59 protein-coding genes (2 of these 59 only partly in view) are annotated in these 55,369 nt (G+C 73.7%); 43 read left to right on the plus strand and 16 right to left on the minus strand.

Translation table 11 applies throughout. From position 1 onward, the window contains the following. Window positions 1–561: the 3' portion of a LacI family DNA-binding transcriptional regulator gene (locus ACSMHG_RS06335; protein ID WP_435742790.1), read on the plus strand. Its footprint begins 510 nt before the window's first position; only the last 561 of its 1,071 coding nucleotides appear in the window; the start codon falls outside the window, past its left edge; its stop codon occupies window positions 559–561. Here ACSMHG_RS06335 and ACSMHG_RS06340 read toward each other — a convergent pair. The 3 genes from ACSMHG_RS06340 to ACSMHG_RS06350 form a co-directional block, all read right to left on the minus strand. Further along, on the minus strand, window positions 555–1,232 hold the full coding sequence (locus ACSMHG_RS06340) for a class I SAM-dependent methyltransferase (protein ID WP_435742794.1): 678 nt from the start codon (window positions 1,230–1,232) through the stop codon (window positions 555–557). The genes ACSMHG_RS06335 and ACSMHG_RS06340 overlap by 7 nt on opposite strands. Window positions 1,233–1,249: 17 nt before the next feature. Further along, window positions 1,250–1,888, minus strand: coding sequence for a VOC family protein (locus ACSMHG_RS06345; RefSeq protein ID WP_435742797.1), 639 nt, complete (start codon window positions 1,886–1,888; stop codon window positions 1,250–1,252). A 142-nt stretch (window positions 1,889–2,030) separates the two neighbouring features. Continuing rightward, entirely contained in the window at window positions 2,031–2,825 is a 795-nt protein-coding gene (locus ACSMHG_RS06350; RefSeq protein WP_435742800.1) for a DUF3109 family protein, read from the minus strand. Between the two features lie 62 nt (window positions 2,826–2,887). Here ACSMHG_RS06350 and ACSMHG_RS06355 point away from each other — a divergent pair, with 62 nt between their 5' ends. Genes ACSMHG_RS06355 through ACSMHG_RS06400 form a run of 10 tightly spaced genes read left to right on the plus strand, consistent with a single transcriptional unit; the run spans window position 2,888 to window position 11,099 of the window. Next, window positions 2,888–3,838: a Ppx/GppA family phosphatase gene (locus tag ACSMHG_RS06355; RefSeq protein WP_435742802.1), complete on the plus strand. Its 951-nt coding sequence runs from the start codon at window positions 2,888–2,890 to the stop codon at window positions 3,836–3,838. Then, entirely contained in the window at window positions 3,835–4,629 is a 795-nt protein-coding gene (locus ACSMHG_RS06360; protein ID WP_435742804.1) for a sugar phosphate isomerase/epimerase family protein, read from the plus strand. Before ACSMHG_RS06355 ends, ACSMHG_RS06360 begins: the two co-directional genes overlap by 4 nt. Next, complete coding sequence (locus ACSMHG_RS06365) at window positions 4,626–5,210, plus strand: TetR/AcrR family transcriptional regulator (RefSeq protein WP_435742806.1); 585 nt, start codon at window positions 4,626–4,628, stop codon at window positions 5,208–5,210. Before ACSMHG_RS06360 ends, ACSMHG_RS06365 begins: the two co-directional genes overlap by 4 nt. 27 nt (window positions 5,211–5,237) lie before the next feature. Next, on the plus strand, window positions 5,238–5,948 hold the full coding sequence (locus ACSMHG_RS06370) for an ABC transporter ATP-binding protein (RefSeq protein WP_435742809.1): 711 nt from the start codon (window positions 5,238–5,240) through the stop codon (window positions 5,946–5,948). Continuing rightward, window positions 5,945–6,682, plus strand: a complete 738-nt coding sequence (locus ACSMHG_RS06375) for an ABC transporter permease (RefSeq protein WP_435742812.1) — start codon at window positions 5,945–5,947, stop codon at window positions 6,680–6,682. The genes ACSMHG_RS06370 and ACSMHG_RS06375 overlap by 4 nt, the downstream gene beginning before the upstream one ends. 53 nt (window positions 6,683–6,735) lie before the next feature. Next, entirely contained in the window at window positions 6,736–7,683 is a 948-nt protein-coding gene (locus ACSMHG_RS06380) for a proline dehydrogenase family protein (protein ID WP_435742815.1), read from the plus strand. A 9-nt stretch (window positions 7,684–7,692) separates the two neighbouring features. Then, window positions 7,693–8,496 carry a pyrroline-5-carboxylate reductase gene (proC, locus tag ACSMHG_RS06385; RefSeq protein ID WP_435742818.1) on the plus strand — a complete coding sequence of 268 codons (804 nt, stop codon included), beginning with the start codon at window positions 7,693–7,695 and terminating at the stop codon, window positions 8,494–8,496. Between the two features lie 37 nt (window positions 8,497–8,533). Next, window positions 8,534–9,394, plus strand: coding sequence for a hypothetical protein (locus ACSMHG_RS06390; protein WP_435742821.1), 861 nt, complete (start codon window positions 8,534–8,536; stop codon window positions 9,392–9,394). A gap of 13 nt (window positions 9,395–9,407) precedes the next feature. Continuing rightward, on the plus strand, window positions 9,408–10,136 hold the full coding sequence (locus ACSMHG_RS06395) for a mycothiol-dependent nitroreductase Rv2466c family protein (RefSeq protein ID WP_435742824.1): 729 nt from the start codon (window positions 9,408–9,410) through the stop codon (window positions 10,134–10,136). A gap of 36 nt (window positions 10,137–10,172) precedes the next feature. After that, complete coding sequence (locus tag ACSMHG_RS06400) at window positions 10,173–11,099, plus strand: haloalkane dehalogenase (protein ID WP_435742827.1); 927 nt, start codon at window positions 10,173–10,175, stop codon at window positions 11,097–11,099. Here the strand turns inward: ACSMHG_RS06400 and ACSMHG_RS06405 are convergent. Both ACSMHG_RS06405 and ACSMHG_RS06410 read right to left on the minus strand, forming a co-directional pair. Continuing rightward, window positions 11,090–11,770, minus strand: coding sequence for a TetR/AcrR family transcriptional regulator (locus ACSMHG_RS06405; protein WP_435742830.1), 681 nt, complete (start codon window positions 11,768–11,770; stop codon window positions 11,090–11,092). The genes ACSMHG_RS06400 and ACSMHG_RS06405 overlap by 10 nt on opposite strands. Beyond that, window positions 11,767–12,558: a DUF2071 domain-containing protein gene (locus ACSMHG_RS06410; protein WP_435742833.1), complete on the minus strand. Its 792-nt coding sequence runs from the start codon at window positions 12,556–12,558 to the stop codon at window positions 11,767–11,769. Before ACSMHG_RS06410 ends, ACSMHG_RS06405 begins: the two co-directional genes overlap by 4 nt. A 144-nt stretch (window positions 12,559–12,702) precedes the next feature. On the opposite strand from ACSMHG_RS06410, the gene ACSMHG_RS06415 reads away from it, so the two are divergent. The 5 genes from ACSMHG_RS06415 (at window position 12,703) to ACSMHG_RS06435 (ending at window position 16,784) form a co-directional block, all read left to right on the plus strand. Then, entirely contained in the window at window positions 12,703–13,899 is a 1,197-nt protein-coding gene (locus tag ACSMHG_RS06415; RefSeq protein WP_435742836.1) for an acetoin utilization protein AcuC, read from the plus strand. 194 nt (window positions 13,900–14,093) lie between these two features. Continuing rightward, window positions 14,094–14,300, plus strand: a complete 207-nt coding sequence (locus ACSMHG_RS06420; RefSeq protein WP_435742839.1) for a helix-turn-helix domain-containing protein — start codon at window positions 14,094–14,096, stop codon at window positions 14,298–14,300. A 121-nt stretch (window positions 14,301–14,421) separates the two neighbouring features. After that, on the plus strand, window positions 14,422–14,523 hold the full coding sequence (locus ACSMHG_RS06425) for a 30S ribosomal protein bS22 (RefSeq protein WP_008356322.1): 102 nt from the start codon (window positions 14,422–14,424) through the stop codon (window positions 14,521–14,523). Window positions 14,524–14,539: 16 nt separating this feature from the next. After that, entirely contained in the window at window positions 14,540–15,625 is a 1,086-nt protein-coding gene (locus tag ACSMHG_RS06430) for an NAD-dependent epimerase/dehydratase family protein (RefSeq protein ID WP_435742847.1), read from the plus strand. Continuing rightward, window positions 15,618–16,784: a lysophospholipid acyltransferase family protein gene (locus ACSMHG_RS06435; protein WP_435742849.1), complete on the plus strand. Its 1,167-nt coding sequence runs from the start codon at window positions 15,618–15,620 to the stop codon at window positions 16,782–16,784. Before ACSMHG_RS06430 ends, ACSMHG_RS06435 begins: the two co-directional genes overlap by 8 nt. 57 nt (window positions 16,785–16,841) lie before the next feature. Here ACSMHG_RS06435 and ACSMHG_RS06440 read toward each other — a convergent pair whose 3' ends face one another. The 3 genes from ACSMHG_RS06440 to ACSMHG_RS06450 all read right to left on the minus strand — a co-directional run bounded on the left by ACSMHG_RS06440 (window position 16,842) and on the right by ACSMHG_RS06450 (window position 20,129). Continuing rightward, the gene (locus tag ACSMHG_RS06440) at window positions 16,842–18,128 is read right to left on the minus strand and encodes a DUF5667 domain-containing protein (RefSeq protein ID WP_435742852.1); all 1,287 of its coding nucleotides are present in this window, start codon (window positions 18,126–18,128) and stop codon (window positions 16,842–16,844) included. Window positions 18,129–18,257: 129 nt separating this feature from the next. Continuing rightward, the gene (locus ACSMHG_RS06445; RefSeq protein ID WP_435742855.1) at window positions 18,258–19,061 is read right to left on the minus strand and encodes a sigma-70 family RNA polymerase sigma factor; all 804 of its coding nucleotides are present in this window, start codon (window positions 19,059–19,061) and stop codon (window positions 18,258–18,260) included. 183 nt (window positions 19,062–19,244) lie between these two features. Beyond that, complete coding sequence (locus ACSMHG_RS06450; protein ID WP_435742857.1) at window positions 19,245–20,129, minus strand: HAD family hydrolase; 885 nt, start codon at window positions 20,127–20,129, stop codon at window positions 19,245–19,247. 54 nt (window positions 20,130–20,183) lie between these two features. On the opposite strand from ACSMHG_RS06450, the gene ACSMHG_RS06455 reads away from it, so the two are divergent. From ACSMHG_RS06455 to hemB, 7 genes are all read left to right on the plus strand, one after another. Continuing rightward, entirely contained in the window at window positions 20,184–21,800 is a 1,617-nt protein-coding gene (locus tag ACSMHG_RS06455; protein WP_435742859.1) for a class I adenylate-forming enzyme family protein, read from the plus strand. Continuing rightward, on the plus strand, window positions 21,797–22,051 hold the full coding sequence (locus ACSMHG_RS06460) for a glutaredoxin family protein (RefSeq protein ID WP_435742861.1): 255 nt from the start codon (window positions 21,797–21,799) through the stop codon (window positions 22,049–22,051). Before ACSMHG_RS06455 ends, ACSMHG_RS06460 begins: the two co-directional genes overlap by 4 nt. Before the next feature lie 216 nt (window positions 22,052–22,267). Beyond that, window positions 22,268–22,993, plus strand: a complete 726-nt coding sequence (locus tag ACSMHG_RS06465; protein WP_435742864.1) for a redox-sensing transcriptional repressor Rex — start codon at window positions 22,268–22,270, stop codon at window positions 22,991–22,993. After that, window positions 22,990–24,288: a glutamyl-tRNA reductase gene (locus ACSMHG_RS06470; RefSeq protein WP_435742867.1), complete on the plus strand. Its 1,299-nt coding sequence runs from the start codon at window positions 22,990–22,992 to the stop codon at window positions 24,286–24,288. The genes ACSMHG_RS06465 and ACSMHG_RS06470 overlap by 4 nt, the downstream gene beginning before the upstream one ends. Then, window positions 24,285–25,256, plus strand: coding sequence for a hydroxymethylbilane synthase (hemC, locus tag ACSMHG_RS06475; RefSeq protein ID WP_435742869.1), 972 nt, complete (start codon window positions 24,285–24,287; stop codon window positions 25,254–25,256). The genes ACSMHG_RS06470 and hemC overlap by 4 nt, the downstream gene beginning before the upstream one ends. Before the next feature lie 83 nt (window positions 25,257–25,339). Next, on the plus strand, window positions 25,340–27,022 hold the full coding sequence (locus ACSMHG_RS06480) for a bifunctional uroporphyrinogen-III C-methyltransferase/uroporphyrinogen-III synthase (RefSeq protein ID WP_435742961.1): 1,683 nt from the start codon (window positions 25,340–25,342) through the stop codon (window positions 27,020–27,022). Then, the gene (hemB, locus tag ACSMHG_RS06485; RefSeq protein WP_435742871.1) at window positions 27,022–28,017 is read left to right on the plus strand and encodes a porphobilinogen synthase; all 996 of its coding nucleotides are present in this window, start codon (window positions 27,022–27,024) and stop codon (window positions 28,015–28,017) included. The genes ACSMHG_RS06480 and hemB overlap by 1 nt, the downstream gene beginning before the upstream one ends. A gap of 33 nt (window positions 28,018–28,050) precedes the next feature. Here hemB and ACSMHG_RS06490 read toward each other — a convergent pair whose 3' ends face one another. Further along, complete coding sequence (locus ACSMHG_RS06490) at window positions 28,051–29,328, minus strand: sialidase family protein (RefSeq protein WP_435742873.1); 1,278 nt, start codon at window positions 29,326–29,328, stop codon at window positions 28,051–28,053. Between the two features lie 187 nt (window positions 29,329–29,515). Next, window positions 29,516–30,745, minus strand: a complete 1,230-nt coding sequence (locus ACSMHG_RS06495; RefSeq protein ID WP_435742875.1) for a lytic transglycosylase domain-containing protein — start codon at window positions 30,743–30,745, stop codon at window positions 29,516–29,518. A 235-nt stretch (window positions 30,746–30,980) separates the two neighbouring features. On the opposite strand from ACSMHG_RS06495, the gene hemL reads away from it, so the two are divergent. From hemL to ccsB, 6 genes are read left to right on the plus strand one after another with little or no spacing between them, the layout of a single operon-like run. Then, a complete protein-coding gene (hemL, locus tag ACSMHG_RS06500) occupies window positions 30,981–32,297 on the plus strand; it encodes a glutamate-1-semialdehyde 2,1-aminomutase (protein WP_435742877.1) in 1,317 nt (438 codons plus the stop codon). Then, on the plus strand, window positions 32,294–32,980 hold the full coding sequence (locus ACSMHG_RS06505) for a histidine phosphatase family protein (protein WP_435742879.1): 687 nt from the start codon (window positions 32,294–32,296) through the stop codon (window positions 32,978–32,980). The genes hemL and ACSMHG_RS06505 overlap by 4 nt, the downstream gene beginning before the upstream one ends. Beyond that, window positions 32,977–33,594, plus strand: coding sequence for a TlpA family protein disulfide reductase (locus ACSMHG_RS06510; protein ID WP_435742881.1), 618 nt, complete (start codon window positions 32,977–32,979; stop codon window positions 33,592–33,594). The genes ACSMHG_RS06505 and ACSMHG_RS06510 overlap by 4 nt, the downstream gene beginning before the upstream one ends. Next, on the plus strand, window positions 33,587–34,348 hold the full coding sequence (locus ACSMHG_RS06515) for a cytochrome c biogenesis CcdA family protein (protein WP_435742883.1): 762 nt from the start codon (window positions 33,587–33,589) through the stop codon (window positions 34,346–34,348). The genes ACSMHG_RS06510 and ACSMHG_RS06515 overlap by 8 nt, the downstream gene beginning before the upstream one ends. Next, window positions 34,345–35,958, plus strand: coding sequence for a cytochrome c biogenesis protein ResB (gene resB / locus ACSMHG_RS06520; protein ID WP_435742885.1), 1,614 nt, complete (start codon window positions 34,345–34,347; stop codon window positions 35,956–35,958). Before ACSMHG_RS06515 ends, resB begins: the two co-directional genes overlap by 4 nt. Continuing rightward, window positions 35,955–37,001, plus strand: a complete 1,047-nt coding sequence (ccsB, locus tag ACSMHG_RS06525; protein ID WP_435742887.1) for a c-type cytochrome biogenesis protein CcsB — start codon at window positions 35,955–35,957, stop codon at window positions 36,999–37,001. Before resB ends, ccsB begins: the two co-directional genes overlap by 4 nt. Here ccsB and ACSMHG_RS06530 read toward each other — a convergent pair. Beyond that, complete coding sequence (locus ACSMHG_RS06530; RefSeq protein ID WP_435742889.1) at window positions 36,969–37,517, minus strand: TlpA family protein disulfide reductase; 549 nt, start codon at window positions 37,515–37,517, stop codon at window positions 36,969–36,971. The two genes, ccsB and ACSMHG_RS06530, sit on opposite strands and share 33 nt — an antisense overlap. Next, a complete protein-coding gene (locus ACSMHG_RS06535) occupies window positions 37,514–37,750 on the minus strand; it encodes a hypothetical protein (RefSeq protein WP_435742891.1) in 237 nt (78 codons plus the stop codon). The genes ACSMHG_RS06530 and ACSMHG_RS06535 overlap by 4 nt, the downstream gene beginning before the upstream one ends. 44 nt (window positions 37,751–37,794) lie before the next feature. Between ACSMHG_RS06535 and ACSMHG_RS06540 the strand changes: the two genes are divergently transcribed. Beyond that, window positions 37,795–38,055 carry a DUF4229 domain-containing protein gene (locus ACSMHG_RS06540; RefSeq protein ID WP_435742893.1) on the plus strand — a complete coding sequence of 87 codons (261 nt, stop codon included), beginning with the start codon at window positions 37,795–37,797 and terminating at the stop codon, window positions 38,053–38,055. Between the two features lie 13 nt (window positions 38,056–38,068). Here ACSMHG_RS06540 and ACSMHG_RS06545 read toward each other — a convergent pair whose 3' ends face one another. Then, window positions 38,069–38,956 (minus strand): 1,4-dihydroxy-2-naphthoate polyprenyltransferase, encoded by an 888-nt coding sequence (locus ACSMHG_RS06545; protein ID WP_435742895.1) that lies wholly within the window; start codon window positions 38,954–38,956, stop codon window positions 38,069–38,071. Between the two features lie 66 nt (window positions 38,957–39,022). On the opposite strand from ACSMHG_RS06545, the gene ACSMHG_RS06550 reads away from it, so the two are divergent. From ACSMHG_RS06550 to nhaA, 4 genes are read left to right on the plus strand one after another with little or no spacing between them, the layout of a single operon-like run. Continuing rightward, the gene (locus tag ACSMHG_RS06550) at window positions 39,023–40,093 is read left to right on the plus strand and encodes an AMP-binding protein (RefSeq protein ID WP_435742897.1); all 1,071 of its coding nucleotides are present in this window, start codon (window positions 39,023–39,025) and stop codon (window positions 40,091–40,093) included. Next, complete coding sequence (locus tag ACSMHG_RS06555) at window positions 40,090–41,049, plus strand: o-succinylbenzoate synthase (protein ID WP_435742899.1); 960 nt, start codon at window positions 40,090–40,092, stop codon at window positions 41,047–41,049. The genes ACSMHG_RS06550 and ACSMHG_RS06555 overlap by 4 nt, the downstream gene beginning before the upstream one ends. After that, a complete protein-coding gene (menD, locus tag ACSMHG_RS06560; RefSeq protein WP_435742901.1) occupies window positions 41,046–42,620 on the plus strand; it encodes a 2-succinyl-5-enolpyruvyl-6-hydroxy-3-cyclohexene-1-carboxylic-acid synthase in 1,575 nt (524 codons plus the stop codon). The genes ACSMHG_RS06555 and menD overlap by 4 nt, the downstream gene beginning before the upstream one ends. After that, a complete protein-coding gene (gene nhaA / locus ACSMHG_RS06565) occupies window positions 42,617–44,473 on the plus strand; it encodes a Na+/H+ antiporter NhaA (protein WP_435742903.1) in 1,857 nt (618 codons plus the stop codon). The genes menD and nhaA overlap by 4 nt, the downstream gene beginning before the upstream one ends. Here the strand turns inward: nhaA and ACSMHG_RS06570 are convergent. Together ACSMHG_RS06570 and ACSMHG_RS06575 are read right to left on the minus strand one after the other, a co-directional pair. Beyond that, complete coding sequence (locus ACSMHG_RS06570) at window positions 44,457–45,662, minus strand: cytochrome P450 (protein ID WP_435742905.1); 1,206 nt, start codon at window positions 45,660–45,662, stop codon at window positions 44,457–44,459. The genes nhaA and ACSMHG_RS06570 overlap by 17 nt on opposite strands. Next, window positions 45,659–46,135, minus strand: coding sequence for a GNAT family N-acetyltransferase (locus tag ACSMHG_RS06575; protein WP_435742907.1), 477 nt, complete (start codon window positions 46,133–46,135; stop codon window positions 45,659–45,661). Before ACSMHG_RS06575 ends, ACSMHG_RS06570 begins: the two co-directional genes overlap by 4 nt. Window positions 46,136–46,201: 66 nt before the next feature. On the opposite strand from ACSMHG_RS06575, the gene ACSMHG_RS06580 reads away from it, so the two are divergent. Next, window positions 46,202–46,843, plus strand: coding sequence for an MBL fold metallo-hydrolase (locus ACSMHG_RS06580; RefSeq protein ID WP_435742909.1), 642 nt, complete (start codon window positions 46,202–46,204; stop codon window positions 46,841–46,843). Window positions 46,844–46,867: 24 nt separating this feature from the next. On the opposite strand, the gene ACSMHG_RS06585 is transcribed toward ACSMHG_RS06580, so the two are convergent. Beyond that, a complete protein-coding gene (locus ACSMHG_RS06585; RefSeq protein ID WP_435742911.1) occupies window positions 46,868–48,163 on the minus strand; it encodes an isochorismate synthase in 1,296 nt (431 codons plus the stop codon). 56 nt (window positions 48,164–48,219) lie between these two features. On the opposite strand from ACSMHG_RS06585, the gene ACSMHG_RS06590 reads away from it, so the two are divergent. The 8 genes from ACSMHG_RS06590 to ACSMHG_RS06625 all read left to right on the plus strand — a co-directional run. After that, window positions 48,220–48,909, plus strand: a complete 690-nt coding sequence (locus ACSMHG_RS06590) for a demethylmenaquinone methyltransferase (protein WP_435742913.1) — start codon at window positions 48,220–48,222, stop codon at window positions 48,907–48,909. Between the two features lie 215 nt (window positions 48,910–49,124). Continuing rightward, the gene (locus ACSMHG_RS06595; RefSeq protein WP_435742915.1) at window positions 49,125–49,484 is read left to right on the plus strand and encodes an NADH-quinone oxidoreductase subunit A; all 360 of its coding nucleotides are present in this window, start codon (window positions 49,125–49,127) and stop codon (window positions 49,482–49,484) included. Window positions 49,485–49,500: 16 nt separating this feature from the next. Next, window positions 49,501–50,055, plus strand: a complete 555-nt coding sequence (locus tag ACSMHG_RS06600; protein ID WP_435742917.1) for a NuoB/complex I 20 kDa subunit family protein — start codon at window positions 49,501–49,503, stop codon at window positions 50,053–50,055. Beyond that, a complete protein-coding gene (locus tag ACSMHG_RS06605; RefSeq protein ID WP_435742919.1) occupies window positions 50,052–50,801 on the plus strand; it encodes an NADH-quinone oxidoreductase subunit C in 750 nt (249 codons plus the stop codon). The genes ACSMHG_RS06600 and ACSMHG_RS06605 overlap by 4 nt, the downstream gene beginning before the upstream one ends. Continuing rightward, window positions 50,801–52,147: an NADH-quinone oxidoreductase subunit D gene (locus ACSMHG_RS06610; RefSeq protein WP_435742921.1), complete on the plus strand. Its 1,347-nt coding sequence runs from the start codon at window positions 50,801–50,803 to the stop codon at window positions 52,145–52,147. The genes ACSMHG_RS06605 and ACSMHG_RS06610 overlap by 1 nt, the downstream gene beginning before the upstream one ends. Continuing rightward, window positions 52,144–52,953: an NADH-quinone oxidoreductase subunit NuoE gene (gene nuoE, locus ACSMHG_RS06615; protein WP_435742923.1), complete on the plus strand. Its 810-nt coding sequence runs from the start codon at window positions 52,144–52,146 to the stop codon at window positions 52,951–52,953. Before ACSMHG_RS06610 ends, nuoE begins: the two co-directional genes overlap by 4 nt. Then, entirely contained in the window at window positions 52,950–54,266 is a 1,317-nt protein-coding gene (gene nuoF / locus ACSMHG_RS06620) for an NADH-quinone oxidoreductase subunit NuoF (RefSeq protein WP_435742925.1), read from the plus strand. The genes nuoE and nuoF overlap by 4 nt, the downstream gene beginning before the upstream one ends. Further along, on the plus strand, window positions 54,263–55,369 hold the beginning of the coding sequence (locus ACSMHG_RS06625; protein ID WP_435742927.1) for an NADH-quinone oxidoreductase subunit G. Its footprint extends 1,323 nt past the window's final position; the window shows 1,107 of its 2,430 coding nt (coding positions 1–1,107); it begins with the start codon at window positions 54,263–54,265; its stop codon lies beyond the right edge, outside the window. Before nuoF ends, ACSMHG_RS06625 begins: the two co-directional genes overlap by 4 nt.

Consider the following 55,369-nt stretch of genomic DNA (forward strand, 5'->3'; position numbering starts at 1 on the left):
TGGGTCGACGTGGACGGGGCGGCCGGCTGCGAGCTGGCGACCGACCACCTGCTCGACCAGGGCCACGAGCGGATCGCCTGGATCGGCTGGCGCAAGGACTCCTGGCTCGGCGAGGACCGGCGCTCGGGCTGGAGCCGGGCCATGCGCGAGCGCGGCCTGCCGACCACGGGTCTCGCCTCGCGCGTCGAGGACACCGTGGCCTCGGGTCGCGGCGCCAGCGAGGTGCTGCTCGACGAGGCGCGTCCGACCGCCTTCGTCTGCGCGTCCGACACGCTGGCGATGGGCGTCCTGCACACGCTCGCCGACCGGGGGCTCGTGCCGGGCCGCGACGTCGCGGTCGTGGGTTTCGACGACTCGCAGGTCGCCCAGGTCGTGCACCCGGGACTCACCTCGGTGCGCCAGCCGCTCGAGGAGGTCGCCGTGGAGGTGGTCAAGGCGCTCGAGGGGCTGCTGGCCCACCCGCCCGCGGTGGGCCGCGGCGTGCTGCTCACGCCGACGCTCGCCGTGCGGGGCTCGACCCTGGGTCCGGTCCTGGGCCCGACGCCGCCCGGGCCTCAGTAGCGGCGCCACCAGAGGTTGACCGCGTAGTCGACCTCCGTGCCCTCGTGCTCGGCGAGGACCTGCTCCGCCACGCTGGCCGGCAGCTCGATGCGGACCACCTGCTCGAGGTCGGCGCGCGAGGAGAACGACCACCCGACGTCCAGCGGTACCCGTGTCCAGCCCTGCTGCGCCCAGAACCGCTCGACGGTGGCCGGCTCCGGCAGGTGCGGGAAGCCCCGGCGGAACCAGTGGCCGAAGGTCGAGCGCGACGCGTCGTTGTCGATGACGAACGCCGTGCCGCCACGCCGCAGCACCCGCGCGAGCTCGGCCAGGCCCGGCTCGCAGCCGGGGCCGAAGAAGTAGGCCCACCGGGCGTGCGCCACGTCCACCGAGGCGTCCGGCAGCGGCACCGCCTGGGCCGTGCCGGGGAGCAGCTCGACGTTCGCCAGCCGGCGCGTCCGGCGCCGCGCGAGCGAGAGCAGTGCCGGGTGCGGCTCCACGCCGACGACGCGCGAGGCGGTGGCGGCGAAGCGCGGGAGGTGGAAGCCGGTGCCGCAGCCGAGGTCGAGGACCGTGCGGCCCTCCCACGGGGCGACGGCGGCCATCGCGTCCTCGATCCGCCCGTCCCGGTCGACCGCGCGGTTCTCGATCTCGTACGTCGCGGGGTGGCGCCAGATGTTCGGGCTCGGCACCGCCCCGGGGACGACCGTCAGAGGCGGACCAGCCCGCGGGCGGTCTGCACCTGGGCGGCGATGATGCCCGGGGTGCCGTGGGGGGCGACCCACTCGACCTTGACGTCCTCGAGCGGGGACTCGACGGTCTCGCCGAGCCACTCGCTCACCCGGTGCGGGTCGCCGGCGATCTCGAGCGCCTGCAGCGACCACTCCGGCGCGGCGCCGGCGCTCGGGTGCAGCTCGGCCGGGGTCTCCCACTCGATGAAGAAGGGCAGCTGGGGGTCGGCGATCAGGCCGTTGACGCCGATCTGCTTCCAGCGCAGCTCGGTGCCGTCCGGGCGGTGCCGGTTGCCCTGCGCGGCCTCGCGGCCCAGCCGCTCCTCGACCGGCGCGATGCTGGGGACGGCGACGACCCAGCCGAGCCAGCCGCCGCCGAGGGCGGAGCGGGCGCGGACGGCCTGCCCGAAGGGGGCCTTGTCCGACGCGGGGTGGTCGAGGACCTCGACGATCTCGAGGTAGGTCCCGCCGGCGAGCGGCAGGATCATGTTGCGGGTGCCGAAGCGCGGGTGCACGCCGCCGTCGACGAACTCCCGGCCGAGCAGGGCGCCGATGCGCTGGGCGGTGGCGGCCAGGCCGTCGGGTCCTGCGGCGTAGGAGAGGTGGTCCAGGCGCATGCAGGCATTGTGCGCGAGAGCCGGACATCACCCCGACACTGGGGTCCCGATGTCTTGACGTCGAGAGGTGTCCGTGTCCTCGGTGCCCCGGGCCGCACGCGTGGGAGCGGGCGGGGCGAGGGGCGCGGCGAGGGGGGAGGGGTCAGCTCCCGGGGCCCGGGTCGGCCGGGTGCAGGGCGAGCGCCGAGCGCTGGCGCAGGTGCGCCTCGCAGTGGCGGGCCAGCTCGTCGTACGCCCCCTGTCCGACGAGCGCGACCAGCTCGGCCGCCGAGGTGAGGTAGACCGGCTCCACGGCGACGTGGGCCTCGGTGTTGCCGGTGCAGTACCAGTCGAGGTCGTGGCCGCCCGGCCCCCAGCCGCGGCGGTCGTACTCCCCGATGGAGACCTCGGTGTAGGTGGTGCCGTCGGGGCGCTCGACGTCGCGGAAGGTCCGGCGGATGGGCAGCTGCCAGCACACGTCCGGCTTGGTCTCGAGGGGGTGCTTGCCGAGGACGAAGGCGAGGGCGTGCAGCGCACAGCCGGCTCCCGTGCCGTCGGCGCCCTCGCCGGGGGCGAACCCGGGGCGGTTCTGGAAGACGCAGGCTCGCTGGCCGTCGACCTCGATCGTGAGCGTCTTGCGCTCGCCGTCGTCGTCGACCTCCACCCAGTCCGAGCGTGCGACGCCCCGGCCCTGCGGCTTGAGCTGCCAGAGCTGGTCATCGAGGAGGTCGACGTAGCCCGCCACGCGCTCCTCGTCGGCCTCGTCGGCGAAGTGCGCGCCGAGCGTGCAGCAGCCGACGTCGGGTGCGTCGGCGTAGATGCCCGCGCAGCCGTTGCCGAAGATGCAGGTGTAGGAGGAGGTCAGCCAGGTGAGGTCGCAGCGGAGCACCTCCGTGTCGTCCTCGGGATTGACGAACTCCACCCACGCTCGGGGGAAGTCGAGGTCGACTTCGGGCACGGCGCCACTCTAGGTGGTCGCGCGTGGCGGCCCACTACGGTGCGCGCAGTACGTTGGACCCCATGCGCCTGGGCGTCCTGGACATCGGGTCCAACACCGGTCACCTCCTGGTCGTTGACGCCCACGGGGGCGCGGCGCCGTTGCCGGCGTCCTCGCACAAGCAGCCCCTGCGCCTCGCCGAGCACCTCGACGACGCGGGAGCGGTCACCCAGGCGGGGGTCGACGCGCTGACCGACTTCACCGCCGAGGCGTTGGTGGTGGCCGAGGAGAAGGGCTGCGAGGACCTGCTGGCCTTCGCGACCTCGGCCGTGCGCGACGCGACGAACTCCGACGCGGTCCTCGCCCACGTGCGCGAGCGGACCGGCGTCGACCTCGGCGTGCTGTCGGGTGAGGACGAGGCCCGGCTGACCTTCCTGGCCGTGCGCCGCTGGTTCGGCTGGTCCGCCGGTCGGCTGGCGGTCTTCGACATCGGCGGCGGCTCCCTGGAGATCGCGGCCGGCAAGGACGAGGCGCCCGACGTCGCGTGGTCGCTGCCGCTCGGCGCGGCCCGGCTGGCGCGCACCTGGTTCCCGGAGACGGGTGCCGGCGCTGTCGGCGAGGACTCCCTGCGCGAGGTCCGCAAGCGGATCCGTGCCGAGATCGCCCGGGACGCCGGCCACCTGCTCCGGGCCGGCCGGCCCGACCGGGCCGCCGCGACGTCGAAGACGTTCCGCTCGCTGGCCCGGATCTGCGGTGCCGCGCCCTCGGGCGACGGCCTGCTGGTGCCGCGGAGCCTGCCGCTGGACGCGCTGTGCGACTGGCTCCCGAAGCTCGCCGGGATGGACCACGACGCGCTCGCCGACCTGCCCGGGGTCTCCCCGAGCCGCACCCACCAGATCCTCCCGGGCGCGCTGGTGGCCGAGGCGTGCATGGACATCTTCGACCTGGCGGAGCTCGAGATCTGTCCGTGGGCACTGCGCGAGGGCGTGATCCTCGAGCGGCTCGACCGGCTCAGCGTGCTGGGGGACGCGTGAGCGGCGCGCCGCGGGTCGGGCTCTCCACCTCCTCGGTCTACCCCGAGTCAGCGGCGCACGCCTTCGGCTGGGCCGCCACGCTCGGCTACGACACCGTCGAGGTGATGGTGGCGCTGGACCGGGTCAGCCAGCAGCCGGCGATGGTCAAGCGGCTCTCCGAGCACCACGGCGTGCCGGTGAGCGCCATCCACGCCCCGTGCCTGCTCTTCACCCAGCGGGTCTGGGGGACCGAGCCGTGGGCCAAGCTCGAGCGCTCCGCCGAGATGGCGCACACCGTCGGCGCGGAGGTCGTGGTCGTGCACCCGCCGTTCCGGTGGCAGAAGGAGTACGCCGCCGGCTTCGTCGACGGCATCGCGGCGCTGGAGGAGTCGACCGGGATCGCCTTCGCGGTCGAGAACATGTACCCGTGGCGCGCCTCCCAGCGGCGCGGGGTGGAGATGTACGTGCCGGGGTGGGACCCGTCCACCGAGCCGTACGCCAACACCACGATCGACCTCTCCCACGCCGCCATCGCCCAGACCGACCCCGTCGCGATGGCGGAGCGGCTGGGCGACCGGCTGCGCCACATCCACCTCACCGACGGCACCGGCTCGGCGAAGGACGAGCACCTGGTGCCCGGGCGCGGCGCGATGGACGCCGCCGGCTTCCTGCGCCATCTGGCCGCCACCGGCTTCTCCGGCGAGGTGGTCCTCGAGATCAACACCCGCCGCTGCGGCACCAGGGCCGAGCGTGAGGCGGACCTCCGCGAGTCCCTGGAGTTCGCCCGCGCGCACCTCGCGGTCCACGCGTGAGCCCCCGGGGCCGACGACCGGGGGCCCCGGACACCAGGGCCGCGATCCTGGCCGCGGCGCGGGAGCGCTTCGCCGAAGGGGGCCTCGCCGGTACGTCGGTCCGCTCGGTCGCCGCGGCGGCCGGGGTGGACCCAGCGCTGGTGCACCACTACTTCGGCACGAAGGACGACCTCTTCCTCGCCGCGCTCGAGCTGCGCGTCGACCCGCGGGAGGCGGTGCGCCCGGTCGTCGAGGCCGGCCTCGAGGGGGCCGGCGAGCGCCTGGTCCGCCTCCTGCTCGACGTCTGGGACGACGAGGAGACCCGGCTGCCGTTGCTGGCGGTCCTGCGGGGGATCGGCGAGCCGAACGGCCAGCGGCTGCTGCGCGACGGCGTGCTCCGCATGGTCCTCGGCCCGCTCGTGGGCGGCCTCGGTGTGGACCAGCCCGAGCGTCGGGCCGTGCTGCTGGCCACCCAGCTCGTCGGGGTGGTGGTGCTGCGCTACCTCCTCCAGGCGGAGCCCCTGGCGTCGGCGGGCCGGGAGCAGGTGGTGGCGACGTACGCGCCGGTGGTGCAGCGGTTCCTCGCCGACCCCTTGCCCTAGGCGTCGACCAGGAGCACAATTCAACACATGGTGAATTCAGTGGTGCGGGTGACCGGGCTGCGGGTCGTCCGGGGCGGGCGCCCCGTCCTCGACGGGCTCGACCTGGAGATCGGCAGCGGCGTCACCGGGCTCCTCGGGCCGTCGGGATGCGGCAAGTCGACGCTGCTGCGCGCGACGGTGGGCGTGCAGCGCACGGCCGGCGGGACGGTCGAGGTCCTCGGCCACCCCGCCGGCAGTCGCCCGCTACGGCACCGGGTCGGCTACGTGACCCAGGCGGCCTCGGTCTACGACGACCTCACGGTCGCCGAGAACCTCCGCTTCTTCGCCCGGGTGCTGGACGTGGGTCCCGACGCGGTGGGCCGCGCCGTGGACGCGGTCGACCTCGGCGCGTTCCGCGACGCCGTCGTCGGCCGGCTCTCCGGCGGGCAGCGCAGCCGGGCCAGCCTCGCCGTCGCGCTGCTGCGCTCGCCGGAGCTGCTGGTGCTCGACGAGCCCACCGTGGGGCTCGACCCGGTCCTGCGGCGCGACCTGTGGGAGCTCTTCCACCGCCTGGCCGCGGAGGGGGCAGCCGTCCTCGTCTCGAGTCACGTGATGGACGAGGCCGAGCGGTGCGACCGGCTGCTGCTCATGCGCGAGGGCCGGATCATCGCCGACGACAGCCCGGGCGGCGTGAAGCAGCGCGCCGGTGCGCCCGACGTCGAGTCGGCCTTCCTCGCCCTGGTCGAGGGCGCCGCATGAGCGCCCGGGTCACCCTCGCCGTGGCCGGGCGGGTCCTCGTCCAGCTGCGCCGCGACCACCGGACGCTGGCGATGCTGCTGGTGCTCCCCTGCCTGCTCATCGCGCTGCTCGCCTGGATGTACGACGACACCGGCGGTGCGACGTTCGACCGGGTCGGTCCGGCCCTGCTCGCGATCTTCCCCTTCGTCGTCATGTTCCTGGTCACCAGCGTCACCACCCTGCGCGAGCGCTCCAGCGGGACCCTCGAGCGCCTGCTGGCCATGCCGACCGGCCGGCTGGACCTGCTCGGCGGCTACGCCCTGGCGTTCGGGCTGGTCGCGGCCGTGCAAGCGGCCCTGGCGGTCGGGGTGAGCGTCGGCTTCCTCGGCCTCGACGTGGTCGGGGACGTGTGGCTGCTCGGGGTGGTCGCCGTGGCGGACGCCGTCCTCGGCACGGCCCTCGGACTCCTGGTGAGCGCCTTCGCCCGCACCGAGTTCCAGGCCGTGCAGTTCATGCCGGCCCTCGTGGTGCCGCAGATCCTCCTGTGCGGCCTCTTCGTGCCGCGGGACGTCCTGCCGGCAGCCCTCGGGGCGCTGAGCGACCTGCTGCCCCTGTCCTACGCCACCGACGCGATGCTGCACCTGACCCGGTCGACCTCCGCCGGAGCGGTCTGGACCGACCTCGCCGTCGTCGCCGGGTTCGCCCTCGGCTGCCTCACGCTGGGCGCGGCCACCCTGCGGCGGCGTACGCCGTGAGGTGGTCCGCCCTGTCGCACCCGCCGGTTCGGTGGGCGACGTAACCTCCCTGCATGGCCCTGCTCCGTCAGCCCCTCCTGGCGCTCGCGCGCAGCGCCAGGGTCCGTGAGCTGGTGACCACGTCGCCGGTCTCCAGCGGCGTCGTCCGTGGCTACGTGCCGGGGGAGACCACCCAGGCGGTGGTGGGCGCCGCGGCTGACCTGGTCGACGACGGGCTGAAGGTCACCCTCGACTTCCTCGGCGAGGACACGACCGACCACGCCCGGGCCGACGCCACGGTCGAGGCGTACGTCGAGGTGCTCGGCCAGCTCTCGGCACGAGGGCTGGCCCGCCACGTCGAGGTCTCGGTCAAGCTCTCCGCCATCGGCCAGGCCCTGCCGCGCTCCGAGCGCGGCGACGGCCACCGGGTGGCGCTGGAGAACGCGCGCACCATCTGCAGGGCCGCCCGCAACGCCGGCACCACGGTCACCCTCGACATGGAGGACCACACCACCACCGACTCGACGCTGGCGATCCTGCGCGACCTCCGCAAGGACTTCCCGGAGACGGGCGCGGTGCTGCAGGCCTACCTCCACCGCACCGAGGCCGACTGCCGGTCGCTGGCCCACGAGGGGTCGCGGGTGCGGCTGTGCAAGGGCGCCTACGACGAGCCCGAGGAGGTCGCCTACCAGTCGCGGCTCGAGGTCGACACGTCGTACGTGCGCTGCCTCAAGACGCTCCTCTCCGGCCAGGGCTACCCCATGATCGCCACCCACGACCCCCGGATGATCGAGATCGCCTGCTCGCTGGCGAACCGGTACGGCCGGGACCAGGGCAGCTACGAGTTCCAGATGCTCTACGGCGTCCGGCCCGAGGAGCAGCGCCGGCTGGCGGCCTCGGGGGAGAGCGTCCGGGTGTACGTCCCCTACGGCGCCGAGTGGTACGGCTACCTGATGCGCCGCCTCGCGGAGCGCCCGCAGAACCTGTCATTCTTCGTGCGGTCACTGATCTCGAAGAAGTAGGGGCAAGCCATGTCGCAGACCGCGATCCTCGGCGCCGGCGTCATGGGGGAGACCCTCCTCTCCGGGCTGGTCCGCGCCGGCCGTCGCGTCGATGACCTCCTGGTGGGCGAGAAGCGGGCCGAGCGGGCCCGCGAGCTCGAGGAGCGGTACGGCGTCTCCGTCGTCACCAACCTCGACGCGGCCGCGAAGGCCGACACCGTGGTGGTGGTCGTGAAGCCGCAGGACATGGCCGACGTGCTCGAGGAGATCTCGCCGGTCCTGCGGGCGGGGCAGCTCGTCGTCTCGCTGGCGGCCGGGATCACCACCGGCTTCATCGAGGCCCGCGTGCCCGCGGGGGTCTCGGTCGTCCGGGTCATGCCGAACACCCCGGCCCTGGTCGACGAGGGGATGGCCGCCATCTCGCCCGGCTCCCACTGCTCGGAGGCCGACCTCGCGGAGGTCGAGGCGCTGATGGGCTCCGTCGGCCGGGTGGTGCGGATCCCCGAGCGGCAGCAGGACGCGGTCACCGCGATCAGCGGCTCGGGCCCGGCCTACATCTTCTTCGTCGTCGAGTCGATGATCGAGGCGGGCGTCCACCTCGGGCTGCCCCGCGCCACGGCCTCGGACCTGGTCATCCAGACCCTCGTCGGGTCGGCGCGCATGCTCCGGGAGACCGGCACCCACCCGACGGTCCTGCGGGAGCAGGTGACCTCTCCCGGCGGCACCACCGCCGCGGCGCTGCGCGAGCTGGAGATCCACAAGGTGCGCGCCGCGTTCCTCGCGGCGATGGAGGCCGCCCGCGACCGCTCTCGCGCCCTGGCCGAGGGCTCCTGACTCGGAACCGGTCGTGGCCGCGGCACGTCACTCCGCCATGAGGTCAGCCCCTGCCGTCGTGCTGCTGCTCCTGGCCGGCTGCGGCTCGTCGGAGGTGGTGGTGGTCGACCCGCACGGTGCGCCTCCCGAGCCGTACGACGGCCCGATGACCGCCCCGGTGTCGTACGCCGACCGGGCGACGCCGCTGGAGCGGTCGGGGGCCGCAGGGCTGGCGCTCGAGTGCGACGGCGAGCCCTGGGCCGGCGGCAGCGGGTCCTACGACGACGGCCTCGCGGAGGTCTCCGGCTCCGTCGACGACGTCGTCGCTGACTGGGTCGAGGACGCGTGGCCGGGCTACGTGCCGACCGAGGGCTACCGCGTCGAGCGGGTCGACGGCGACCGCGTGCTGCTCTCCCTCGACGTCGACCGGCGCACCCGCGTGGCGGTCATCGCCCACGGGGAGGTCACCGACTACCGGCACGAGACCGGCTGGGGCGTCGAGTCCTGGGCGCAGTGCGACGTCTCCGAGCTGCCGCCCGAGGTCTCCGACCAGCTGGGGATCGGCGTCTGGACCGACGAGGCCGGCGACCGGGTGCCCACCGACGCCGTGCGCTCCTTCGCCGGCTCCGAGCACTGCGACTGGCAGGACGCGACCTTCCTGCGGCTGGGCAGCGACGAGGGCGGGCCAGAGGCGGACGTCGCGGAGTACCTGCGCGACCCGAGCGGCGAGCTCGACCAGCTCACCCACGGCTCGTTCGAGGCCCGCTCGACGCTGCCGGAGGCCGCTCGGGACACCGGTTGGTCGCGCGACGGCCGCCGGCTCTGGCTCACCGACGACGCGGCGTACCTCGTCAGCGCCGACGACCCGGGCGACGTCGAGCGCTGGCCGGCGACCCGGGAACCGGTGGGATGCGCCTGACACACTCGCTCCCATGAGCGCGTCCGAGCCCAGCAGCACCGTCCGGTTCTGGTTCGACCCCGTCTGCCCCTTCGCCTGGCTCACCAGCAGGTGGGTGCGCACGGTGCAGGAGCAGCGGGGCTTCGAGGTCCAGTGGCAGCTCATCTCCCTGCGCCTGCTCAACAAGGACGTCGACTACGACAGCCACTTCCCGCCGGAGTACGAGGCCGGCCACACCGCTGGCCTGCGCCTGCTCCGGGTGTGCGCGCAGGCGCGCGCCGACCACGGCAACGAGGCGGTCGGCCGGCTCTACGACGTGCTGGGCCGGCGGATCCACGAGGTGGCCGGCCTCGGGGCGGGGGAGCGCGGCACCGCGGACTTCCTCCTGCCGGCGCTCGAGGAGGCCGGCCTGCCGGCGTCCCTCGCCGACGCGTTGGACGACACCGCGCACGACCGCCTGCTCCAGGCCGAGACCGACGAGGCCCTCGCGCTGACCGGCAAGGACGTCGGCACGCCGATCCTCCAGGTCGACGACGGCCCTGGGTTCTTCGGCCCCGTGATCAGCCGCCTGCCCTCCGAGGAGGACGCCGCCCGGCTGTGGGACCACGTGACCGGCCTGGTCGCCTTCCCCGGCTTCGCCGAGCTCAAGCGCAGCCTGCGCGAGATGCCGCAGCTGCGGTCCTTCGGCGTCGACCCCGACGCCGCCGACGGCCCGGGCGCCGAGGAGGACTGGCACGCTGGCAGCCGCCGGCCCCAGAAGTGAGTACCGAGAAGTGACGACCCGCGACGTGAGGACCCCGTGAAGACCCTGCGCACCCCCGACGACCGCTTCGCCGCCCTGCCGGACTTCCCCTGGGAGCCGTCGTACGCGGAGGTGGCCGACCCCGACGACCCCGACGGCGCGACGCTGCGGATGGCGTACGTCGACGCCGGGCCCGCGGACGCCCCGGTCGTCCTCCTGCTCCACGGCGAGCCGACCTGGTCCTTCCTGTACCGCCACGTCATCCAGCAGGTGGTCGACGCCGGCCTGCGCGCGGTCGCCCCCGACCTGGTCGGGTTCGGCCGGAGCGACAAGCCGACGCGTACCGAGGACCACTCGTTCGCCCGCCACGTCGAGTGGGTCCGCTCGCTCGTCCTCGACCACCTCGACCTGCGCGAGGCCACGCTCGTCGGCCAGGACTGGGGCGGCCTCATCGGCCTGCGGCTGGTGGCCGAGCACCCCGACCGGTTCGCCCGCGTCGTCGCCGCCAACACCGGCCTGCCGACGGGTGACTTCGACATGCCCGAGATCTGGTGGCAGTTCCGCCGGGCCGTGGAGTCGGCGGAGGTGATGGAGGTGAGCCGCTTCGTCGCGTCGGGATGCGTGCGCGGGCTGTCGGAGGAGGCGATGGCGGCCTACGACGCGCCGTTCCCCGACGAGACCTACAAGGCCGGCCCCCGCGTCATGCCGACGCTCGTGCCGACCAGCACCGACGACCCGGCGACCGAGGCGAACCGCGCCGCGTGGGAGCAGCTGTCGCGGTGGGAGAAGCCGTTCCTCACGGCGTTCTCCGACTCCGACCCGATCACGGGTGCGATGGGGCCGATCCTGCAGCGGACGGTCCCCGGCGCCGCGGCCCTCGAGCACCCCATGCTCGAGCGGGCCGGCCACTTCCTGCAGGAGGACGCCGGCGCCGAGCTCGGCCGGGTGGTCGTGGAGCTGGTCAGGGCGCCCGGTCAGCCCTGACGCAGCGCGGCCAGCAGGTCGACGACGTCGTCGACGACGCCACGCACCACGGGCAGCCGGGAGAGCCGCACGAGACGGTCGACCACCGGCACCACCCGTTCGGCGAGCAGGCGGCTGCGCTCCTGGTCCGGGCTGGCGTCGTGGACCCAGTGGAGCACCAGGCCCATGTGCAGCAGCCAGAGCAGCTCCGGCAGCTCCCGGCGCAGCCCGGGGGCGAGCCGGAGGTCGGACCCGGTGACCACACGCTCGAAGATCGCGGTGCTCGCCGCCCGGGCCGGCGCGGACTCCGGGCTGAACGGCGACAGCGGGCTGCGCGGGTCGGCCGCGTGGCGGAAGAACTGCGTGGCGAGCGCGTGGTGCGGCCGTGCCACCTCGGGCCAAGCGTCGAGGACGACCCGCAGGCGCCCCGCGAAGCCGCGCTCCGAGGCCAGCGCCTCGTCCACGGCTGCGGCGTGCGCGACCTGCACGGCGTCGTAGAACGCCTGGACGAGGTGCTGCTTGGAGTCGAAGTAGTAGTAGGCGTTGCCCAGCGACACGCCCGCCTCCTCGGCGATCGCGCGCATGGTGGCGCCGTCGTAGCCGTCGCGGTGGAACAGGCGCATCGCGGCCTCGGCGATCGCGGCACGGGTCCGCTCCGCCCGGGCCGTCCGGGCGGTCGGCGGCACGGTCACCGCGGCACCGTCCACGTCACGGGGACCTCCCGCATGACGAGCGCGTGGTCGAGCACGGCGCTGCCGGTGGGGAAGACCGACGTGTCCTCGAAGTACGTCGACCGCGCGGCGACGACGTCGACCGGAGCCACCCGCCAGGCGGAGGTCCGGAGCTCGAGCGCCTCGAGGCGGCCCTCTCGGCGCGTCGGGGACCAGCCGAGCGCACCGGCCTCGAAGAAGGCCGACGCCTCTGCCACGGTGCCGAAGACCTCCGAGGCGAAGGCCTCCGGTCCGGGGCCGGCGGCGCCGGCGTCCCGCAGGGCGACCTCGACCTCGACGGCGGCGGAGCCGTCGTCGGCGGTGAACCCCACGTGGAGGCGCCGGGCGTCCTCGTCGACGTCGAACCGGGCATGGTGGTGCACGCCGGGGAAGAGCCGCCCGCCGAGCAGCACGTTCGCCCACGCGTCGCTGTCCCGGCGAGGCACGTAGACTCCGGTCCCCACGCTGCCGTCGGGCCGGTCCCACTCGACCGAGAACCGGTGGGCGGCGTTCTCGCTGCCGATGCCGAGCCGGGCGGGCAGTGCCGCCGGCCGGACGGAGCCCAGGCGGATCAGGCAGATGCCCGCCATCGCGTGCCCGTCCACCGTCTGCGGGCGGAAGCCCGGCGGCAGGAGGCCGGCGGCGACCTCGGGATCGACGCGGTAGTTGACCAGCAGGCGGCGCTCGATCTCGCTCGCGATCCTCGGCAGGCGCCCTGCCGTCCCGCCGGCCGCCCGCACTACGCGCCCGCCGTCGCTCGTGGTCCTCATCGCGCACCGTCGCTTCCCCCGCCGTGGGTGTCGGCAGGGAGCCGACCCTAGCGCCATTTTGAACGCGTTCAACATCAAGTTGCCGCGTACAGAGGCCCGGGTCCGGATCGGCCGAGGGGTGCGCGGCCGAGTAGCGTCGCGCCCATGCCCGCATGCGAGGGACCGGCCACGGTCGTCTTCGACCCGAGCCTGACCGAGTACGACTTCGGCCCGGCGCACCCGATGTCGCCGCTCCGGGTCGACCTGACGATGCGGCTGGCGGCCGAGCTCGGGGTGACGGCCGTCGGCGGGGGCCCCGGGCTGCGGCTGGTTCCCGCCCCGGTCGCCGACCTCGACCTCATCGCGACCGTCCACGACCCCCGGCTCATCGAGGCGGTCGAGCGGGCTGGGGCGACCGTGGAGCCGGACCTGGCGCGCGGGCTGGGCACCGACGACAACCCCGTGTTCCCCTCGATGCACCACGCCGCAGCGCACGTGGTGGGCGCGAGCGTCGAGGCCTTCCGCCAGGTGTGGTCGGGGGAGTCGCTGCACTCGGCGAACGTCACCGGAGGGCTGCACCACGCGATGCCCGACCGGGCCAGCGGGTTCTGCATCTACAACGACGTCGCCGTCGGCATCCGCCACCTGCTCGACCAGGGCGCGCAGCGGGTCGCCTACGTCGACATCGACGTCCACCACGGCGACGGGGTCGAGCGGATCTTCTGGGACGACCCGCGGGTCCTCACCATCTCGCTGCACGAGACAGGGCAGATGCTCTTCCCGGGCACCGGCTTCCCCGACGACCTCGGCGGGCCGGACGCGGTGGGCTCGGCGGTCAACGTCGCACTCCCGCCCGGTACGTCGGACGCGGGCTGGCTGCGGGCCTTCCACGCGGTGGTCCCGCCCTTGCTGCGCGAGTTCCAGCCGGAGGTGCTGGTCACCCAGCACGGGTGCGACTCGCACGCCGACGACCCGCTGGCCCACCTGATGCTCACCGTCGACGGTCAGCGCGCCGCGTACCTGGCCCTCCACGACCTGGCCCACGAGGTCGCGGGCGGTCGGTGGGTCGTGACCGGTGGCGGTGGCTACGCCCTGGTCGAGGTCGTCCCGCGGGCGTGGACCCACCTGCTCGCCATCGTCGCCGGCCGGCCGCTGGACCCGCTGCTGGAGACGCCCGGAGGGTGGCGCGAGCACGTGCGTGAGCACCTGGACCGGACGGCCCCCTTCCGGATGACCGACGGCCGGAACCCGGCGTACCGGGACTGGCGCGACGGCTACGACCCCGACACCTGGCTCGACCGGGCGATCCACGCCACGCGGTCGGCGGCGTTCCCGCACCACGGGCTCGACCCGTTTCCGTGAGCTGACCGGCCCTCGAAGGGCCTTTTCCGCGATAGCTCCGAGGCGTCACGCAAGTCAACACGCCGTAGACCACTGGAGTTTCTTTGGGATTCCCCTTCCCCAGCAGTCACAGCAGCCCCTATTCTCGCCGGAGCGCGTCCGTGTGCTCGCCGGTGGGGAAGCCGGTGGCGGGCGCAGGGAAAGCACGGTGTGCCATGGCTGCCAACTCGCCGGGGGAGATCTCCGACGCCAAGTTCCTGACCGTCGCCGAGGTCGCGTCGATGATGCGCGTCTCGAAGATGACGGTCTACCGACTCGTCCACGGCGGCGAGCTCGCCGCCGTCCGCGTGGGTCGCTCGTTCCGCGTCCGCGAGGAGGACGCCAACGAGTACATCCGTCGCAGCTTCTACGACGCCGGCTGAGGCGCCCCGGTCCTGGGTCCACCGGTCGGCCCGATTCCGCGGGCCTCCACCCGCCAAGTAGGCTGTCCCGGTCCCCTGGGGCCAGTCCTGGGGCACCTGATCGGCTGTCGAGAGGTTTCCTGTGGGTTCTGTCATCAAGAAGCGGCGCAAGCGCATGGCCAAGAAGAAGCACCGCAAGCTGCTGAAGAAGACGCGCGTCCAGCGGCGCAAGCTCGGCAAGTAGGGCTCGCGCGGCGGCTGTGGTGGCCAGCGGACGGGTCGTGCTCGTCACCGGGGTCTCACGTGACCTCGGGCGACGTTTTGCGCGCTCGCTCGCGGCCGACCCCACCGTCGACCGCGTCATCGGCGTGGACGTCGTGCCCCCGCGGGGGGACCTCGGCGACGTCTCCTTCGTCCGGGCGGACATCCGCAACCCGGTCATCGCCAAGGTCATCGCCAAGGAGGACGTCGACACCGTCGTCCACATGAGCGTCATCTCCACCCCGGCCGACGCCGGCGGGCGCGGGACGATGAAGGAGCTCAACGTCATCGGCACCATGCAGCTGCTCGCGGCGTGCCAGAAGGCGACGAGCGTGCGGCACCTGGTCGTGAAGTCGACGACGACCGTGTACGGCGCCAGCAGCCGCGACCCGGCGATGTTCACCGAGGACATGGAGCCGCGTCGCGCGCCGCGCAGCGGCTACGCCAAGGACGTCGCCGAGATCGAGGGCTACGTCCGGGGCTTCGCGCGCCGGCGCGCCGACGTCCGGGTCACCCAGCTGCGCTGCGCCAACGTGATCGGCCCGGACGTCAGCAGCCCGATCACCTCCTACTTCCGGCTGCCGGTGATCCCGACCGTGGTCGGGTACGACCCTCGTATGCAGTTCCTCCACGAGCACGACCTGCTCGCCGTCCTCCGGCACGCGACCGTCGAGGACGTCCCCGGGACCTTCAACGTCGCCGGTGACGGGGTGCTCGTGCTGTCGCAGGCGATCCGCCGCCTCCAGCGGCCGTCGGTCGCGCTGCCCGGCTTCGCGGTCGGCAGCCTGGGGACGGCGCTGCGCCGGGCGCGGCTGGCCGACTTCTCGCCCGAGCAGATCGCCTTCCTGACCTACGGACGCGGGGTCGACACCACGCGGATGCGTGCGGTCCTCGGGTTCGAGCCGGCCTACACCACCGAGCAGGCCTTCGCCGACTTCGGCCGGTCGATGCCGGTCATCGGTGGCCACGCCGACCGGGTGCTCGGCGCCCTGGAGGAGCAGCTGGCCCGCGGCGCCGCTCGTCCGCTCACCCCGCACGCCGGTCTCGCGGCGGGCACCGCCGAGCAGGAGGGCCACCATGGGTGACGCCGAGATCATCCCGATCGGGACGCGCGGCCGCCCTGGACGCGGCACCGGCAAGGCGCCCTCGTCGGCGGCCCGCGACCTCGCGGGAGCATCGGGCGGGAAGCAGCGGCAGGGCTCGAGGCCGGCCGCGGACGCCCGGAGCGCCCGGGACGCCGAGCAGCGGCGGGCGGAGCAGCAGCCGTCGCGTGAGCCGGTGGAGCCGGTCGAGCCCGGCCCTGCCCCCGCCCCACGCCCGCCGGCCACCACGGAGGAGCGTGATGCCCAGGGCATCCCCGTCTCGGACTGGCTCGCGGCCTTCCAGGGCGCAGCCCGGGAGCTCTTCGGTGACCAGTGGGAGCCCCAGCTCGCGCGGTTCCTGGCCTTCCTGCGCCGCCGGGTCACCGGCGACTACGTCGTCGACGAGTACGGCTTCGACGCCGAGGTCACCCAGCGCTTCTTCATGGCCGCCCTGCGTCCCATCGCCGACCGGTGGTTCCGCATCGAGGTCCGTGGCGTCGAGAACATCCCTACCGACGGTGGCGCGCTCGTCGTCTCCAACCACTCCGGGACCGTGCCCGTCGACGGCCTGATGACGATGGTCGCCGTCCACGACCACGTGGGCCGGTTCCTGCGCCCTCTGGGTGCGGACCTGGTCTTCCGCACGCCGGTGCTCTCCACCCTGGCACGCAAGGGCGGCGCGACCCTGGCCTGCAGCGAGGACGCCGAGCGGATGCTGAGCGGCGGCGAGCTGGTCGGGGTCTGGCCGGAGGGCTTCAAGGGCATCGGCAAGCCCTACTCCGACCGGTACAAGCTCCAGCGCTTCGGTCGCGGGGGGTTCGTCTCGGCCGCGCTGCGGACCGGCGTCCCCATCATCCCGCTCTCGGTCGTGGGTGCCGAGGAGATCTACCCCCTGGTGGGCAACGTCCCCTCGCTGGCGCGGCTGCTCGGGCTGCCCTACGTGCCGATCACGCCGTTCTTCCCGTGGCTGGGCCCGCTCGGCCTGGTTCCGCTGCCGTCCAAGTGGCTGCTCGAGTTCGGGGAGCCGGTGCGCACCGACGAGTACGACGAGGGTGCGGCCGACGACCCGATGCTCGTGTTCAACGTGACCGACCAGGTCCGCGAGTCGATCCAGCAGACGCTCTACACGCTGCTCATGCAGCGCCAGTCCGTCTTCCGCTGACGATCCGGTCCGGACGGTCCGGGCCCCGTGGGGCCCGTCCAGTGCGGGCCGGCAGGGTCAGGGCTTCTCGGTCGTCGTGGGCGCCGGCGGGAGCAGGCCACCGACGAGCCCTCCGACGCCACCGACGACGCCGCCCACACCCTCGACGACGTCCTCGAGGAGCTCGGGCACGGTGGTCGGCGGGCTGGTGGTGTTGCCGCGGGAGCCGCTGGACCCGCCGCCTCCGAGAACGCCGCCGACCACACCGCCGACGACGTCGCCGAGCGTGCTCGGGTTGCCGCCGGGCTGCTTGCTGCCGGGGCCGTCGGTCTTGCCGCCGCCGAGGAAGGGGGACGTGGTGGTCGACGCCCCGGGCTGCTGCGTCTGCTGGCCGCCCGGCTTCGCGCCATTCTTGCGGACGTCCGTGCCGGACTTGCCGCCCTGGTCGCCGCCGGCCTTCTGCCCCTCCTGCGCCGCGACCGGCTCGATCGGCCCGAGCAGGGCGCCGGCGAGCCCGCCGACGATGCCCTCGACCGCCCGGACGGCGAACGGCGGGATGACCGAGATGCCCTCGCCGCCGCAGACCGTGCACAGCGACGCGGCATGCGCGTCGATCTGGGTGAGGAGCTGGGCGACCTGGATCAGGGAGGCGCGTGCGCCGTCGGGCAGGACCGACTCGAGGCCGGCCAGCGCGTCCATGCTGCTGGCGGTGAAGTCCCGGAGCTGCGCGATGGCGTCCGCGCTGCCGTTCTCCTCGTAGTCGGAGATGAGGAGGTCGGAGGCCTCGCTCGCCTGCTCCATGAAGGTCGCCAGGGTCAGGGAGATGGTCTCGGTCGTCTCGGTCTGCGGGGCCTCCTCCGAGCGGCTGAGGGCCTGGACCTCGTGGAGCCGGCCGGTGGCGTTGTCGAGGAGCGTGGAGCCCTTCTGGTTCGGGCTGACGCTGAACTCCGTCTGCACGTTCTCGATGGCGCGCTTGAGCGGGTAGAGCGTCTCCCCCGGCAGGGCGGAGTCCGCGGCGACCGCCATGGAGGTGGTCGCGCCGACGATCGCGATGCCGCCGACGGCAGCGGCGATCCGCCGGTCGCGGGGGCTGCGGCGGGGCGTGATGGTGAGGCGCTCGTCGACGGCGGCTGCCGAGGCGTCGCTGCCGACCGGTGCCAGGGCGGTCGCGGCCTCGGCCATCAGCCGGCCTCGGAGGTCGCTGACGAAGTCGGCGCGGGGCTCGACGGGGGCACTGTGGCGCAGGGCGCCGACCAGCTCGGCCAGCTCCATGGTCCGCGTGTCGTGCAGCTCGCGGGTCGAGGTGCCCTCGACCAGGGAGTTGAACTCCTCGGCGCGCCGTCGCGCCGCGAACACGGGGCTCATCGGGTCCGTCCTGTCATCTGGGTCGCGACCGCGCGGTGGTGCGCGGACACCCCGGTCAACGAGTCGCCGGCGGCGAAGGTTACGCAGTGTGACCCACGCAGCAGACGCGTGTCGCGGATGTGTGCTAGCTCAGCCACGAAGACCCTCCGGCATCAGCTTGGCGAGGTTGCGCACGCCGCGCAGCTGCAGCTGCTTGACGGCCCCGTCGCTACGGCCGAGCACGGCCGCGGTCTCCGCGATGCTCATGCCCTGGAGGAACCGCATGACCAAGCAGTCGCGCTGCTCGTCAGGCAGCTGGGTGAGCGCCTGGAGGAGGATCTCGTTGGTGAGACCGGCGAGGACGGCCGACTCGGGGCCCTCCGTCGTGTCGTCGTGCTGACCCATGTCCTCGGTGGTCAGCTCGAGGCGGGTGCGGCCGGCCTTGAAGTGGTCGGTCGCGAGGTTCCTGGCGATGGTCATCAGCCAGGCGCCGAAGTCCTTGCCCTGCCACCGGAAGTTCTGCATCGAGCGGAGCGCGCGGAAGAACGTCTCCGAGGTGAGGTCCTCGGCCAGCGGGGCGGAGCGGGTCCGGTAGAAGAGGAACCGGTAGACCGAGCCCTGGTAGTGGTCGTAGAGGAGGCCGAACGCCTCGGCGTCGCCCTGCCGGGCGAGCTCCACCAGGGCGATCAGCCGCGTGCGCTCCTCCTCGCAGTCCTCCGAGGAGGCCGCGAGCGCGCGGTCGCCGTACGAGCCGTCCGGTCCCGAACCAGGCCCGGTGCCCGGCACGGCGTGGTCGATGTCGAGGTGGGCCTCGCTGGGAGCCACGTCGGTCCACAGGGCGCCGGCCCCGCCTGCGAGCGCGGGTGTGGCCGGGAGTGCGTCGACCAGCAGGCGTGCCAGCTCGACGCGCAGGGCTTCGAGCCCACGCGTGATGCCAGCACCGTCCCACGGCATGTGCGGTTCCCCTCCCGACGAGCGGCTCTCCCCCGAGCCGACCTCGATGGTAGGCCGGATCCGGGCCCCGGGGAATGAAAATCCCGAAGATATGTCTAGACCGAGCCGGACCTGGATAAGGGTGGAGGTTCGGTTCCACGCCGGCTCGGCCGGCTCGTCGGCCGGTCTGTCGCGGGGTCGGGCTCAGCGCCGGAGCCCGCGGAGCGCGACCGCTGCCGCCGCCGTGCCGCTCACTGCTCCGGCGGCTGCGCCGACGACGAGCCCGGCCCGGGCTGCCTTGCGGCCGGTGCGGTAGTCGCGCACCCGCCAGCCCTGCTGGCGGGCGTGCGCGCGCAGGCGGGCGTCGGGGTTGATGGCGCACGGGTCGCCGACCAGCTCGAGCATCGGCAGGTCGTTGTAGGAGTCGGAGTACGCCGAGCAGCGGACGAGGTCGAGTCCCTCACGCGCCGCGAGCGCCTTGACCGCCTCCGCCTTCGCCGGCCCGTGGAGCATGTCGCCCACGAGCCGTCCGGTGTAGACGCCGTCGACGTGCTCGGCGACGGTGCCCATCGCTCCGGTGAGGCCCAGCCTGCGCGCGATGATGCGAGCGATCTCGATGGGGGCGGCGGTCACCAGCCAGACCCGCTGGCCCTCGTCGAGGTGGAGCTGGGCCTGGGCCCGGGTACCCGGCCAGATCCTGTGGGCCATGGCCTCGTCGAAGATCTCCTCGCCGAGCTCCTCGAGCTCGGCGACGGTGTGGCCGGCGATGAAGCTGAGTGCGGAGTTGCGTGCGTCCGCCACGTGGGCGGGGTCCTCGACGCCCGCGACCCGGAAGTACGCCTGCTTCCATGCCGCGCCCAGGATCTGGCGGCTGGTGAAGAACTGGCGCCGGTGCAGGCCGCGGGCGAGGTGGAAGATGCTCGCGCCCTGCATGACGGTGTTGTCGACGTCGAAGAAGGCCGCCGCCGTCGGGTCCGTGGGCTGGTCGAGCGCCCGCTCCACCTCTGCGGACGAGGCCGCCGCCTCGCCGGCGAGCCGCGAGCGCTGCCGCAGGTTCAGCGGCGCTCGGGGACGCTCCGGCGGGGTCACGCAGCCCACCCTAGACCGCCTCGCGGGGCGTGAGGAGTGTGGAATCATCCGGCCATGCCGACGTCCTCCGCAGCCGCCGAGGAGCCTGCCGGGCGCGTGCAGGACCTCACCGACCTCGTCGCGCTCGCGGCCGAGGAGCACCCCGACAAGCTGGCCGTCGTCGAGGCGGGCGGGCGGAGCGTCACCTGGCAACAGCTCGAGGACGAGGTCGGCCGGGTCGCGACCGGTCTGGCGCGGGCCGGGGTCGTCGGCGGGCACCGGGTGCTGCTCGCGCTGGGGAACCGGATCGAGTTCGTGACGACGTACCTCGGCGTGCTCCGCGCGCAGGCGGTCGCGGTGCCGGTCAACCCGGGGTCGACCTCGGGTGAGCTCGCCCGGATGCTCGCCGACTCCGCTGCCCGGGTGGTCGTGGCCGACGGCGGGACGGTGGCGGCGGTCCGGGCGGCGCTCGGTGACCCGGCGGGGCCCGAGGCGGCACCACGCGTCTACGTCGTGGGCGCCGCGCCGGCGACCGGGGAGCACCCCCACGAGGAGCTGCGCGCCCGTCCGCCGGTGGCGGTGCCGCCGCTCCGGGACCCGGAGAAGCTCGCCGCGCTGCTCTACACCAGCGGTACGTCGGGCCGCCCGCGAGCCGCGATGCTGACGCACCGCGCGCTGCTCGCGAACATCGAGCAGGTGGCGGCCGTGGAGCCGCCGATGATCCACGGCGACGACGTGGTCCTCGGCGTCCTGCCGCTCTTCCACGTCTACGGGCTCAACGCCGTGCTCGGCGGGGTCCTGCGGCACCGGGCGAAGCTGGTGCTGGTCGACCGGTTCGACCCCGAGGGGACGCTGGGCCTCATCGACGACGAGGCCTGCAGCGTCGTCCCGGTAGCCCCGCCCGTCTTCGCGCACTGGCGCCACCTCGACGGGCTCGCCGACGCCCTGCGCCCCGTGCGGCTGGTGCTCTCGGGCTCCGCTCCGCTGGCGGCGGAGACGGTCGAGGAGTTCACCCGAGCCACCGGCGTGCCGGTCCACCAGGGCTACGGGCTCACCGAGGCCTCGCCGGTGGTGACCAGCACGCTGTGCTCGACCGACCCGCAGCCCGGCGCGGTCGGTGCGCCGCTGCCGGGGATCGGTCTGCGCCTCGTCGACGCGGACGGACGACCCGTCGAGACCGGGGATCCCGGCGAGATCGAGGTGCGGGGCGCGAACCTCTTCAGCGGCTACTGGCCCGACGGCTCCGACGGTCCCGGCGAGGACGGCTGGTGGTCCACCGGGGACGTCGGCCTCCGCGACGCCGCGGGCGACCTCGTCCTCGTCGACCGGGTGCGGGAGATGGTCGTCGTCTCGGGGTTCAACGTCTTCCCGCACGAGGTGGAGGACGTCCTGCGCGAGGTGCCGGAGGTGACCGAGGCGGCGGTGATCGGGGTGCCCGACGACGTCACCGGCGAGGCGGTCGTCGCCTACGTCGTGCCGTCCCCGGGCGCTGCGGCGTCGGCAGTCGAGGCGGCCGCGGTGCGGTGCTGCGAGGAGCGGCTGGCGCCGTACAAGCGGCCGACGCGGGTCGAGGTGGTGGCCGAGCTGCCGCTCACCGTGACCGGGAAGGTGCAGAAGGGCCGGCTGCGCGGCCTCGAGCGGCGGCGGGTGCTGGACCTCCTGGGCGGCCGGCCCGACGAGGAGCGGTCATGAGTCCTCGCGTCACCCTCTACTCCAAGCCGGGCTGCCACCTCTGCGACGACGCCCGTGCCGTGATCGAGCGGGTCTGCTCCGACCTCGGCGAGGAGTACGCCGAGGTCTCGATCCTCGAGGACCCGGCGCTCCTGGAGCGGTATGGCGAGGAGATCCCCGTGACGCTCGTCGACGGTCGGCAGCACGACTACTGGCGGGTCAGCGAGTCGCGCCTGCGGGCGGCGCTCGGGGCGGGGCCGGCCGGCAGCTGAGCCGGTCGGGCCGGTCGGGCCGGTCGGGCCGGCCGGCGGCCGCTGGCGGCCGACCCCCCCCTGCGTGTTGGTCATGTCACATGTGCTAGCCGTCCGCGCCGGACGGCGGCGGTCCGGTTTGTTCTCCCGTTCACAAACTCCTACAGTGGCCGCGCCGCTGAGCGAACCCGGGCCCGGCACGGCCCCCGCCGCGGCGCTGGCTGGGAAGAGCTGCACGTGACCGCACGGACAACCACCGAGAGTGCTCGGGACATCCCCGACGCGACGGTCGCGCGACTCCCCGTCTACCTGCGGGCGCTGACCGGGCTGGCCGAGGCCGGCACGAGCACCTGCTCCAGCGAGGCCCTCGCCGCCGCCGCCGGGGTCAACAGCGCCAAGCTGCGCAAGGACCTGTCCTACCTCGGGTCCTACGGCACCCGCGGCGTGGGGTACGACGTCGACTACCTGCGCTACCAGATCGCCCGCGAGATCGGGGTCACCCAGGACTGGCCCGTCGTCATCGTCGGCATCGGCAACCTCGGGCACGCGCTGGCTAACTACTCCGGCTTCCGCAGCCGCGGCTTCCGCACGGTCGCCCTGCTAGACGCCGACCCGACCCGGCACGGCGAGGTCGTCGCCGGCATCGAGGTCCGGCCCTTCGACGAGCTCGAGCGGATTGTCACCGAGCAGCACGTGGCCATCGGTGTCATCGCGACGCCCGCGGTCGCCGCCCAGGCGGTGGCCGACCGGATGGTCGCCTGCGGGATCACCAGCATCCTGAACTTCGCCGCCGGCGTGCTGACCGTGCCCGCCGGTGTGGACGTCCGGAAGGTCGACCTCTCCATCGAGCTCCAGATCCTGGCCTACCACGAGCAGCGCAAGGCGCACGCCGGGGCGCCGGTCGATCTCCAGGTCGATGTGCCGGTCGATGTGCCGGTCGACGTGAAGGGAGAGTCGGCATGAGCGTCCTCGTCGTCGGCATCTCCCACAACACCGCACCCGTCGCGCTCCTGGAGCGGCTGGCGATGTCGCGCGAGGAGCTCCCGAAGCTGGTCCACGACGCCGCCTCCTGCGAGCACGTCACCGAGGCCACGGTGATCGCGACCTGCAACCGGCTCGAGCTCTACGCCGACGTGGACCGGTTCCACGGCTCCGTCGAGGAGCTCTCCAGCCTCCTCGTCGACCGGGCGGGGGAGACGACCGGCGCGATGCTGCCCCACCTCTACGTGCACTACGACGACGGCGCCGTCTCCCACCTGTTCCAGGTCGCCGCGGGCCTGGACTCGATGGCCGTCGGCGAGGGGCAGATCCTCGGCCAGACCCGCGAGGCGCTCCGGCTCGGCCAGGAGGTCGGCACGGTCGGTCCGGCCCTCAACGTCCTCTTCCAGCAGGCCCTCCGGGTGGGCAAGCGGTCTCGCGCCGAGACCGACATCGACCGCGCGGCGCCGTCCCTGGTCAGTGCTGCCCTGGAGCGGGTGAGCGGGACCGGTGACGTCCGCGCCGCCGTGGCCGGCAAGCGGGTGGTCGTCGTCGGCGCCGGCGCCATGGCCGGCCTCGCGACCGCGACCGTCGCGCGCTCGGGCGCGGAGAGCATCGTGGTGGCCAACCGCTCGGCGGAGCGCGCCGCCCGGCTCGCCGAGGAGTACGGCGCGCGCTCGGCCGTCCTGGCCGACCTGCCCGACGAGCTGGCCGAGGCCGACCTGGTGGTCACCTGCGCGGGCGCGACGGGAGTGCTGGTGACCGCGGACATGATCGCCTCGCGGCCCGAGCAGCGGCCGATCGCGCTGGTCGACCTCGCCCTGCCCCACGACATCGACCCGGCGGCCGCCGACCTGCCGGGCGTCACGCTGGTCGACCTCTCCTCGCTCGCCGAGGCGCTGCACGCGTCCGAGGCCGGGCGCGAGGTGGAGGAGGTCCGCCGGATCGTCACCCAGGAGGTCAACGCTTTCGTCGCCGCCCGGCGCAGCGCGAGCGTCACCCCGACCGTGGTCGCACTGCGCACGATGGCCACCTCCGTGGTCGACGCGGAGATGACCCGGCTCGACCAGCGCCTGCCGGACCTCGACGCCGCGACCCGGGCCGAGGTGCTGCACGCGGTGCGACGGGTCGCCGACAAGCTGCTCCACGAGCCGACGGTCCGGGTCAAGGAGCTGGCCAACGAGACCGGTGCGGTCTCCTACGCCGCCGCGCTCGCCGAGCTCTTCGCGCTCGACCCGGAGGCCGTCACGGCCGTCACCCGTCCGGAGGGGCTCACATGAGGGCCGTCCGCGTCGGCACCCGCGCCTCGGTGCTGGCCACCACGCAGTCCGGGCACGTCGCCGCCATGATCCGCGAACGGCTCGGCCGGGACGTGGAGCTGGTCGAGGTGCGGACCGAGGGCGACCGCAGCCAGGCCGCCGGCACCCCGCTGGCCGCCGCCGGCTCGGTGGGCGTCTTCGTCGTCGCCCTCCGCGAGGCGCTGCTGGCCGGCGAGGTGGACGTCGCGGTCCACTCGCTCAAGGACCTCCCGACGTACCCGACCGAGGGGATCACCCTGGTCGCGACCCCGCCTCGCGAGGACCCGCGCGACGTCGTCGTCGCCCGTGACGGCCTGACGCTCGGCGAGCTGCCGGTCGGCTCCCGGGTCGGCACCGGCTCCCCGCGCCGGGTGGCGCAGCTGCGGGCCCTGGGCCTCGGGCTGGACCTGGTGGGGGTGCGCGGCAACGTCGACACCCGCATCGGCAAGGTCCGCGCCGGCGAGTACGACGCCGTGGTGCTCGCCCGGGCCGGCCTGGCCCGGATCGGGCGCCTCGACGAGGCGACGGAGGTGCTCGACCCGCTGCAGGTGCTGCCCGCTCCCGGGCAGGGCGCGCTGGCCGTCGAGTGCCGCGCCGGTGACCCGCTCGCCGAGGAGCTGGCGGTGCTCGACGACCCGGTCACCCGAGCGGCCGTCGAGGCCGAGCGGGCGGTCCTGCGCACCCTCGAGGGTGGGTGCTCCGCACCGATCGGGGCGCTCGCGGAGGTCGTCGAGGGCGAGGACGGCGAAGAGCTCTGGGTGCGGGCCGTGGCGCTCTCACCCGATGGGGCGCTCTCGGTGCGGATGTCCGCATCGGGGGACCCGGCCGACGCGGTCGGCGTCGGCACCCGGCTGGCGGGGGAGATGCTCGCCGACGGAGCCGGGGACCTGGACAGGTCCGACCAGCACGACCAGCCACAACACGAGCCAGAACAGGTGCGCAACGCATGACCCGAGGCAAGACGACCACCACCGGCACCACCACCGGCACCACGACCGGCACCCAGGGCGCCGGCACGAGCGAGGGCAAGGGCATGAGCAAGGGCACGAGCAAGGGCACGACCAAGGACATGACGAAGGGCCCGACCAAGGGGTGGGTGTCGTTCGTCGGCAGCGGTCCCGGCGACCCCGACCTGCTGACCGTGCGTGCGGTGGAGCTGATCCGCCAGGCCGACGTCGTGGTGACCGAGGCGCCCGAGCACGCCGCCTTGGTGCGCGCCCTGCTCGGCCTCCGCGAGCCCGTCGAGGGCGTCGAACCGGCCGAGGGCGACGTCACCGGGCCGGAGCTCGTCGACGGCGGCTTCGGCGAGGACGGGCAGCCGCTGACCCACGCCGCTCGTGCCAAGGTCGTCGTCAAGCAGGCCAAGCGCGGGCTGCGCGTCGTCCGGCTGATGACCGGCGACCCGTTCCTCTACGCCTCCGGGCCCGAGGAGGCGCAGGCCTGCTCGAAGGCGTGCATCGGCTTCGAGATCGTTCCCGGGGTCTCCTCGGTGAGCGCCGTCCCGGCGTACGCCGGCATCCCGCTCACCACCAAGGACCACCGGGAGGTGGCGGTGGTGACCTGCGGCGAGAAGGTCGACTGGAGCCAGTACGCCGACGACCGCACCCTGGTGCTGCTCTCGGCCGTCGGTCAGATCGGCGAGATCGCCAAGGCGCTCGTCGCCGCAGGCCGGAGCCCGCAGGCCCCGGTCGCGATGACCCGGGTGGGCACGACCACCGGCCAGGCCACGGTGTGCTCCACGCTCGCCGACATCGCGGCCGACGCCCGCGCCGCCCGGATGGCCCCGCCCGCGATCACGGTGGTCGGCGACGTCGTCGACCTGCGCGAGACGCTGTCGTGGTTCGAGACCAAGCCGCTCTTCGGCTGGCGGGTGCTGGTGCCGCGCACCAAGGACCAGGCCGGTGCCCTCTCCGCCCGGCTGCGCGGCTACGGCGCGGTCCCCGAGGAGGTGCCGACCATCTCGGTCGAGCCGCCGCGCAACCCGCTCCAGATGGACAAGGCCGTGCGCGGCCTGGTCGAGGGCCGCTACGAGTGGATCGCCTTCACCTCCGTCAACGCCGTCAAGGCGGTGCGGGAGAAGTTCGAGGAGTACGGCCTCGACGCCCGGGCCTTCTCCGGCCTCAAGATCGCCGCGGTCGGGGACAAGACCGCCCAGGCGATCGCCGACTGGGGCCTGCGGGCGGACCTGGTGCCGACCGAGCAGCAGTCCGCGGCCGGCCTGCTCGAGGTGTGGCCGGAGTACGACGAGGTGCTCGACCCGATCAACCGGGTCTTCCTGCCCCGCGCCGACATCGCGACCGAGACCCTCGTCGCCGGCCTGATCGACCTCGGGTGGGAGTGCGACGACGTCACGGCGTACCGCACCGTCCGGGCCACGCCCCCGCCGGCGCCGGTGCGCGACGCGATCAAGAGCGGCAAGTTCGACGCGGTGGTCTTCACCTCCTCCTCGACGGTGCGCAACCTGGTCGGCATCGCCGGCAAGCCGCACCCGTCGACGGTGATCGCCGTGATCGGACCGCAGACCGCGAAGACCGCCGAGGAGCACGGCCTGCGGGTCGACGTCCTGGCCGGCAAGCCGGACGTCGAGGAGCTCGTCGACGCGCTCGCCGACTTCGGCGCGGCGCGGCGCGCGGCGCTGGTCGAGGCCGGGCAGCCGGTGACGCGTCCCTCGGAGCGCAAGCCGTCGGCGCGGCGCAGCAAGGCGACCTCCTCCTGATGTCCGAGGCCGGTCCGGAGCTGGTCCGTCCCGTCGTCCGTCCGCGGCGCCTGCGCACCACGCCGGCGCTGCGGCGGATGGTGGCCGAGACGTCGCTCGAGGCCCGGCAGCTGGTGCTGCCGCTCTTCGTGCGCGAGGGCATCGACGAGCCGCAGCCGATCTCCTCGATGCCGGGCGTGGTCCAGCACACCCGGTCGACGTTGCTCGCGGCGGCCGCCGAGGCGGCCGAGCTGGGCCTGGGTGGCGTGATGCTCTTCGGCATCCCCGCCGAGAAGGACGCGACCGGCTCCGGTGCCATCGACCCGGCGGGCGTGCTCAACCTGGCCATCACCGACGTGGTGGCGGAGGTCGGCGACGCGCTGACCGTGATGAGCGACCTGTGCCTCGACGAGTTCACCGACCACGGCCACTGCGGCCTGCTGACCCCGGACGGCCGGGTCGACAACGACCGGACGCTGGAGCGGTACGCCGAGATGGCGCTCGCCCAGGCCGACGCCGGCGTCGACATGGTCGGCCCGAGCGGGATGATGGACGGCCAGGTCGCCGTCGTGCGGGCGGCCCTCGACGGGGCCGCCCACACCGACGTCTCGGTCCTGGCCTACTCCGCGAAGTACGCCTCGGCGTTCTTCGGCCCCTTCCGCGAGGCCGTCGGCTCCTCGCTGGTCGGCGACCGGCGGACCTACCAGCAGGACCCGGCCAACGCGGTGGAGGGCGTCCGTGAGGCGCTGCTCGACGTCGAGCAGGGCGCCGACCTGGTCATGGTGAAGCCGGCCCTGTCCTACCTCGACGTGGTGCGCCGGGTGCGGGAGGCCGTCGACGTCCCCGTCGCGGCGTACAACGTCTCCGGCGAGTACGCCATGCTCGAGGCGGCTGCCGCCCACGGCTGGATCGACCGCGAGCCCGCGATCCTCGAGGCGCTGACCTCCATCCGCCGCGCCGGCGCCGACGTGGTGCTCACCTACTGGGCTGCGGAGGCGGCTCGCCTGCTCCGCTGAGCGTCGCCCGACGGAAGGTCGGCATCGCCGCCGTTAGCGTGCGGCGAGATCCTCCCAGCTCTCGCCGCCGTCGCGGGAGACGAACAGCGTGTCGCCGGCGGCGTCGTCCGTGAGGAGCCGCGCGAGGACCTCCACCCTTGTCGGGCGGGCGCTCATGCCGACGACCTGCAGGGCAGGCGCTGCGTGCGCGTCGGGATCAGGGGCGAACGGGTCGCCGAGGTCGACCGGGGCCAATGCGGACCACCGCGCGCCGTCGCTGGCGTGCAGCCCGACCGGCTCGGCGCTGGGCTGGTTCGGCCGCTGGTCGCTCCATGCCTGGATGTCGACGAGCAGACGTCCGTCCGGCAGCACCGCGGCCGTCCCCAGGTACGCCTGAGGATCAGTTCGCAGGTCGAAGCTCTCCCAGGTGGCGCCGCCGTCGAGCGAGCGGTGCACCCGCAGCAACGGGAACAACGTGGTGCCGTCAGAGCCCTCGACGACGGCCAGTGCCCCGGGTCGCGCGGAGGGCAGGGCCGTCACGAGCGGGCGGCCGACCGTGTCGAGCAGCTGACCCTGCCACCTGCCGCCTCCGTCGGTGGACCACACGACGCGGACGGTGCCGGGTTCCTCCGCCCGGACAGTGCCGAGCAGGGTCCCGTCAGGTTGGGCGACCAGCTGGGTGAGTCCCTTCGGCACCGGGATGGCGTGCGCGCGGCCGGTCACGGGGTCCACCGCGCCGAACCGCCCGGCACCGTAGAAGTTGCCGAGGAGCTCCTCGCCCTTTCTCTGCGGCCTGACGGCGTCGTCGAACTCGATGGGGAGGGTGCTGCCGTCGCTGCGCACGACCAGCTGGGAGGACGGGTTCCAGCCGACGTGGAACGCATGCCCCGACAGCGCTCGGATGAGCGGCGTCGCTCCGACGACGAAGTCCGAACGGGTCCGGAAGCCATCGGCGGTCACGGTCACCGCTCGTCGGGAGAGGCGACAGTCCTCGTCCCGGCACAGTCGCCACACGGCGGCCCGCACCCGGTCGTTCCCGGGCGCCACGACGAGATCGGCGAGGACGGCGTCGGGGTGGTCGACGATCTCGGCGGCCGAGAGGTCGTCGTGGTCGCTGGGCGGTGCGCTCGACAGCGGACCGTCTGCCTCGGCTGTCGCGGGCGATCGCCGACTGCCATCATCGGTCACCATGAGCGTGCCGGTCACGACGGCCACCGTGGCCAGCGTGGCGCCGGCGAGGACGGTGGCCCGCCAGCGCCAGCGCCAGCGCCGGCGTCGACGAGAACGCTCCGTCCAGCCGGTGTCCTCAGGGGAATTGCTGACGTCTGGCACGAGTCCTGCTCCCAAGGGTTCGGTGGTGGTCGGACGCTGGTGGGACCGACGAACCGCTCCGAGAGTTGCGGGCTCCCGACGAATGCCGGGGTGGTCTGCACGTCGCGACAGGCCGTGCCTCCCCCGGCCGAGACGGACGAAGGCCCCTCACCGGCGTACGGGAGGGGCCTTCGTGCTCGGGGGCCGACTAGTCGGTGGTGTAACGCACCACGCACTGGTCGAAGGGGTCGCCCTTCTTCAGGATGTTGTCGATGTAGCCGTCCAGCGTGCACTGCACGATGGCCTGGGCGAGGCTCAGGACGTCGTCGACCGGCTTGATGTTGGTCGAGGGCAGCGGCGGGAGGGACGGCGTCGGCGCACCGGGGATGCCGAGCCCGCCCTTGGGCTTGTCGCCGGGCTCCTCGCCGCCACCGGCCGGGGGCGGGGTGGTCGGCGTCGGCGAGGGCTGCTCGGGCGCCGGGGCCGGGGGCTCCTGGGCCTCCGGCTGCTGCTGCGGTGCCGACGGGCCCTTGATCTGCGGGCCGCCGTCGCCGCGCGGCTGGCCGGTCTGCTTCGGCGGGACGGGCATCGGCGTCGGCGAGGGAGCGATCACGCCGGCGGCGACGGTGCCGTTCGGGATCGACATGTAGTCGCCCTCGAGGTAGGCCTCCATCACCGACAGCACCAGCGAGACGTAGCTGTTGGAGTGGTTGTAGCGGAAGACCGCGCCACGCTGGCCGGAGCTCGACGAGAGGTCCTCGCCGCCGGAGCAGAGGTAGACGGCGGTCGCCAGGGCGGCGTCGTCGACGTCCTGCGGGTTGCGCTGCGAGTCGCCGTCGGCGTCCACCCCGACCACCGACCAGGTGGAGGGGATGAACTGCATGGGGCCGACCGCGCGGTCCCAGACGCCGTCGTTGTCGAACTGGCCGGCGTCGGTGTCGCGGATCGCCGCGGTGTTCCGCTTGCCGTTCAGCGCGATGCCGTAGATGCCCGGCCGGGCGACGCCCTCGTCGTCGAGGCGGCTGCCGCCGAAGCGGCCGTGGTCGGACTCGACGCGCCCGATCGCCGCGACGAGCTGCCAGGTGAGGTTGCAGGTCTTGTCGGCGGCGTTGATGACCGTCTCGGCCCGCTGGTACGCCGCGAGCGCCGCGGACGGGATGTCGTTGCTGGAGGCGGTGGCCACGACCTCGGTGGCGTCGCCGGCGACACCAGGTGCCACCGAGTCGGCCGCTCCGGACGAGACGCTGGCCGGCGCCTCGATCGCCTGCGTCGGCACGGAGGTGCCGTCGGGCAGCGACTCGGGGGCCACCGCGGTGTCGGCGGCGACCGTGACGGGGGCTCCCACGCCCGCCAGGCTCGCCGTCCAGGCAGTCGAGAGCAGGGCGAGCGGCACCAGGGCCGTCGCTCGCTGCCAGCGACCGATGCGCTTGTTCGACATTCGTCCACTCCACTCGTTGCCGACCGGCCCGTTCCCTCCACGGCCCGGTGTGACGTCCATAACGAACTGTCTCACGGTGGGGTTACGCCTGCGTCCAGTTCGTGGGACGACCGGGACTGCTCCGGGCCTCGGACGAGCGTTCCCCGCGGTGCCGCCGGTGAAACCGGTCACGTGGCCCCGGGGTGCAGCGGGAACCCCGGAGCGCCGGTTTCCGCCGGTCGGTGACAATGGCAGGGTGCCCTTCCCGACGACGGCGTCCGAGGACCTCTTCACCCGTGCCCGCGCGGTCACCCCGGGCGGGGTGAACTCACCGGTCCGCGCCTTCAACGCGGTGGGCGGCACCCCCCGGTTCATCCGCTCGGCGCGCGGCGCCTGGCTGACCGACCACGACGGCAACGAGTACGTCGACTTGATCTGCTCGTGGGGCCCGATGCTCCTCGGCCACGCCCATCCCGACGTGCAGGCCGCCGTGCAGGAGGCGGTCGCGCGCGGGACGTCGTACGGCGCCCCGACCGAGCCCGAGGTCGAGCTCGCCGAGGAGATCGTCGCCCGCGCGCCGGTCGACCGGGTGCGCTTCGTCTCCTCCGGCACCGAGGCGACCATGTCGGCGATCCGGCTCGCCCGCGGCTTCACCGGCCGCGAGGTGGTCGTGAAGTTCGCCGGCTGCTACCACGGCCACGTCGACCCGCTGCTGGCGTCGGCCGGCTCCGGCCTCGCGACCCACGCCGTGCCCGGCACCCCCGGCGTCCCTGCGTCCTCGACGGACCTGACGATCGTCCTGCCCTACAACGACCGCGCCGCGGTGGAGAAGGCCTTCGCCCACCACGGCGACCGGATCGCCTGCCTCATCACCGAGGCCGCCCCCGGCAACATGGGCGTCGTCCCGCCCGAGCCCGGCTTCAACGCCTTCCTCGCCGAGACCTGCAGCCGGCACGGCGCGCTCTTCGTCAGTGACGAGGTGATGACCGGCTTCCGCGCCTCCCGGACCGGCCAGTGGGGCCTCGACGGGGCCGTCGAGGGGTGGCGGCCCGACCTCGTCACGTTCGGCAAGGTGATGGGCGGCGGCTTCCCGGCCGCGGCGTTCGGCGGCCGCGCCGACGTGATGGCCCGTCTCTCGCCCGAGGGGCCGGTCTACCAGGCCGGCACGCTCTCGGGGAACCCCGTCGCCACCACCGCCGGGCTGGCGACGCTGCGCCTGGCCACCGACGACGTCTACACCCACATCGGTGCGGCGGCGGAGACGATCAAGGCAGCGGCCGCCGAGGCGCTGGCCGCCGCCGGCGTCCCCCACGCCGTCCAGGCGGCCGGGACCATGTTCTCGGTCTTCCTCGCCGAGGGTCCGGTCCGCGACTTCGAGGACGCCTCGCGCACCTCCGCGGCCGGGTACGCCGCGTTCTTCCACGCCATGCTGGAGCGCCACGTCTACCTGCCCCCCTCGGCGTACGAGGCGTGGTTCCTCTCCTCGGCGCACGACGACCGGGCCGTGCAGACCGTGCTCGACGCCCTGCCCGACGCCGCCCGCGCCGCGGCCGCCGCGATGGAGGACCAGTGACCCGCACCCCCGACACGATCGTCCACCTGCTGCGCCACGGCGAGGTGCTCAACCCCACGGGCGTGCTCTACGGCCGGCGCGACGGCTTCCACCTCTCCGAGCTCGGCCAGCAGATGGCGCAGAAGGTCGCCGACGTCGTGGGCGACCGCGACATCGTGCACATGCGCGTCTCCCCGCTCGAGCGGGTCCAGGAGACCGCCCGCCCGCTCGCGCTGGCCCGGGGCCTGGAGCCGGTGGTCGACGAGCGGGTCATCGAGTCCACCAACGTCTTCGAGGGCAAGCAGTTCGGCGCCGGGGTGGCCGCCCTGCGCCACCCCCGCAACTGGCGCTACCTGTGGAACCCGATGCGCCCCTCCTGGGGCGAGCCGTACAAGCAGGTCGTGGCCCGGATGATGTCGGCCGTCCACGACGCCCGGATCGCGGCGACCGGCCACGAGGCCGTGGTCGTCTCCCACCAGCTGCCGATCTGGATCAGCCGGCTGCACGTGGAAGGGCGCTCCTTCCTCCACGACCCGCGCAAGCGGCAGTGCACGCTGTGCTCGCTGACCTCCTTCCACTTCGTCGGCGACCGGGTCGCCCAGGTCTCCTACAGCGAGCCCGCCGGTGACCTCATCCCCGTGCAGGACCGCAACGCCCCGTTCTCGGCCGGTGGCGCTCCCGAGGAAAAGCGGCCCCCCGCATGAGGCGCCCGGTCACCGCCGTACGTCGGGTCGTGGCCGCCGTCGTGGTCGTGCTCGCCCTGGGTCCCTCGCTGGGCGGGTGCACCTCGGTCGAGGGCACCGGCGAGAAGGGGTACGTGTCCGCGACCGGCCAGGTGCAGGTCCTCGACGCGGCGGACCGTGGCGAGCCGGTCGAGCTGACCGGCACCGACCTCGACGGCGAGCCGCTCGACCTGGCCGACCTGCGCGGCAGGCCGACGGTGGTGAGCGTGTGGGGCAGCTGGTGCGTGGAGTGCATCGCGGAGCAGGACGCCGTCAACGAGGCGCAGGCCGAGCTCGGCGACCGGGCGCACTTCGTCGGGATCGACATCCGCGACAACCCCGCCAACGCACGCGCCTACGAGGACGACTTCGACGTCGCGTACCCGTCGTTCGACGACACGTCCGGCACCTCGATCCTCGCCTTCCCGGGCACGCTGACGCCGCAGACCGTGCCCGCCTTCGTCATCCTCGACGAGGAGGGGCGGGTCGCCGGGAGCATCCTGGGGAAGCTGCCCTCGACGCAGACGCTCGTGGACCTGGTCGACGAGGTGGCCGCCGGGTCGCCCGACGACGATGGCGGAACCGCCGATGGGTGAGTGGTTCCAGGACCAGGCGTTCTCCGGCTCGCTGGCGCTCGCCGTCCCGGTCGCCCTCGTGGCCGGCCTGGTCTCCTTCTTCTCGCCGTGCGTCATCCCGCTGCTGCCGGGCTACCTCAGCTACGCCACCGGCCTCTCCGGGGCCGACCTGGCCGGTGGTCAGGCCGAGGCCCGCCGCGGCCGGATGCTCGCGGGGTCGGTTCTCTTCGTGCTCGGCTTCACCGTGGTCTTCGTCATCTTCGGTGCGCTCTTCGGCGAGGTCGGCAGCCGGCTGCTGGCCTGGCGCCGTGAGATCACCGTCGTCCTCGGCGCGCTGACCATCGTGCTCGGCCTCGCCTTCGCCGGGGTCTTCTCGTTCCTCCAGCGCGACTGGCGGGTGCACCGGGTGCCCGCGGTCGGGCTCGCCGCCGCACCGGTGCTCGGCTTCCTCTTCGGCCTCGGCTGGACCCCCTGCATGGGTCCCACGCTGGCCGCCATCAACACCCTGTCTCTCTACGAGGCCACCGCGAGCCGGGGGGCGCTGCTCTCGGTCTGCTACGCGCTCGGGCTCGGGCTGCCGTTCATCGCCGCCGCGCTGGCCTACCGGCGCGCGATGGGCGCCTTCGCGGCGGTCCGCCGGCACCAGACGGTGATCATGCGGGCCGGCGGCGGGATGCTCGTGGTGGTCGGCTTCCTCCTCGTCACCGGCTGGTGGGACCTCGCGGTCGCCTGGCTCCAGTCCGAGGTGGTCAGCACGACGGGGACCCTGGTGTGAGGGACCCTCGCGAGACCCAGGAGGAGGACCGCGGGCGCGAGCGGGGAGGGGACCGCCGCCCCGGCGAGCTCACCGTGCGCGAGCTGCTCCGCTTCGCCTGGCGCCAGCTCACCTCCATGCGCACCGCGCTGGTGCTCCTGCTGCTGCTCGCGCTCGCCGCCGTGCCGGGCTCGATCGTGCCCCAGGAGGGCGTCGACGCGCTCAAGACCTCGCGGTGGCAGGAGGACCACCCGAAGCTCACGCCGGTCTACGAGGCGCTCGGCCTCTTCGACGTCTACGGCTCGGCGTGGTTCTCGGCGATCTACCTGCTGCTGATGCTCTCCCTGGTCGGCTGCATCATCCCGCGCACGGCCGTCTACTGGCGGGCCCTGCGCGCGCAGCCGCCGCGGGCCCCGCGCAACCTCACCCGCCTGCCGGACTCCACGTCGTACCGCACCGACGAGGACGTCGAGCAGGTCCTCGCCCGGGCCCGGGCGGTGCTCCGCCGCGGCCACCGGCTCCGCCGGGCCGACGACGGCGACGACGGCGCGGTCAGCGCCGAGCGCGGCCACCTGCGGGAGGCCGGCAACCTGCTCTTCCACCTCTCCGTGCTCGTGGTCCTGGTCGGCTTCGCCGTCGGTGGGCTCCTCGGCTACCGGGGCGGCGTCATCCTGGTCACCGGCAAGGGCTTCGGCAACGTGCTGTCCTCCTACGACGACTTCGTGCCGGGCAGCCTCTTCGACCCCGACCAGCTCGACCCGTTCAGCTTCGTCGTCGACGACTTCGACGTCGACTGGCTGACCGAGGGCCGAGGAGCCGGCCAGGCGCGGGGCTTCAGCGCCGACGTGCGCTACCGGGAGGAGCCCGGCGCCGAGGAGGAGGCGTACGACCTGCGGGTCAACCACCCGCTCACGATCGGCCGCACCGACATCTTCCTCATCGGCCACGGGTACGCGCCGGTGGTCACGGTCCGCGACGGCAACGGCGACGTGGCCTGGAGCGGCCCTCAACCCTTCCTGCCGATGGACCAGAGCCTGATGTCCTTCGGTGTGGTGAAGGCGCAGTTCGCCGACCCGCAGCAGATCGCGCTCGAGGGGTTCCTCTACCCGACGTTCGGCATGAGCGAGGACGGCGACCCGATGAACCTCTTCGGCCAGGCGGCGAACCCGCTGCTGTCGATGGAGGTGTGGACCGGCGACCTCAACATGGACGAGGGGCCCTCCCAGTCGGTCTACGTCATCGACAAGTCAGATGCCGTCAAGGTGACCGACGACGGCGAGCGGTACCGCCTGGACCTGCGCCTGGGCGAGACCGCCGAGCTCCCGAACGGGCTGGGCACCGTGACCTTCGAGGACCTCGAGGACTGGCAACGCATCCAGATCAGCCAGACCCCCGGCAAGCTCGTCGCGCTCGCGGGCGTCGTGCTCGCGCTGGTCGGCCTCCTCGGGTCGCTGTTCATCCGGCCGCGGCGCGTCTGGGTTCGTGCCCGTGCGGACGGGGACGGCACACTGGTCGAGGTCGCCGCGCTCGACCGGTCGGGCGGCGGCGACGTCACCGCGGTCGTCGAGGAGCTGGTGGCGCAGCTGCAGGGACCAGAGAACGACCGGACGAAGGGCCAGGGGACGACGTGAGCGACGCTGCGTGGGAGACACTGAGCAACCAGGCGGTCGCCGCCTGCGGCGTCGTCTACTTCCTGGCGCTGCTGGCGCACCTCGTCGAGTGGAGTGCGCTGCGCAAGCTCCCCGTGTCCGACGCGGCCCAGGTGCCGGTCGCCGCCGGCGGCTCCGTCGCGGTGGCCGACCACCCCTCGGCACGTGACGGTGACGGTGCCGACGACGGCGCGGCGCGGCGTACGGCGCTCTTCGGGCGTCTGGGGATCCTGCTGACCGTCGTGGCGACCCTGGTCCACCTCCTCGCCCTGGTCGCCCGCGGGATGGCCGCGGACCCGAACCGGGTGCCCTGGGGGAACATGTACGAGTTCACCCTCGCCGGCACCTTCGTGGTGTCCGCCGGCTACCTGCTGGTGCTGCGCCGCTACTCGCTGGCCTGGATGGGCCCGATCGTCGTCGGCTTCGTCCTCAGCTGCCTGATGGCCGCGGTGATCTGGCTCTACGACCCCGTGGCTCCGCTCATGGAGGCGCTCTACTCGCCGTGGCTGGTGATCCACGTCGTCTCCGCGATCATCGCGACCGGTGCGTTCACGCTCGGCGGGATCTGCTCGGTGCTCTACCTGGTCAAGGAGCGCCGGCCGCAGACGACGACCGGCTACCTCGCCCGGGTGCCCCAGCCGCCCGTGCTGGACCGGGTGTCCTACCGGATGCACGCCTTCGCCTTCCCGGTGTGGACCTTCGCGGTCCTCATCACCGGTCCGATCTGGGCGCACCAGGCGTGGTCGTCGTACTGGAACTGGGACCCCAAGGAGGTCTGGGCGTTCATCACCTGGGTCGTCTACGCCGCCTACCTCCACGCGCGCGCCACCGCCGGGTGGAAGGGCCGCAACGCGGCCTACCTGGCGCTGCTGGGCCTCGCGACGCTGTGGTTCAACTTCATCGGGATCAACTTCTTCTCGACCACCAGCCAGCACGCGTACGCCGCGCCCGCGGTGAGCAGCCCGGCGAGCGGCCCGGTGAGCGGCCAGGCGTCAGCCGGCGAGCTCGCGCAGCCGGTCGGCTGAGAGGTCGTCGGGGGTGGTGAACTCGCCGATGTGCGAGGCGACCACCTCCCCGTCCACCACGAGCACCGACGAGGGGAGTCCGGCCGGGCTCACCGCCGGGGCGTAGGACGACATCAGGTCCATGTCGGGGTCGCGCCAGTTCGGGTAGTCGGCACCGTACTCGCCGAGGAACTCGACGGCCTCGTCCTCGAAGCGGTCCAGCGAGACGCCGACCACCTCGATGTCGCCGCGCTCGGCGGCGTCGACCAGCAGCGGCATCTCCTTCTGGCAGGGCACGCACCAGCTGGCCCAGAAGTTCACCAGGACGGGCTCGTCCGGGTCGACCTCGCCCTCCGTGCCCGCGATCGGGGTGCCGGCGGGCAGGTCGACGGCGACCGGGTCGGTCAGCCGGTTCCAGCCCATCGAGACGGGTGCCTCGTCGGGCGGGGGACCGGCGTCCTCGGAGGTGCAGCCGGTCAGGAGCGCAGCGGCGAGCGTCGCGACCGCCACGGTCGTGGCGACGGGCCGGCGGCTCACGACTCCGGGTCCTCCGGGTGCCGCCGCTTCCGGTCGAGGTCACGGAGGAAGTCGACGTCGTCGTCCGGGGCGACCGGCCGCGTCGGCGGCTCGGGCCGGCGACGGCTGTCGGGGCCACGGTGCGCGTCCCGGCCGCTCGAGCCCGCGGGCAGCACGCCACGCCGCTGGATCACCCGGATCACGGCGTAGGTCATCAGGGCGAACACCGCGACGACGAGCAGGAACTTCAGCACCTCTCCAGGGTAGGCGGCGTCCGGTGAGCGCCTACCCTGGAGGGGTGAAGGAGTTCCTCGTCTACACCGGCCTGCGCCTCGCGCTCTTCCTCGGCTCGCTCGGGATCGTCGCGGGGGCCTGGTACCTCCTCGACGACACGGTGCCGGTGCTCTGGGCGGTGGTGATCGCCCTCGTCGCCAGCGGCATCGGCTCGTACTTCCTGCTCAGCGGCCCGCGTGAGGCCTTCGCCCGGCGGGTCGAGGAGCGCGCCGCCCGCGCCTCCCGCGCCTTCGAGGAGATGAAGGCCAAGGAGGACGTGGACTGACCGGGCTGGCGGACTACCCCGCCAGCAGCAGGGGCACGGCCACCAGCACCGACCAGGCCAGCTCCGCCGTTCCGGTCTGCTGGAGCACCGGCACCAGGGAGCGGCCGGCGGCCCCACCGAGCACCGTCCGGAGGGCCGGCGCGACCGGCGCGAGGAAGAGCAGGCCGAGCAGCGCCCACCAGGTGGTCAGCGCCGCGACGCCGACCACCGCGAGCCCCGCGACCAGCACCAGCCCGGCGTACAGCAGGCGGGTGCGCCCGGCCCCCAGACGGACGGCGAGGGTCCGCTTGCCGGCCACGGCGTCGGTGGGGATGTCGCGCAGGTTGTTGACGACCAGGATCGCGCAGGCGAGCGCGCCGATGCCGGTGGCGGCGACCAGGCTGGGCAGCAGCGCGTCGGAGTCCCAGGTCCCGGTCTGCACGTAGGTCGTCCCCAGCACCGCGACGAGCCCGAAGAAGACGAAGACCATGACCTCGCCGAGGCCGGAGTAGCCGTAGGGCCGCGAGGTGCCGGTGTAGCCCCACGCCGCGGCCACGCAGACGAGCCCGACCGCGACGAGCCACCACGCGGTGGTGGCCGCCAGCACCAGCCCGGCGACGCCGGCGACGCCGAACGCGAGGAACGCCGCCCGTTTCACCGCGGCCGGCGAGGCGGTGCCGGAGCCGACCAGCCGCATCGGACCGACCCGGTCGGCGTCGGTGCCGCGCACGCCGTCGGAGTAGTCGTTCGCGTAGTTGACCGCCACCTGCAGGGCCAGGCTCACCACGAGCGCCAGCGCCGCCTTCCACCAGACGGCGCCGTCGACGTGGCCCGCGACGCCGGTGCCGGCGAGCACCGGCGCCACCGCCGCGGGGAGCGTGCGCGGGCGGGCGCCGGCGATCCAGTCCTGGGTGCGTGCCACGAGGGCTGATTCAACCCGAGGCCCCGGCCGGGCGGCGCCCCGGGGCGCACGGGCTAGCGTTCCTCCGTGGACACCGTGCACACCGTGGGCGCCGGGGCGTCGAGCACCTGCACGTCGGTGCAGCAGTGGCTCGCGGCCGCCGACGAGCCCGCGCCGTGGGTCGTGGAGACCTCCGGGTCGACCGGCCGGCCCAAGCGCGTGGTGCTGCCGCGCCGGGCGGTCCTGGCCTCGGTCGAGGTCAGCGCCCGGCGGCTGGGAGCGTCGGGGCAGTGGCTGCTGGCCCTGCCGGCGGCCTACGTGGCGGGGCTGCAGGTCCTCGCCCGGTCGCTCGTCGCCGGCCACCGCCCGGTCCTGGTCGAGGAGCACGAGTCGTTCGCCGCGGCCGCGGCGGCGATGACGGCCGAGCACCGGTTCACCTCCCTCGTCCCGACCCAGCTGCGGCGGATGCTGGACGACCCGGCCGCGGTCGAGGCCCTCGCGGGCTTCCACACCGTGCTGCTCGGCGGCGGCCCGGTCGACCCCGCGCTGCGCGACCGCGCGTCGGCGGCGGGGGTCCACGTCGTCGCGACGTACGGCGCGGCCGAGACCGCCGGCGGCTGCGTGTACGACGGGGTGCCGCTGGACGGGGTCGGTCTCGCGCTGGACCGCGACGGCCGCATCCGGCTGGCCGGCCCCACCCTCTTCGCCGGGTACGACGGCGACCCGGCGCTCACCGCCGAGGTGCTCGTCGACGGGTGGTTCCTCACCTCCGACGCCGGCCGCCTCGACGAGGACGGCCGGCTGCAGGTCCTCGGCCGGCTCGACGACGTCGTGGTGACCGGCGGGGTCAACGTCCCCGCGCCGGCGGTCGCGGCCCGGCTCCGGGAGCACCCCGCCGTCCGCGAGGCGGAGGTCCTCGGCGTGCCCGACGAGGAGTGGGGCAACCGGTTGGTGGGGTTCGTGGCCTCGACCGGCTCGACAGGCTTGACCGGCTCGACCGGCGAGCTCTCGCTCGACGAGCTACGCGACTGGGTCGCGCAGGCGCACCCGCGGGCGTGGGCGCCGCGCCAGCTGGTGGCGCTCGAGGAGCTGCCGCTCCTGGCCAACGGCAAGCCCGACCGGGTCGCGCTGCGTGCGATGGTGGAGGACCGGCCGTGAGGGTCTTCAGCCTGCCGATGCGCACCCGGTTCCGCGGGATCACCGTCCGCGAGGGCGTCCTGCTCCCGGGTGAGGCCGGCTGGGGGGAGTGGTCGCCGTTCCTGGAGTACGACCCGGTCGTGGCGGAGCCGTGGCTGCGCTGCGCGGAGGAGGCGGCCGCGGGGGACTGGCCGGCGCCGGTGCGCACCAGCGTCCCGGTCAACGTCACCGTCCCGGCCGTCGACGCCGCGCGGGCGCACGCGATCGTCGTCGCCGGCGGCTGCACCACGGCGAAGGTGAAGGTGGCCGAGCCGGGGCAGGCCCCGGGGGAGGACGAGGCACGGCTGGAGGCGGTGCGCGACGCGCTCGGGCCGGCCGGCAAGGTGCGGATCGACGTCAACGGCGGCTGGAGCGTCGAGGAGGCGCTGGCGCGGCTCCCGGTGCTCGACCGGGCGGCCGGGGGCCTGGAGTACGTCGAGCAGCCGTGCGCGGACGTCGAGGAGCTGGCGGCGGTCCGCCGGGCGGTCGACGTACCCGTCGCCGCGGACGAGTCGATCCGCCGGGCCGCCGACCCGTACCGGGTCCGCGACCTCGAGGCCGCCGACGTCGCGGTGCTCAAGGTCCAGCCGCTCGGCGGCGTCCGGGCCTGCCTGCGGATCGCCGACGACATCGGCCTGCCGGTGGTGGTCTCCTCGGCCTTGGAGAGCTCCGTGGGCCTCGCCGCGGGCGTGGCACTCGCGGCGGCGTTGCCGGACCTGCCGTACGCCTGCGGGCTGGCCACCGCCCAGCTGCTGGCGGCCGACACCGTCCGCGACCCCCTGCTGCCGGTCGGCGGCGCGCTGCCCGTGCGGCTGCCGACCGCGGCCGTGGACCCAGCGGACTTCCCGAGCGCGGCGCCGGATCGGGTGGCGCACTGGCAGGCACGGCTGGCCGAGGTCCGGGCGCTGCGGGGCCTCGGGCAGGATCACCGCTCGTGAGCCCCTCCACCGCGCTGGCCCGCTCGGTGCTGACGGCGCTCGTCGAGGCGGGCGTCACCGAGCTCGTCGTCTCGCCGGGCTCGCGCAACGCCCCCCTCTCCTTCGCCGCGCACGACGCCGCGGCGGCCGGGCTGCTCCGGCTGCACACTCGGGTGGACGAGCGGACCGCGGGCTTCCTGGCCCTCGGGCTGACCAAGGTCGGCGCCCGGGCGGCGGTGCTCTGCACGTCCGGCACCGCGGTGGCCAACCTGCACCCGGCGGTGCTCGAGGCGGCCCACACGGGGCTCCCGCTCGTCGTGCTGACCGCGGACCGGCCCGCCCGCCTGCGGGGGACCGGGGCCAACCAGACGACCGACCAGGTGGGGATCTTCGGCCGGCTGGTGACCACCCGGGACCTCCCCGACGACGCCCTCGTCCTGGAGGCCGACGGGCCCACGCACCTCAACGTCCAGCTCGACGAGCCGCTGGTGCCCGAGGACCGCTGGCAGCCGGAGCCCCCGCTGGTCGAGGAGGTCGCGCAGCGACCGTCTCGAGAGCTTCGCGCGGAGCGGCTCGTGATCGGGCCGCGCACCGTCGTGGTGGCCGGCGACGACGCGGGCCCCCCGGCGCGGGTGCTGGCCGAGCGGGCCGGGTGGCCGCTGCTGGCCGAGCCGACGTCCGGCTCGCGCACCGGCGACCACGCGCTGCGCTGCTACCGCCTGCTCCTCGACACCGACCTCGGCCGCAGCGTCGAGCGGGTCGTCGTCGCGGGCCACCCCACGCTCTCGCGGCCGGTGACCAGGCTGCTCTCCCGTGAGGGCGTCGAGGTGGTCTCGTTGCCGACCAGGGGAGCCTGGCCGGAGCGCCCCTTCCCGGTCGACCGCCACGTGGCCGCGGTCGAGGCGGACGGGACGGACGACCCGGCCTGGCTGGCGGCGTGGCTGGAGGCGGACCGGTCGGTGGCCCGGCAGCTCGACCGGCTGCTGGCCGCGGAGCCCGCGCTCACGCCGCACGAGGTCGCCGCGGCGGTGAGCCGCGCTGTGCCACCCGGTGGGCTGCTGTACGTCGGCGCGTCCAGCCCGGTCCGGGACCTCGACCTGGTCGTGGCCCGCTACGAGGTCGGGGACCGGCGCAAGGTCGTCGCCAACCGCGGCCTCGCCGGGATCGACGGCACCGTCTCCTCCGCCGTCGGTGCCGCCCTCGGGCGCTCGCACGGCAGCCGGAACCTCGCCCTCATGGGGGACGTCACGTTCCTCCACGACTCCGGCGGCCTGGTGCTCGGCCCGCACGAGGAGCGGCCCGACCTCACCATCGTGGTCGCCAACGACGACGGCGGCGCGATCTTCTCGATGCTGGAGCAGGGGGCGCCCGAGCACGCCGGACCGTTCGAGGCGCTCTTCGGCACCCCGCACGGCGTCGACCTGGCCAGCCTCTGCGCCGCCACCCGGACCCCGCACTGGCGCGTGGACACCGTCGCCGAGCTCGAGCACGCCCTGGCCAGCCCGAACGGAGGCATCGAGGTGGTCGAGGCGGTGGTCGAGCGGCGTACCCGCCGGGACCTCGACGAGCGGATCCGGGCGCTGCGGCCGTGAGCGAGCAGGTGGTGGTGCGCGAGCGCCAGGAACGCGCCGCGGCGCGGCTCCGCGACTTCATCCGGACCGAGTCCGCCAGCGCGGCCCTGCTCGTCGCCTCGGCGCTGCTGGCCCTGCTCTGGGCCAACTCGCCCTGGTCGGGCGCCTACGAGGCGCTGTGGCACACCACGGTCGAGGTGGCCGTCGGGGCCGACGGCATCGCGATGGACCTCCACCACTGGATCAACGACGGCCTGATGGTGGTCTTCTTCTTCGTCATCGGCCTCGAGGTGCGCCGGGAGCTGGCCGTCGGGGAGCTGACCGAGCGGCGCCGGGTCGTGGTGCCGCTCGTCGCGGGCGTCGGCGGCATGCTGGTCCCCGCCGCGGTCTACCTGGCGATCAACCCCTCGGGGGAGGCGGCGGCCGGCTGGGGCGCGGTCATCGGCACCGACACGGCGTTCCTCCTGGGTGTGCTGGCGCTGGTGGGGCCGGCGGTCTCCACGCAGCTGCGGATCTTCCTGCTGACCCTGACCGTCATCGACGACGTGGTGGCCGTGAGCGTCATCGGGCTCGCCTACACCGACGAGGTGGCGCTCGGCCCGCTGGCGGTCGCCGCGGCCGCCCTCGCCGGGCTGGTGGTGCTCTCCCGCGCGGGGCAGTGGCGGGCCTCGCCGTACGTCGCGCTCGTCGTGCTGGCCTGGCTGGCGACCCTCGAGTCAGGTCTGCACGCGTCGATCGCCGGCATGCTGGCGGGCCTGCTGGTGCCGGCCGCCGAGCCGGACCGGGCGCAGGTGGAGGCCGCGGCGCTGCGGTTCCGCGCCTTCCGGCAGTCACCGATGCCGGCCGTCCAGCGCTCGGCGCGCCAGGAGCTGACCCGGTCGATCTCGGTCAACGAGCGGCTGCAGGAGGCCCTGCACGGCTGGGCCGGGTACGTCGTGGTGCCGCTCTTCGCGCTGGCCAACGCCGGCGTCGACCTCCGCGACGGGGTGCTGGGCGACGCGCTCACCTCGCCGGTCACGTGGGGCGTGGTGGCCGGTCTGGTCGGCGGCAAGCTGCTCGGCATCGGCCTGGGCTCGGTGCTCGCGGTGCGGGCCGGGTGGGGCCGGCTGCCGCAGGGCGTGGGCATGGGGCACGTCTTCGCGGGCGGGGCCCTGTCGGGCATCGGCTTCACGGTCTCGCTGCTCATCGTGGGGCTCGCCTTCGACGACGGGCCGGTGCGCGACCAGGCCACCGTCGGCGTCCTGCTGTCGGTGGTCGTGGCGAGCGCCGTGGGATGGGCGGTCTTCCGCTTCGCGGCCCGGCGCCTGGGCCAGGGCGACGCCGCCCTCCCGCGGTACCTCAGCGACCCCGTCGACCCGGAGCGCGACCACGTCCGCGGCCCGGCGGATGCCCCGCTGACGCTGGTGGAGTACCTCGACTACGAGTGCCCCTTCTGCGCCCGCGCGACCGGGTCGGCGCGCGAGGTGCGCGAGCACTTCGGCGACCGGCTGCGCTACGTCACCCGGCACCTGCCCATGGACGTGCACCCCCACGCGCCGCTGGCGGCGCTGGCGGCCGAGGCCGCGGCCCGGCAGGGGCGGTACTGGGACATGCACGACCGGCTCTTCGCCCACCAGGACCAGCTGGCCTACGAGGACCTCGTCGGCCACGCCGACGTGCTCGGGCTCGACGTCGAGCGGTTCGTGCGCGACCTGCAGGACGAGGAGACCGGTGCACAGGTGCGGCGCGACCTGGAGAGCGCCGCTGCGAGCGGTGCCCGGGGGACGCCGACGTTCTTCGTCGGGGACCGCCGCCACGAGGGCCCCTGGGACGCCCGGACCCTCATCGCGGCCCTCGAGGCGCTGCAGGACCCGGCGGTCACCGACCGGGCGTGAACCGGACCGGGAACCGCAACGCGCCGGTGTTGCCGGAGACCGGCAGCCACTCGCCCGGCCCGTCGGGCCGCGCGTCCGGCATCCGGCGGGCGAGGAGGGGCAGGGCCACGGCCATGTCGGTGCGGGCCACGAAGTGACCGAGGCAGTGGTGCACACCCGCGCCGAAGCCGTGGTGCGGCGGCCGCTGCTGGGTGATGTCGAACGACGGGTCGGGGACGGCGCGGGGGTCGGTGCCGGCGCTGTGGGAGAGCATCTGCACGATCCCTCCGCGGGGGATGTGCAGGCCCTGGAACTCGACGTCCTCGACCGCCTCGCGGGTCACCCAGGTGACGGTCGGGTTGACCCGCATCACCTCCTCGACGGCGTTGGCGCCGAGCTCCGGCCGCTCGCCGAGCAGCCGCCACTGGTCGGGGTGGCGCAGCAGGGTCTGGACCGCCAGGCCGATCTGGTTCCGGGTGGTCTCCATCCCGGCGAAGGCGAGGAAGACCAGCGCGACGCCCAGCTCGTGGCGGCTCAGCCGCTGCTCCGCGCCGCCGGGGCCCTCCTCGCTGGCCTGGACGAGGGTCGTCACGAGGTCGTCACGCGGGTGCGCCCGCCGGTCGTCGACGACCTGCTCGAGATACCCGTGGAGGCCCTCCAGGGCCGCCTCGATGCGCGGCACCTGGTTGCCGACGTCGATGGAGAACGACGCGCCGAGGTCGTCGGCCCAGTGCGCCACCTGCTCCCAGTGGTCCTCGTCCAGGCCGAGCAGCTGGCAGATGATCCGCGCGGCGTACGGCTCCGCGAACTCCGAGATCAGCTCGACGCTGCCGCGGGGTGCGAACCCGTCGACGAGCTCGTCGGCGAGCGCCTGGAACTGCGGGCGCATCGCCTCGATCGCCTTCTTCCGGAACGCCGGGACCATGAGCCGGCGGATGCGGGCGTGGTCCTCGCCCTCGAGGCTGAGCAGGGTCTCCTTCCACCAGTCGCTGAAGAGCCCGGAGTGGATGCCGTTCTGCTCGGGCCAGCGGGCGTTGCCCTGGCGGAAGCGGCGGTCGCGCAGCAGCGCCGACACCTCGTCGTACCGCAGGACCGCCCAGCCCCAGTTGGTCTCGACGTACCAGTCCTCGTCCCGCGCCCGGTGGACCGTCGCCGACGTGACGTCGAAGGAGGGGTCGGACAGGTCGAAGCGCCGAGCAGCCGGGGTCATGGCCGGACCATCCGGATGTGCAGGCCCTCCTCGGCGTCCTCGGCGGCGCCGTCGGGGTGGAAGCCGTGGTGCTCGTAGAAGCGGATCGCCCGCTTGTTGGCCTCCAGGACCCACAGGTAGGACGGCGCCTCGTCGATGGTGGCCTGGAGCAGCAGGTGGCCGAGCCCGGTGCCCCACCAGTGGGCGCGGACGTAGAGCGCGAGCAGCGGCAGCCCCAGCTCGTCGGGCTCCCCGGCGCCGGCGAAGCCGACCAACCCCTCGGGGGCCTCGACGACCAGCGTGCGGTCGTGGAGGGCGACCATCTCGCGCCACACCTCGATCCGCTCGGCGAGGTGCTCCTCCCGCTCGGCGCGGACCTTCTCCGGGACCAGGTGGGCGTAGGACTCGTCCCACGAGTCCACGTGCAGCCGGGCGAGGGCGTCGCCGTCGTCGAGGACCGCGGGCCGGATGGTCACGCCGTCGAAGGAGCTCATCGGGTCATCGTAGGGAGGGCGGTCCTCGCACCCCGACCACGCCTGCCGGTGGCTACGGTGGCCGGCATGCGGATCACCAAGTTCGGCCACGCCTGCGTCCGGATCGAGCACGAGGGGACCACCGTGGTCATCGACCCCGGCGCCTTCACCGAGGCGGAGGCGGTCGACGGCGCCGACGCCGTGCTGGTCACCCACGAGCACGCCGACCACTACCTGCCCGACCACCTGCTCCGCGCGGACGCCCCGGTCCACACCATCGAGGGGGTGGCGGCCCACGTGCGCGCCGACGCGCCCGCGCTGGCGGAGCGGCTGAGCGTCGTCGAGCCCGGTGCGTCGTTCCTGGTCGGGTCCATCCCCGTGCGCGCGGTCGGCGAGCTGCACGCGGTGATCCACCCCGAGCTGCCCCGCATCACGAACTCGGGCTACGTCCTCGACCTGGGCGGCACCTCCGTCTACCACCCCGGCGACGCCCTCACCGGGGCGGAGCAGGACGTCGACCTGCTGCTCCTCCCGGTCTCCGCGCCGTGGATGCGAGCCAGCGAGGCGATCGACTTCGCCCGCTCCGTCGGTGCCCGGCGGAACCTGGCCATCCACGACAAGATCTACTCCGACACCGGCCTGGCCGTCGTCGACGGCCACCTGCGGCGGTTCCTCGAGCCGGCCGGCCAGGAGTACCTCCGCCTCGCCGACGGCGACGACCTGGACTGACCCCGCGGGGAACGGCAGCGCGCCTCAGCCGGCGAGGGAGTCCCGGACGGGGACGAACTTCGCCTGCGACTCGGCGAGCTCGGACTCCGGGTCGGACTCGGCCACGACGCCGCAGCCGGCGAAGAGCCGGACCGTCGCGCCGTCGAGGGAGGCCGAGCGCAGGGCGATGCCCCACTCGCCGTCGCCGGAGGCGTCCATCCATCCCACCGGCCCGGCGTACCGCCCGCGGTCCATCCCCTCGATCTCGCCGATCAGCTCGATGGCGGCGGGTGTGGGGGTGCCGCCGACCGCCGCGGAGGGGTGCAGCGCCTCGGCGAGCTGGAGCGAGGAGACGGTGGCGGCGTCGTGGACCACGCCGTTCACGTCGGTGGCCAGGTGCATGACGTTGGGCAGGTGGAGGACGAACGGCGCCTCGGGCACGTTCATCGACGAGCAGTGCGGCTCGAGCGCGTCGGCGACCGAGCGCACGGCGTACTCGTGCTCCTCGAGGTCCTTGGAGGAGCGGGCCAGCGTGGCGGCCAGGGCCAGGTCCCGCTCGTCGTCGCCGGTACGCCGGATCGTCCCGGCGAGCACCCGGGACGTGACCAGGCCGCGCTCGCGGCGCACCAGCATCTCCGGGGTCGCCCCGAAGAGCCCGTCGACGTGGAAGGTCCAGCACATCGGGTAGCCGGCCGCGAGCCGTCGCAGCGGCCACCGGACGTCGATGGCGGAAGCGGCCGTGGCGAAGAGGTCGCGCGCCAGCACCACCTTCTCGAGGTCCCCGGCGCCGATCCGCGCCACCGCGTCGGCGACGACGCTCATCCACCGCTCCCCGTCGAGCGCGCCGTCCCCGAAGCTGACCCCCACGGGCGCCTCGGGGAGGTCGGTCGCCGCCAGGCTGGCCGCGGGGGAGGGCGCGCCCGCCGGTGACACCGTGGTGACCCAGGCCCGGTCCCCCCGGCGACCGACCACGACGGCCGGGACGGCGAGCACGGAGTCCCCGGGCTCGTCGGCGAACGCGAAGGACCCGAAGGAGACCAGCCCGGTCCCCGGCTCGACGACCTCGTCGTCGACGCGCGCCCGGGCAGTCGTCTCGCTCCACCACTTGGCGGCGTCGGCGAACCGCGTCGGCCCCGAGGTCCGGACCTCCGCGGCGACGCCCCAGCCGACGAGGCCCTCGCCCCGGCGCAGCCAGGTCACCGGGCGGTCGGTCGGCAGCAGGTCGAGCAGCGCCGAGGCGTCGGCCGGGGGCACGGAGACGGTGTGGACGACGAGTCCGGCCGCTGCCTCGTCGGCAGGGCCACCAGCGGACCCGGTGGCGGGGTCGACGGAGCTCGTCACGGCGGCGAGCCTACGCCCGCTCCGGTCGCCGCCCGGCCCCGCCGTAGGGTTCGGCCGTGGCCCGTGCAGAGCTCGACAAGCAGCCGACCGACGTCCGCCGGATGTTCGACACGGTCGCCCGTCGCTACGACCTGACCAACGACGTCCTGTCCCTCGGCCAGGACCGGCGCTGGCGCCGCGACGTGATCGAGGCCGTCGACGCGGGGTGGGGCGACCTCGTCCTGGACCTCGCGGCCGGCACCGGCACGTCGAGCCAGCCGTTCGCCGACCGCGGAGCGTCGGTGGTGCCGTGCGACTTCTCCCTGGGCATGCTCCGGGTGGGGAAGCAGGCGCGGCCGCACCTGCCGTTCACGGCCGGCGACGGCACCCGCCTGCCCTTCGCCGACGACACGTTCGACGCGGTGACGATCTCCTTCGGCCTGCGCAACATCGTCGATCCGCTGGCCGGGTTGCGAGAGCTGCTCCGGGTGACGAAGCCGGGCGGCCGCCTGGTGGTGTGCGAGTTCAGCCACCCGACGTTCGGACCCTTCCGCACCGTCTACCTCGAGTACCTGATGCGGGCGCTGCCGACGATCGCCCGCGCGGTCTCCTCGGCGCCGGAGGCCTACGTCTACCTCGCGGAGTCGATCCGTGCCTGGCCCGACCAGCGCGGCCTCGCCGACCTCGTGGCCGAGGCCGGCTGGCAGCGTCCCGAGTGGCGTGACCTGTCGGGCGGCATCGTCGCCCTGCACCGCGCCACCGCCTGAGCAGGCCGGTCCCCGCCGTGTTGTCGCAGGTCACACCGGCCGTCGTCCGCTGACGATTTCGACAACATCTCCGTGACGGAAATCTGCAGGTCAGCGCGGGTTTAGGCGGGTTCGAACCCGGGCGTGCGGGGAGTCATCGGGAGTGGCACACTGGGCCCTGCCGCCTCGTGATTTCCTTCACAAGGTCACATTCAGGTCGTCCGCAAGGAGAGTCCGTGGAGCTGTACACGCCGGTCCTGGCCCTCGTCGTGCTGGCCGCCCTCTTCGCGGTCGGCTCGGTCGCGATGAGCTCCGTGGTGGGACCGAAGCGCTACAACCGGGCGCGGCTCGACAGCTACGAGTGCGGCATCGAGCCGACCCCCCAGCCGGTGGGCGGCGGCCGGTTCCCGGTGAAGTACTACACGGTCGCGATGACCTTCATCATCTTCGACGTCGAGATCATGTTCCTGGTGCCGTGGGCGGTCTACTTCGACCAGCTGCACTGGTTCGGCCTGATCGCCGTCGTGATCTTCCTGTTCAACATCACCATCGCCTACGCCTACGAGTGGCGTCGCGGCGGGCTCGACTGGGACTGACCGAGGGACTGAATCCATGGGACTCGAAGAGAAGCTTCCGAGCGGCGTCCTGCTGACGACCGTCGAGGGCGTCGCCGGCTACATGCGCAAGGCGTCGTTCTGGCCGGCCACCTTCGGCCTGGCCTGCTGCGCCATCGAGATGATGACCAGCGGCGGTCCGAAGTACGACCTGGCCCGCTTCGGCATGGAGGTCTTCCGCGCCAGCCCGCGCCAGGCCGACCTGATGATCGTCGCCGGCCGGGTCAGCCAGAAGATGGCGCCGGTGCTGCGCCAGATCTACGACCAGATGCCCGAGCCGAAGTGGGTGCTGGCGATGGGCGTGTGCGCCTCGAGCGGCGGCATGTTCAACAACTACGCGATCGTCCAGGGCGTCGACCACATCGTCCCGGTCGACATCTACCTCCCCGGCTGCCCGCCGCGACCCGAGATGCTGATCGACGCCATCTTGAAGCTGCACGACCAGGTGCAGGACAAGAAGCTCGGGTCGAACCGCGGCCGTGAGATCGAGGAGCGGGAGACCGCCGCCCTCAGCGCGGTCCCGACCTCGGACATGAAGGGTCTGCTGCGGTGACCGACGAGCGCACCGACAAGCCCTCCGACGCGCCGGCTCGCCCCGCGGTCGACGAGTCGCCCGAGAACGCCCCCGCGACGCTCGACCCGGAGGTCCGCGCGGTCGGCGCCCGGCACGGCATGTTCGGCACCAAGGGCTCCGGCGACACCAGCGGGTACGGCGGCCTGGTGCAGCCGATCGTGTACCCCGGCCCGGCACGCCGGCCGTTCGAGGGGTGGCACGAAGAGGTCGCCGCCGCGCTCGACACGGCGCTCGCGCAGGTCGGTGCGGGTGACGCGATCGAGGGCGTGGTGATCCACCGCGGCGAGATCACCTTCCACGTCCGCCGCGACCACCTGCCGGCGGTCGCCCGGGCCTTCCGCGACGACGCCTCCCTGCGGTTCGAGCTGTGCAGCGGGGTCAGCGGCGTGCACTACCCCGACGACACGGGGCGTGAGCTGCACGTCGTCTACCACCTGCTGTCGATGACCTGGAACCGCCGGGTCCGCATCGAGGTCAGCGTGCCCGACGCCGACCCCCACCTGCCGTCGGTCGTCTCGACGTACCCCACGGCCGACTGGCACGAGCGGGAGACCTACGACATGTTCGGGGTCATCTTCGACGGGCACTCCGCCCTCACCCGCATCCTCATGCCCGACGACTGGCCGGGCCACCCCCAGCGCAAGGACTACCCGCTCGGCGGCATCCCGGTCGAGTACAAGGGCGGCAGCATCCCGCCGCCCGACCAGCGGAGGAGCTACAGCTGATGGCCACCACGGACACCCACGACGTCTACGCAGGCTCCAGCGAGACCACCGAGGGCCGCGTCTTCACCGTCTCCGGGCAGGACTGGGACCAGATCGCGGAGGGCCTCGCCGAGGACGACGCCGAGCGCGTCGTCGTCAACATGGGCCCGCAGCACCCGTCCACCCACGGCGTGCTCCGGCTGATCCTCGAGCTCGACGGCGAGTCGGTGACCGAGGCCCGCTGCGGCATCGGCTACCTCCACACCGGCATCGAGAAGAACATGGAGTTCCGCTCCTGGGTGCAGGGCGTCACCTACTGCACCCGGATGGACTACCTGTCCAACATGTTCAACGAGGCGACGTACTGCCTCGGCGTGGAGCGGCTCCTCGACATCGAGGACCAGATCCCCGAGAAGGCGACCGTGATGCGGGTGCTCCTCATGGAGCTGCAGCGCATCGGCTCCCACCTGGTCGCGATCGCCACGGGCGGCATGGAGATCGGCGCGCTGACGGTGATGACCGTCGGGTTCCGCGAGCGTGAGCTGGTCCTGGACGTGCTCGAGCTGATCACCGGCCTGCGGATGAACAACGGGTTCATCCGCCCCGGCGGCGTCGCGCAGGACCTCCCGCCCGGGGCGCTGGACGAGATCGGCGCCTTCGTCGCCCTCATGAAGAAGCGGCTCCCCGAGTACGCCGCCCTCTGCAACGCCAACCCGATCTTCAAGGCCCGCCTCGACGGCATCGGCCACCTCGACCTCGAGGGATGCGTGGCGCTGGGGCTCACCGGCCCCGTCCTGCGCAGCACCGGCTACCCCTGGGACCTGCGCAAGACCCAGCCCTACTGCGGCTACGAGACCTACGACTTCGACGTGCAGACGTGGGACACGGCCGACTCCTACGGGCGGTTCCGGATCCGCCTGGCGGAGATGTGGGAGTCCCTGAAGATCATCGAGCAGGCGGCCGAGCGGCTCGCCGGCCTCGAGGGCGAGCCGGTGATGGTGGCCGACAAGAAGATCGCCTGGCCCAGCCAGCTGTCGATCGGCAGCGACGGCATGGGCAACAGCCTCGACCACATCCGCCACATCATGGGGGAGTCGATGGAGGCCCTGATCCATCACTTCAAGCTGGTCACCGAGGGCTTCCGGGTCCCGGCCGGTCAGGCCTACGTCCCCGTCGAGTCGCCGCGTGGCGAGCTCGGGGCGCACCTGGTCTCCGACGGCGGCACCCGTCCCTTCCGGGCGCACTTCCGCGACCCGTCCTTCACCAACCTGCAGGCGACCAGCGTGATGAGCGAGGGCGGCATGGTCTCCGACGTCATCGTCGCGATCGCCTCGATCGACCCCGTGATGGGAGGCGTGGACCGATGACTCGACAGTCCGGGCTCACCGAGGAGAACCACGCCGAGCTGCGCGAGATCGCTGCCCGCTACCCCGAGCCGCGGTCGGGCCTGCTGCCGATGCTGCACCTGGTGCAGTCCGTGGAGGGCCGGATCACCCCGGAGGGCATCGAGGCCTGCGCCGACGTGCTGGGCATCTCCGCGGCGGAGGTGAGCGGCGTGGCGACCTTCTACACGATGTACAAGCGCAAGCCGGTCGGCGACTACCACGTCGGCGTCTGCACCAACACGCTGTGCGCCGTCATGGGCGGGGACGAGATCTTCGACCGCCTCAAGAGCCACCTCGACGTCGGGAACGACGAGACGACCGCCGACGGCAAGGTCACCCTCGAGCACCTCGAGTGCAACGCCGCGTGCGACTACGCGCCGGTGATGATGGTGAACTGGGAGTTCATGGACAACATGACCCCCGAGTCGGCTGTCCAGCTGGTCGACGACCTGCGGGCCGGCCAGGAGGTCCGCTCCACCCGCGGACCTCGCATCTGCACCTGGCGCGAGGCGTCCCGCGTGCTCGCCGGCTTCCCCGACGGCCAGGTCCACGAAGGCCCCGCTGCGGGTCCGGCCTCGCTCGTCGGGCTGGGCATCGCCGAGGAGCGCGGTTGGTCCGCGCCGGCGACGGACCAGGCGCGGTCCGACCAGGCCGACGCCGTGCCGGAGGACCGCTCCGAGGTGGCGCAGGCGACCGCCGACGCCGCCAGCCTGGAGTCCAAGGCCGCGACGGTCGAGAAGCAGAGCCCGACGACCGAGACGGCCGCCGAGAAGGGAGACGCCCGGTGAGCAGCACCCTCACGCCGGTCCTCACCGCCAACTGGGGCGACGAGCGGTCCTGGACGCTGGAGTCCTACGAGCGCCGCGGCGGCTACCGCGCGCTGGACACCGCGTTCGCGACGACCCCCGACGCGATCATCGAGGCGGTCAAGGAGTCCGGCCTCCGCGGCCGCGGAGGCGCCGGGTTCCCGACCGGGATGAAGTGGTCCTTCATCCCGCAGGACAACCCGAAGCCGAAGTACCTCGTCGTCAACGCCGACGAGTCCGAGCCGGGCACGTGCAAGGACATCCCGCTGATGATGGCCAGCCCGCACACGCTGGTCGAGGGCGTCATCCTCAGCTCCTACGCCATCCGCGCGAACAAGGCGTTCATCTACATCCGCGGCGAGGTGCTCCACGTCATCCGGCGGGTGCAGGCCGCGGTCGCCGAGGCGTACGCCGCGGGCCACCTCGGCACGGACATCCACGGCTCGGGCTACGACCTCGACGTCGTCGTCCACGCCGGTGCCGGGGCCTACATCTGCGGCGAGGAGACGGCGCTGCTCGAGGGCCTGGAGGGTCGCCGCGGCCAGCCGCGGCTGCGTCCGCCGTTCCCCGCGGTCGCGGGTCTCTACGCCAGCCCGACGGTCATCAACAACGTCGAGTCGATCGCCTCCGTCCCCAGCATCGTGGCGAACGGCGCCGAGTGGTTCGCCTCCATGGGCACCGAGAAGTCCAAGGGCTTCGGCATCTTCTCCCTCTCCGGCCACGTCCAGCGGCCGGGACAGTACGAGGCGCCGCTCGGCATCACGCTGCGTCAGCTGATCGACCTCGCGGGCGGGATCCGTGAGGGCCACGAGCTGAAGTTCTGGACCCCCGGCGGCTCCAGCACGCCGATCCTGACCACCGAGCACCTCGACGTGCCGCTCGACTTCGAGGGCGTCGGCGCCGCCGGCTCCATGCTCGGCACTCGGGCGCTCCAGGTCTTCGACGACACGGTCTGCGTCGTCCGCGCCGTCCTCCGCTGGACGGAGTTCTACAAGCACGAGTCCTGCGGCAAGTGCACCCCGTGCCGCGAGGGCACGTGGTGGCTGGTGCAGACCCTCGCCCGGCTGGAGAAGGGCCAGGGGACCGAGGAGGACCTCGACCTGCTGCTCGACCAGTGCGACAACATCCTCGGCCGGTCGTTCTGCGCGCTCGGTGACGGCGCGACCAGCCCGATCTCGAGCTCGATCCAGTACTTCCGCGAGGAGTACCTCGCCCACCTCACCCACGGCGGCTGCCCGTTCGACCCGGCCGCCTCGACAGCGTGGTCCGACCGGACCGTGGGAGCAACCGCATGACCACCACCCCCGAACGGACCGACCTCGTCACGCTCACGATCGACGGCGTCCAGGTCAGCGTCCCCAAGGACACCCTGGTGATCCGGGCCGCCGAGCAGGTCGGCGTGCAGATCCCCCGCTTCTGCGACCACCCGCTGCTCGCGCCGGTCGGCGCGTGCCGCCAGTGCCTCGTCGAGGTCCCCGACGCCGGCAACGGCCGGGGCTTCCCGAAGCCGCAGGCCTCGTGCACGCTGCCCGTGGCCGAGGGCATGGTGGTGAGCACCCAGGTGACCAGCCCGGTCGCCGACAAGGCGCAGCAGGGCATCATGGAGTTCCTGCTCATCAACCACCCGCTCGACTGCCCGGTCTGCGACAAGGGCGGCGAGTGCCCGCTGCAGAACCAGGCGATGTCGAACGGCCGCGGCGAGTCCCGGTTCTCCGAGACCGGCGGCATCAAGCGGACGTTCCCCAAGCCGATCAACATCTCCGCGCAGGTCCTGCTGGACCGGGAGCGGTGCGTGCTCTGCGCCCGGTGCACCCGGTTCTCCGAGCAGATCGCCGGCGACCCGTTCATCGCACTCATCGAGCGGGGTGCGCTGCAGCAGGTGGGCATCTACGAGAAGGAGCCCTTCGAGAGCTACTTCTCCGGCAACACCATCCAGATTTGCCCGGTCGGCGCGCTCACCAGTGCCGAGTACCGCTTCCGGTCCCGCCCCTTCGACCTGGTCTCGACCCAGTCCGTCGCCGAGCACGACGCCTGCGGCTCGGCCATCCGCATCGACCACCGTCGCGGCAAGGTCATGCGTCGCCTCTCCGGCAACGACCCCGAGGTCAACGAGGAGTGGATCACCGACAAGGACCGCTTCGCGTACAACTACGCCCGGCAGCCCGACCGGCTGACCTACCCGCAGGTCCGCGACACCGACGGCTCGCTGCGCCCCGCGTCCTGGCCGGAGGCCTTCGCCGTCGCCGCCCGCGGGCTGCGCGAGGCCGGCGCGGTCGGGGTGCTCCCCGGTGGCCGCCTGACCGCCGAGGACGCCTACGCGTACGCCGCCTTCGCCCGGGTGGCGCTCGGCACCAACGACGTCGACTTCCGCGCCCGGCCGCTGTCGAAGGAGGAGGAG

It is taken from the genome of Nocardioides ureilyticus (assembly GCF_051280745.1).
Lineage (GTDB): Bacteria > Actinomycetota > Actinomycetes > Propionibacteriales > Nocardioidaceae > Nocardioides.

Coding starts and splice junctions, on each gene's coding strand:
- ACSMHG_RS06610 (WP_435742921.1), top strand. CDS start 50,801: ATGGCCACCACGGACACCCACGACGTCTACGCAGGCTCCAGCGAGACC.
- ACSMHG_RS06395 (WP_435742824.1), top strand. CDS start 9,408: ATGAGCGCGTCCGAGCCCAGCAGCACCGTCCGGTTCTGGTTCGACCCC.
- ACSMHG_RS06600 (WP_435742917.1), top strand. CDS start 49,501: ATGGGACTCGAAGAGAAGCTTCCGAGCGGCGTCCTGCTGACGACCGTC.
- proC (WP_435742818.1), top strand. CDS start 7,693: ATGTCGCAGACCGCGATCCTCGGCGCCGGCGTCATGGGGGAGACCCTC.
- ACSMHG_RS06460 (WP_435742861.1), top strand. CDS start 21,797: ATGAGTCCTCGCGTCACCCTCTACTCCAAGCCGGGCTGCCACCTCTGC.
- ACSMHG_RS06440 (WP_435742852.1), bottom strand. CDS start 18,128: ATGAGCCCCGTGTTCGCGGCGCGACGGCGCGCCGAGGAGTTCAACTCC.
- ACSMHG_RS06580 (WP_435742909.1), top strand. CDS start 46,202: ATGCGGATCACCAAGTTCGGCCACGCCTGCGTCCGGATCGAGCACGAG.
- ACSMHG_RS06375 (WP_435742812.1), top strand. CDS start 5,945: ATGAGCGCCCGGGTCACCCTCGCCGTGGCCGGGCGGGTCCTCGTCCAG.
- ACSMHG_RS06445 (WP_435742855.1), bottom strand. CDS start 19,061: ATGCCGTGGGACGGTGCTGGCATCACGCGTGGGCTCGAAGCCCTGCGC.
- ACSMHG_RS06370 (WP_435742809.1), top strand. CDS start 5,238: ATGGTGAATTCAGTGGTGCGGGTGACCGGGCTGCGGGTCGTCCGGGGC.
- ACSMHG_RS06515 (WP_435742883.1), top strand. CDS start 33,587: ATGGGTGAGTGGTTCCAGGACCAGGCGTTCTCCGGCTCGCTGGCGCTC.
- ACSMHG_RS06435 (WP_435742849.1), top strand. CDS start 15,618: ATGGGTGACGCCGAGATCATCCCGATCGGGACGCGCGGCCGCCCTGGA.
- ACSMHG_RS06410 (WP_435742833.1), bottom strand. CDS start 12,558: ATGAGGACCACGAGCGACGGCGGGCGCGTAGTGCGGGCGGCCGGCGGG.
- ACSMHG_RS06480 (WP_435742961.1), top strand. CDS start 25,340: ATGAGCAAGGGCACGAGCAAGGGCACGACCAAGGACATGACGAAGGGC.
- ACSMHG_RS06495 (WP_435742875.1), bottom strand. CDS start 30,745: ATGTCGAACAAGCGCATCGGTCGCTGGCAGCGAGCGACGGCCCTGGTG.
- ACSMHG_RS06355 (WP_435742802.1), top strand. CDS start 2,888: ATGCGCCTGGGCGTCCTGGACATCGGGTCCAACACCGGTCACCTCCTG.
- hemC (WP_435742869.1), top strand. CDS start 24,285: ATGAGGGCCGTCCGCGTCGGCACCCGCGCCTCGGTGCTGGCCACCACG.
- ACSMHG_RS06470 (WP_435742867.1), top strand. CDS start 22,990: ATGAGCGTCCTCGTCGTCGGCATCTCCCACAACACCGCACCCGTCGCG.
- ACSMHG_RS06420 (WP_435742839.1), top strand. CDS start 14,094: ATGGCTGCCAACTCGCCGGGGGAGATCTCCGACGCCAAGTTCCTGACC.
- ACSMHG_RS06575 (WP_435742907.1), bottom strand. CDS start 46,135: ATGAGCTCCTTCGACGGCGTGACCATCCGGCCCGCGGTCCTCGACGAC.
- ACSMHG_RS06455 (WP_435742859.1), top strand. CDS start 20,184: ATGCCGACGTCCTCCGCAGCCGCCGAGGAGCCTGCCGGGCGCGTGCAG.
- ACSMHG_RS06380 (WP_435742815.1), top strand. CDS start 6,736: ATGGCCCTGCTCCGTCAGCCCCTCCTGGCGCTCGCGCGCAGCGCCAGG.
- ACSMHG_RS06390 (WP_435742821.1), top strand. CDS start 8,534: ATGAGGTCAGCCCCTGCCGTCGTGCTGCTGCTCCTGGCCGGCTGCGGC.
- nuoE (WP_435742923.1), top strand. CDS start 52,144: ATGACTCGACAGTCCGGGCTCACCGAGGAGAACCACGCCGAGCTGCGC.
- ACSMHG_RS06345 (WP_435742797.1), bottom strand. CDS start 1,888: ATGCGCCTGGACCACCTCTCCTACGCCGCAGGACCCGACGGCCTGGCC.
- ACSMHG_RS06510 (WP_435742881.1), top strand. CDS start 32,977: ATGAGGCGCCCGGTCACCGCCGTACGTCGGGTCGTGGCCGCCGTCGTG.
- ACSMHG_RS06570 (WP_435742905.1), bottom strand. CDS start 45,662: ATGACCCCGGCTGCTCGGCGCTTCGACCTGTCCGACCCCTCCTTCGAC.
- ACSMHG_RS06415 (WP_435742836.1), top strand. CDS start 12,703: ATGCCCGCATGCGAGGGACCGGCCACGGTCGTCTTCGACCCGAGCCTG.
- hemB (WP_435742871.1), top strand. CDS start 27,022: ATGTCCGAGGCCGGTCCGGAGCTGGTCCGTCCCGTCGTCCGTCCGCGG.